At 69.8% G+C, this 55,499-nt stretch carries 54 protein-coding genes and 1 tRNA gene (2 of these 55 cut by a window edge); 27 read left to right on the top strand and 28 right to left on the bottom strand.

The annotated features are described in order from the left end of the window. Positions 1-199, top strand: the end of a protein-coding gene (locus IE209_RS02615; RefSeq protein WP_189685451.1) for a GNAT family N-acetyltransferase. Its footprint begins 1,115 nt before the window's first position; the window shows 199 of its 1,314 coding nt (coding positions 1,116-1,314); the start codon falls outside the window, past its left edge; it ends in the stop codon at positions 197-199. A gap of 1 nt (position 200) precedes the next feature. Here IE209_RS02615 and IE209_RS02610 read toward each other — a convergent pair whose 3' ends face one another. Next, positions 201-467, bottom strand: coding sequence for a hypothetical protein (locus IE209_RS02610; protein ID WP_189685450.1), 267 nt, complete (start codon positions 465-467; stop codon positions 201-203). Between the two features lie 69 nt (positions 468-536). Here IE209_RS02610 and hemA point away from each other — a divergent pair, with 69 nt between their 5' ends. The 6 genes from hemA to paeA all read left to right on the top strand — a co-directional run bounded on the left by hemA (position 537) and on the right by paeA (position 6,623). After that, positions 537-1,805, top strand: coding sequence for a glutamyl-tRNA reductase (gene hemA, locus IE209_RS02605; RefSeq protein WP_189685449.1), 1,269 nt, complete (start codon positions 537-539; stop codon positions 1,803-1,805). A 66-nt stretch (positions 1,806-1,871) separates the two neighbouring features. Next, positions 1,872-2,957, top strand: a complete 1,086-nt coding sequence (gene prfA / locus IE209_RS02600; RefSeq protein ID WP_189685448.1) for a peptide chain release factor 1 — start codon at positions 1,872-1,874, stop codon at positions 2,955-2,957. A 59-nt stretch (positions 2,958-3,016) separates the two neighbouring features. Further along, complete coding sequence (prmC, locus tag IE209_RS02595) at positions 3,017-3,838, top strand: peptide chain release factor N(5)-glutamine methyltransferase (RefSeq protein ID WP_189685447.1); 822 nt, start codon at positions 3,017-3,019, stop codon at positions 3,836-3,838. Positions 3,839-3,873: 35 nt separating this feature from the next. Beyond that, positions 3,874-4,200 (top strand): Grx4 family monothiol glutaredoxin, encoded by a 327-nt coding sequence (grxD, locus tag IE209_RS02590; protein WP_189685446.1) that lies wholly within the window; start codon positions 3,874-3,876, stop codon positions 4,198-4,200. Between the two features lie 102 nt (positions 4,201-4,302). Next, on the top strand, positions 4,303-5,298 hold the full coding sequence (locus IE209_RS02585; RefSeq protein ID WP_229882656.1) for an AAA family ATPase: 996 nt from the start codon (positions 4,303-4,305) through the stop codon (positions 5,296-5,298). Next, positions 5,295-6,623 carry a polyamine export protein PaeA gene (paeA, locus tag IE209_RS02580; protein ID WP_189685496.1) on the top strand — a complete coding sequence of 443 codons (1,329 nt, stop codon included), beginning with the start codon at positions 5,295-5,297 and terminating at the stop codon, positions 6,621-6,623. Before IE209_RS02585 ends, paeA begins: the two co-directional genes overlap by 4 nt. Here the strand turns inward: paeA and IE209_RS02575 are convergent. Further along, positions 6,613-7,257 (bottom strand): lytic transglycosylase domain-containing protein, encoded by a 645-nt coding sequence (locus IE209_RS02575; RefSeq protein WP_189685444.1) that lies wholly within the window; start codon positions 7,255-7,257, stop codon positions 6,613-6,615. The genes paeA and IE209_RS02575 overlap by 11 nt on opposite strands. Before the next feature lies 1 nt (position 7,258). Beyond that, a complete protein-coding gene (locus tag IE209_RS02570; RefSeq protein WP_189685443.1) occupies positions 7,259-9,010 on the bottom strand; it encodes a proline--tRNA ligase in 1,752 nt (583 codons plus the stop codon). A 112-nt stretch (positions 9,011-9,122) separates the two neighbouring features. Here IE209_RS02570 and IE209_RS02565 point away from each other — a divergent pair, with 112 nt between their 5' ends. Both IE209_RS02565 and IE209_RS02560 read left to right on the top strand, forming a co-directional pair. Beyond that, positions 9,123-9,785 carry an RNA pyrophosphohydrolase gene (locus tag IE209_RS02565; RefSeq protein WP_145545168.1) on the top strand — a complete coding sequence of 221 codons (663 nt, stop codon included), beginning with the start codon at positions 9,123-9,125 and terminating at the stop codon, positions 9,783-9,785. After that, positions 9,772-10,308 (top strand): CNP1-like family protein, encoded by a 537-nt coding sequence (locus IE209_RS02560; RefSeq protein ID WP_189685442.1) that lies wholly within the window; start codon positions 9,772-9,774, stop codon positions 10,306-10,308. Before IE209_RS02565 ends, IE209_RS02560 begins: the two co-directional genes overlap by 14 nt. A 2-nt stretch (positions 10,309-10,310) precedes the next feature. Here IE209_RS02560 and proB read toward each other — a convergent pair whose 3' ends face one another. The 4 genes from proB to rplU all read right to left on the bottom strand — a co-directional run bounded on the left by proB (position 10,311) and on the right by rplU (position 13,205). Then, positions 10,311-11,459, bottom strand: coding sequence for a glutamate 5-kinase (gene proB / locus IE209_RS02555; protein ID WP_189685441.1), 1,149 nt, complete (start codon positions 11,457-11,459; stop codon positions 10,311-10,313). A gap of 13 nt (positions 11,460-11,472) precedes the next feature. Beyond that, positions 11,473-12,543, bottom strand: a complete 1,071-nt coding sequence (gene cgtA / locus IE209_RS02550) for an Obg family GTPase CgtA (protein WP_145545165.1) — start codon at positions 12,541-12,543, stop codon at positions 11,473-11,475. A gap of 77 nt (positions 12,544-12,620) precedes the next feature. Further along, positions 12,621-12,881, bottom strand: coding sequence for a 50S ribosomal protein L27 (gene rpmA, locus IE209_RS02545; RefSeq protein ID WP_145545164.1), 261 nt, complete (start codon positions 12,879-12,881; stop codon positions 12,621-12,623). Between the two features lie 12 nt (positions 12,882-12,893). Then, entirely contained in the window at positions 12,894-13,205 is a 312-nt protein-coding gene (gene rplU / locus IE209_RS02540) for a 50S ribosomal protein L21 (RefSeq protein ID WP_056181609.1), read from the bottom strand. Positions 13,206-13,384: 179 nt separating this feature from the next. On the opposite strand from rplU, the gene IE209_RS02535 reads away from it, so the two are divergent. After that, positions 13,385-14,368 (top strand): polyprenyl synthetase family protein, encoded by a 984-nt coding sequence (locus IE209_RS02535; protein ID WP_189685440.1) that lies wholly within the window; start codon positions 13,385-13,387, stop codon positions 14,366-14,368. A gap of 17 nt (positions 14,369-14,385) precedes the next feature. After that, positions 14,386-14,462, top strand: a tRNA-Pro gene (locus IE209_RS02530). 63 nt (positions 14,463-14,525) lie between these two features. Here IE209_RS02530 and IE209_RS02525 read toward each other — a convergent pair. From IE209_RS02525 to IE209_RS02515, 3 genes are all read right to left on the bottom strand, one after another. Then, positions 14,526-15,974: a formimidoylglutamate deiminase gene (locus IE209_RS02525; protein ID WP_189685439.1), complete on the bottom strand. Its 1,449-nt coding sequence runs from the start codon at positions 15,972-15,974 to the stop codon at positions 14,526-14,528. A 107-nt stretch (positions 15,975-16,081) separates the two neighbouring features. Continuing rightward, on the bottom strand, positions 16,082-18,064 hold the full coding sequence (locus IE209_RS02520; protein WP_189685438.1) for a PhoX family protein: 1,983 nt from the start codon (positions 18,062-18,064) through the stop codon (positions 16,082-16,084). Positions 18,065-18,226: 162 nt separating this feature from the next. After that, positions 18,227-18,700 carry a PaaI family thioesterase gene (locus IE209_RS02515; RefSeq protein WP_189685437.1) on the bottom strand — a complete coding sequence of 158 codons (474 nt, stop codon included), beginning with the start codon at positions 18,698-18,700 and terminating at the stop codon, positions 18,227-18,229. A gap of 158 nt (positions 18,701-18,858) precedes the next feature. Here IE209_RS02515 and IE209_RS02510 point away from each other — a divergent pair, with 158 nt between their 5' ends. Both IE209_RS02510 and IE209_RS02505 read left to right on the top strand, forming a co-directional pair. Next, positions 18,859-19,104: a hypothetical protein gene (locus IE209_RS02510; RefSeq protein ID WP_189685436.1), complete on the top strand. Its 246-nt coding sequence runs from the start codon at positions 18,859-18,861 to the stop codon at positions 19,102-19,104. Positions 19,105-19,145: 41 nt separating this feature from the next. After that, complete coding sequence (locus IE209_RS02505) at positions 19,146-19,598, top strand: TA system VapC family ribonuclease toxin (protein ID WP_189685435.1); 453 nt, start codon at positions 19,146-19,148, stop codon at positions 19,596-19,598. Positions 19,599-19,607: 9 nt separating this feature from the next. Here the strand turns inward: IE209_RS02505 and IE209_RS02500 are convergent, their stop codons facing one another. Then, on the bottom strand, positions 19,608-20,141 hold the full coding sequence (locus IE209_RS02500; protein WP_189685434.1) for a GAF domain-containing protein: 534 nt from the start codon (positions 20,139-20,141) through the stop codon (positions 19,608-19,610). Between the two features lie 94 nt (positions 20,142-20,235). Between IE209_RS02500 and IE209_RS02495 the strand changes: the two genes are divergently transcribed. Further along, the gene (locus IE209_RS02495; protein WP_189685433.1) at positions 20,236-21,891 is read left to right on the top strand and encodes a magnesium transporter CorA family protein; all 1,656 of its coding nucleotides are present in this window, start codon (positions 20,236-20,238) and stop codon (positions 21,889-21,891) included. A 124-nt stretch (positions 21,892-22,015) separates the two neighbouring features. Beyond that, positions 22,016-23,719 (top strand): tannase/feruloyl esterase family alpha/beta hydrolase, encoded by a 1,704-nt coding sequence (locus IE209_RS02490; protein WP_189685432.1) that lies wholly within the window; start codon positions 22,016-22,018, stop codon positions 23,717-23,719. Between the two features lie 4 nt (positions 23,720-23,723). Here the strand turns inward: IE209_RS02490 and IE209_RS02485 are convergent, their stop codons facing one another. From IE209_RS02485 to IE209_RS02470, 4 genes are read right to left on the bottom strand one after another with little or no spacing between them, the layout of a single operon-like run. Next, the gene (locus IE209_RS02485; protein WP_373305259.1) at positions 23,724-25,139 is read right to left on the bottom strand and encodes an efflux transporter outer membrane subunit; all 1,416 of its coding nucleotides are present in this window, start codon (positions 25,137-25,139) and stop codon (positions 23,724-23,726) included. After that, entirely contained in the window at positions 25,139-28,387 is a 3,249-nt protein-coding gene (locus IE209_RS02480) for an efflux RND transporter permease subunit (protein WP_189685430.1), read from the bottom strand. The genes IE209_RS02485 and IE209_RS02480 overlap by 1 nt, the downstream gene beginning before the upstream one ends. After that, on the bottom strand, positions 28,384-31,497 hold the full coding sequence (locus IE209_RS02475) for an efflux RND transporter permease subunit (protein WP_189685429.1): 3,114 nt from the start codon (positions 31,495-31,497) through the stop codon (positions 28,384-28,386). The genes IE209_RS02480 and IE209_RS02475 overlap by 4 nt, the downstream gene beginning before the upstream one ends. Positions 31,498-31,509: 12 nt before the next feature. Beyond that, positions 31,510-33,123: an efflux RND transporter periplasmic adaptor subunit gene (locus tag IE209_RS02470; protein ID WP_189685428.1), complete on the bottom strand. Its 1,614-nt coding sequence runs from the start codon at positions 33,121-33,123 to the stop codon at positions 31,510-31,512. Between the two features lie 140 nt (positions 33,124-33,263). Between IE209_RS02470 and IE209_RS02465 the strand changes: the two genes are divergently transcribed. The 6 genes from IE209_RS02465 to IE209_RS02440 all read left to right on the top strand — a co-directional run bounded on the left by IE209_RS02465 (position 33,264) and on the right by IE209_RS02440 (position 38,128). After that, positions 33,264-33,869 (top strand): DUF6622 family protein, encoded by a 606-nt coding sequence (locus tag IE209_RS02465; protein ID WP_308433133.1) that lies wholly within the window; start codon positions 33,264-33,266, stop codon positions 33,867-33,869. Positions 33,870-33,897: 28 nt separating this feature from the next. After that, entirely contained in the window at positions 33,898-34,191 is a 294-nt protein-coding gene (locus tag IE209_RS02460; protein WP_189685426.1) for a 2TM domain-containing protein, read from the top strand. Positions 34,192-34,209: 18 nt separating this feature from the next. Beyond that, positions 34,210-34,884 carry a glutathione S-transferase gene (locus tag IE209_RS02455; RefSeq protein WP_189685425.1) on the top strand — a complete coding sequence of 225 codons (675 nt, stop codon included), beginning with the start codon at positions 34,210-34,212 and terminating at the stop codon, positions 34,882-34,884. A gap of 118 nt (positions 34,885-35,002) precedes the next feature. Then, positions 35,003-36,061 carry a sensor histidine kinase gene (locus IE209_RS02450; RefSeq protein WP_189685424.1) on the top strand — a complete coding sequence of 353 codons (1,059 nt, stop codon included), beginning with the start codon at positions 35,003-35,005 and terminating at the stop codon, positions 36,059-36,061. Between the two features lie 5 nt (positions 36,062-36,066). Continuing rightward, the gene (locus IE209_RS02445) at positions 36,067-36,879 is read left to right on the top strand and encodes a LytR/AlgR family response regulator transcription factor (protein WP_189685423.1); all 813 of its coding nucleotides are present in this window, start codon (positions 36,067-36,069) and stop codon (positions 36,877-36,879) included. Between the two features lie 28 nt (positions 36,880-36,907). After that, positions 36,908-38,128, top strand: a complete 1,221-nt coding sequence (locus IE209_RS02440) for an FAD-dependent monooxygenase (RefSeq protein WP_189685422.1) — start codon at positions 36,908-36,910, stop codon at positions 38,126-38,128. Here the strand turns inward: IE209_RS02440 and IE209_RS02435 are convergent. The 5 genes from IE209_RS02435 to IE209_RS02415 form a co-directional block, all read right to left on the bottom strand. Beyond that, entirely contained in the window at positions 38,109-38,315 is a 207-nt protein-coding gene (locus IE209_RS02435; RefSeq protein ID WP_189685421.1) for a DUF2788 domain-containing protein, read from the bottom strand. The genes IE209_RS02440 and IE209_RS02435 overlap by 20 nt on opposite strands. Before the next feature lie 5 nt (positions 38,316-38,320). Next, complete coding sequence (locus IE209_RS02430; protein ID WP_189685420.1) at positions 38,321-39,091, bottom strand: DUF2189 domain-containing protein; 771 nt, start codon at positions 39,089-39,091, stop codon at positions 38,321-38,323. Positions 39,092-39,142: 51 nt separating this feature from the next. Then, a complete protein-coding gene (locus tag IE209_RS02425) occupies positions 39,143-39,496 on the bottom strand; it encodes a hypothetical protein (protein ID WP_189685419.1) in 354 nt (117 codons plus the stop codon). Positions 39,497-39,534: 38 nt separating this feature from the next. Beyond that, entirely contained in the window at positions 39,535-42,138 is a 2,604-nt protein-coding gene (clpB, locus tag IE209_RS02420; RefSeq protein ID WP_189685418.1) for an ATP-dependent chaperone ClpB, read from the bottom strand. 92 nt (positions 42,139-42,230) lie between these two features. Next, on the bottom strand, positions 42,231-42,713 hold the full coding sequence (locus IE209_RS02415) for a molybdenum cofactor biosynthesis protein MoaE (protein ID WP_189685417.1): 483 nt from the start codon (positions 42,711-42,713) through the stop codon (positions 42,231-42,233). Positions 42,714-42,953: 240 nt separating this feature from the next. Between IE209_RS02415 and dapA the strand changes: the two genes are divergently transcribed. Then, entirely contained in the window at positions 42,954-43,838 is an 885-nt protein-coding gene (dapA, locus tag IE209_RS02410; RefSeq protein WP_229882655.1) for a 4-hydroxy-tetrahydrodipicolinate synthase, read from the top strand. Here the strand turns inward: dapA and moaD are convergent. The 6 genes from moaD to IE209_RS02380 are packed head-to-tail and all read right to left on the bottom strand — an operon-like array spanning position 43,825 to position 49,837. Then, positions 43,825-44,076 (bottom strand): molybdopterin converting factor subunit 1, encoded by a 252-nt coding sequence (gene moaD / locus IE209_RS02405; protein WP_189685415.1) that lies wholly within the window; start codon positions 44,074-44,076, stop codon positions 43,825-43,827. The two genes, dapA and moaD, sit on opposite strands and share 14 nt — an antisense overlap. Then, a complete protein-coding gene (locus IE209_RS02400; protein WP_189685414.1) occupies positions 44,073-45,317 on the bottom strand; it encodes a molybdopterin molybdotransferase MoeA in 1,245 nt (414 codons plus the stop codon). Before IE209_RS02400 ends, moaD begins: the two co-directional genes overlap by 4 nt. Then, entirely contained in the window at positions 45,314-45,847 is a 534-nt protein-coding gene (gene mobB / locus IE209_RS02395; RefSeq protein ID WP_189685413.1) for a molybdopterin-guanine dinucleotide biosynthesis protein B, read from the bottom strand. The genes IE209_RS02400 and mobB overlap by 4 nt, the downstream gene beginning before the upstream one ends. Beyond that, a complete protein-coding gene (gene thrC / locus IE209_RS02390; protein ID WP_189685412.1) occupies positions 45,844-47,259 on the bottom strand; it encodes a threonine synthase in 1,416 nt (471 codons plus the stop codon). Before thrC ends, mobB begins: the two co-directional genes overlap by 4 nt. Beyond that, positions 47,259-48,581, bottom strand: coding sequence for a homoserine dehydrogenase (locus IE209_RS02385; protein WP_189685411.1), 1,323 nt, complete (start codon positions 48,579-48,581; stop codon positions 47,259-47,261). The genes thrC and IE209_RS02385 overlap by 1 nt, the downstream gene beginning before the upstream one ends. After that, positions 48,578-49,837, bottom strand: a complete 1,260-nt coding sequence (locus IE209_RS02380; RefSeq protein ID WP_189685410.1) for a pyridoxal phosphate-dependent aminotransferase — start codon at positions 49,835-49,837, stop codon at positions 48,578-48,580. Before IE209_RS02380 ends, IE209_RS02385 begins: the two co-directional genes overlap by 4 nt. 130 nt (positions 49,838-49,967) lie before the next feature. Here IE209_RS02380 and IE209_RS02375 point away from each other — a divergent pair, with 130 nt between their 5' ends. The 3 genes from IE209_RS02375 (at position 49,968) to IE209_RS02365 (ending at position 52,828) form a co-directional block, all read left to right on the top strand. Further along, entirely contained in the window at positions 49,968-50,345 is a 378-nt protein-coding gene (locus IE209_RS02375; protein WP_189685409.1) for an Mth938-like domain-containing protein, read from the top strand. A gap of 142 nt (positions 50,346-50,487) precedes the next feature. After that, the gene (locus IE209_RS02370; RefSeq protein ID WP_145545125.1) at positions 50,488-50,964 is read left to right on the top strand and encodes a peroxiredoxin; all 477 of its coding nucleotides are present in this window, start codon (positions 50,488-50,490) and stop codon (positions 50,962-50,964) included. Between the two features lie 154 nt (positions 50,965-51,118). Then, the gene (locus IE209_RS02365; RefSeq protein WP_189685408.1) at positions 51,119-52,828 is read left to right on the top strand and encodes a PhoH family protein; all 1,710 of its coding nucleotides are present in this window, start codon (positions 51,119-51,121) and stop codon (positions 52,826-52,828) included. 12 nt (positions 52,829-52,840) lie between these two features. Here the strand turns inward: IE209_RS02365 and ispH are convergent, their stop codons facing one another. Further along, a complete protein-coding gene (ispH, locus tag IE209_RS02360; RefSeq protein WP_189685407.1) occupies positions 52,841-53,782 on the bottom strand; it encodes a 4-hydroxy-3-methylbut-2-enyl diphosphate reductase in 942 nt (313 codons plus the stop codon). A gap of 1 nt (position 53,783) precedes the next feature. Then, positions 53,784-54,245, bottom strand: coding sequence for an FKBP-type peptidyl-prolyl cis-trans isomerase (locus tag IE209_RS02355; protein WP_189685406.1), 462 nt, complete (start codon positions 54,243-54,245; stop codon positions 53,784-53,786). 57 nt (positions 54,246-54,302) lie between these two features. Here IE209_RS02355 and radC point away from each other — a divergent pair, with 57 nt between their 5' ends. Both radC and IE209_RS02345 read left to right on the top strand, forming a co-directional pair. After that, entirely contained in the window at positions 54,303-54,989 is a 687-nt protein-coding gene (gene radC / locus IE209_RS02350) for a RadC family protein (protein WP_189685405.1), read from the top strand. 29 nt (positions 54,990-55,018) lie between these two features. After that, positions 55,019-55,499, top strand: the 5' portion of a protein-coding gene (locus IE209_RS02345; RefSeq protein WP_189685495.1) for a Smr/MutS family protein. 125 nt of this gene lie beyond the right edge of the window; 481 of the gene's 606 nt are visible here — the first part of the coding sequence; it begins with the start codon at positions 55,019-55,021; its stop codon lies off the right edge, out of view.

The raw sequence follows: 55,499 nt of genomic DNA, 5'->3' as shown, positions 1-55,499 counted from the left end.
GCCGCTCAAGGCCGCGGGTCGGGTCGTCGTGCACCTGGGCACGGACGAGCAGTCGGTGCTGCAGGTCACCGTGATGCGCGGGCGGCGCTACGACGACTACGGTGCCTACGGTTTCCTGATCAGCGCGACCGACCCACCCTGGCGCGAATGCGTGCACGCGCTGGAGTCAGGCCACACGCACCACGATCTGTTGAGCTGAATCAGCGCCGGCGCAGCGAGAGCAGCCAGGACAGCGTGCCGCAGCAGGCCACCAGCGCCGCATAGCCGGCGATGCTGCCGTCACGGCCCATGGCCCAGAGCGCGCCCAGCAGCGCCAGGCTGCCGGCCGCGCCAGTCAGCAGCCATTCGCTCCACCAGCGCATGCCGCCGCTGCGCCCCAGACGGCCGACCAGCGTGGTGCACAGCGCGACGCAGAAGGCCGGCAGCACGAAGGCCAGCCCATGCAGCAGCAGATCGACGACACCCATGGGAGACAGCAGAGGGCTTGACGCAGGTCAAGCAACGCAAAGAGGTGCCGGATTTTATAATCGCCGCTTATGGCTGTCTGGGCACTCGGCATCAACCACCACACCGCCCCGCTCGATCTGCGCGGGCGGTTTGCGTTCGCGCTGGACCAGATCGCCCCCACCTTGGCCGGCCTGCGCTCGGCGCTGTCGGGCCCCGAAGCCGCCATCATCTCCACCTGCAACCGCACCGAGATCTACTGTGCGGCTGACGCCCAGGCCATCGACCGCACGGTGGACTGGATGGCCCAAGCCGGCGGCGTCGCCCCGGCACTGCTGCGCTCGCACGCCTATGCGCTGCACGACGGCCTGGCCGCGCGCCATGTGTTCCGCGTGGCCAGTGGGCTGGATTCCATGGTGTTGGGCGAGGCCCAGATCCTGGGCCAGATGAAGGACGCCGTGCGCGTGGCCAACGAGGCCGGCGCGCTGGGCTCCACGCTGAACCAGCTGTTCCAGCGCTCCTTCTCGGTCGCCAAGGAAGTGCGCACCGCCACCGAGATCGGCGCGCACTCCATCAGCATGGCGGCCGCCGCCGTGCGCCTGGCCTCGCAGCTGTTCGAAGACCTGGGTCAGGTGCGTGTGCTGTTCGTCGGCGCCGGCGAGATGATCGAGCTGGCCGCCACCCACTTCGCGGCCAGGAGCCCCAAGTCCATCGCGATCGCCAACCGCACGCTGGAGCGCGGCGAGAAGCTGGCCGGCCGCTTCGGCGGCGAGGTGATGCGCCTGGCCGACCTGCCCGCCCGGCTGCACGAGTTCGACGCCATCGTGAGCTGCACGGCCAGCACGCTGCCCATCATCGGCCTGGGCGCCGTGGAGCGCGCGCTCAAGCAGCGCAAGCACCGGCCCATGTTCATGGTCGACCTGGCCGTGCCGCGCGACATCGAGCCCGAGGTCAAGGGTCTGGAAGACGTGTTCCTCTACACCGTGGACGACCTGGCCAGCGTCGTGCAGACCGGCCAGGCCCAGCGCCAGGCCGCCGTGGCCCAGGCCGAAGTGATCATCGACGCCGGTGTGCAGAGCTTCCTGCACTGGATGGGCCAACGCGATCCGGTGCACGGCGTGGTGCCGTTGATCCGCCAGCTCAACACCCAGGCCGACGCCTGGCGCCAGGCCGAGCTCGCCCGCGCGCGCAAGCAGCTGGCACGCGGCGACGACGTGGACGCCGTGCTCGAAGCACTGGCCAAGGGTCTCACGCAGAAGATGCTGCACGGCGCGATGGCCGAGCTGCATGCCGGCGACGGCCAGGCCCGCGCCCAGGCGGTCGACACCATCTCGCGCCTGTTCCTGCGCAAGGAACGTTAGCGGCGCGCCTTGCCGCCGCACCGCAGCCTGCCCGCTGCGGCCCTGCCCCCATTGGACCGTCGCCCCGTGAAACCCTTTCTCCGCCAACAACTCGAGCGCTACGCGCTGCGCCTGTCCGAACTGGACTTCCTGCTGTCGCGCCAGGACATCATGGCGGACATGAAGCAGTTCATGGCCTTGTCGCGCGAGCATGCCGACGTGGCCCAGGTGGCCGGCCGCTACGCACGCCACCAGCAGCGCAGCGCCGACCTGGCGGCCGCCCAGGAGATGCTGGCCGATCCCGACATGGCCGAGATGGCGCGCGAGGAGATCGCCAGCGCCCAGGGCGAGCTCGCGGAACTCGAGAACGAACTGCAGCGCATGCTGCTGCCCAAGGACCCCGACGACGCCCGCGCGGCCTTCGTGGAAATCCGCGCCGGCACGGGCGGCGACGAATCGGCGCTGTTCGCGGGCGACCTGCTGCGCATGTACACGCGCTACGCCGAGCGCCGTGGCTGGAAGACCGAACTCATCAGCGAATCGCCGAGCGAGCTGGGCGGCTACAAGGAAGTGGTGATGCGCGTGGACGGCGAGGACGTCTACGGCCATTTGCGCTTCGAGTCCGGTGGCCACCGCGTGCAGCGCGTGCCCGCGACCGAGACCCAGGGCCGCATCCATACCAGCGCCTGCACCATCGCCGTGCTGGCCGAGCCCGACGAGGCCCAGGCCGTGCAGATCAACCCGGCCGAGCTGCGCATCGACACCTACCGCGCCAGCGGCGCGGGCGGCCAGCACATCAACAAGACCGATTCGGCCGTGCGCATCACCCATTTGCCCACGGGCATCGTGGCCGAATGCCAGGACGACCGCTCGCAGCACCGCAACAAGGCCAAGGCGCTGCAGGTGCTGCTCGCGCGCATCCAGGAAAAGGAGCGCAGCGAGCGCGCCGCCAAGGACGCGGCCGAGCGCAAGGGGCTGATCGGCAGCGGCGACCGCAGCGACCGCATCCGCACCTACAACTTCCCGCAGGGCCGGCTGACCGACCACCGCATCAACCTCACGCTCTACAAGCTGTCCTTCATCATGGAGGGCGACCTGGAGGAGGTGGTGCAGGCACTGCGCGGCGCGCGCGAGGCCGAGCAGTTGGCCGAGCTGGAGGTCGGCGCGGCGTGAGCGCCGCGCCGGGCCGCCCCAAGCAAGCTCGCTCCGAAGGCGAAGCCGAAGGAACATCCATGACCATTGCCCAGATCCTGGCGGCCGCGGCCGCACGCGGCCTGGAGCGGCTGGACGCCCAACTGTTGCTGCTGCACGCGCTGGGCCGCGATGCCAACGACCGTGCCTGGCTGCTCGCGCACGACCACGACCTTGCCACGCCCGAAGTGCTGCAGCGCTTCGAGGACCACAGCGTGCGCCGGCTGTCCGGCGAGCCCGTGGCCTATCTGCTCGGCGAGAAGGAATTCTTCGGTCTGCCGCTGCAGGTCGACGCGCGCGTGCTGGTGCCGCGTCCCGACACCGAGACGCTCGTGGAATGGGCACTGGAGCAGCTGCCGGCGGGCGGCAGCGTGCTCGACCTGGGCACGGGCAGCGGCGCCATCGCACTGGCGCTGGCCCATGCGCGGCCCGATGCGCTGGTGGCCGCCGTGGACCGCAGCGCCGACGCGCTGGCCGTGGCCAGCGCCAATGCTCAGCGTCTGGGCCTGCGCGTGCAGTTCCAGCAGGCCGACTGGCTGCAGGGCGTGGACGGCCCGTACGACCTGGTGGTCTCCAACCCGCCCTACATCGCCGATGCCGACCCGCACCTGGCGGCCCTCGTGCACGAGCCGCTCTCGGCCCTGGCGGCGGGCGCCGACGGGCTGGACGACCTGCGCACCATCGTTGCCGATGCGCCTGCGCACCTGCCCCCCGGCGGCTGGCTGCTGCTGGAGCATGGGCACGACCAGGCCGAGGCCGTCTGCGCGCTGCTGCGCGCCCGGGGCTTCGTGCAGGTCGACAGCCGCAGGGATCTGGCGGGCATCGCGCGCTGCTCCGGCGGGCAGTGGCCGATCACGGGATAATCCGCCACCGTCTTTTTCCGCTCGGAGATTCCCCCATGAACGACACCCAACAACGCATCGACGACCTGGTCAAGTCCAACGAGGTCCTGCTGTTCATGAAGGGCAGCGCCAGCTTCCCCATGTGCGGCTTCTCGGGCCGCGCCATCCAGGTGCTCAAGGCCTGCGGCGTCGACCCCAAGAACGTCAAGACCGTCAACGTGCTGGACGACGACGCGATCCGCCAGGGCATCAAGGAATACAGCAACTGGCCGACCATTCCCCAGCTCTACGTCAAGGGCGAGTTCGTCGGCGGCTCGGACATCATGATGGAGATGTACGAATCGGGCGAACTGCGCCAGCTGCTGGGCACCACGGCCGCCTGACGGTTGCTGCCGCCCGACATGGGGGCGGCCTGGCGCTGGCAGGCTGGCACGGCTTATGCTGAAATGGTTTCGTCACTCTCTTCATTGCCACGAGGAGCTTCGATGGAATCGCGCAGCACGGCCTTGACGGCCACCCCGATCCACCTGCCTGTCGCCAGCATGCGCAGCGTCTACCAGACGCAAGACGTGGAGCGCAAGCTGGCCAAGCTGCAATCCAAGGAACACGAGCAGCTGCGCAGCACCTACGAGCGCATGCTCGAACGCGGGCCCGAGCGCTTCCAGGTCAAGCCCTCCGGCATCCCCGAGATGGCCGCGCTCTACCAGAGCCTGCCCAACTTCACCGAGGCGCTGGACGATGTGCGCCGCCATGTGGCGCTGAGCCACGACAGCCCGGATGGCCTGGAGGTCACGCCCATGCTGCTGCTGGGGCCGCCCGGCATCGGCAAGACCCATTTCGCACGCAAGCTGGCCGAGCTGCTCGGCACGGGCATGAGTCTCTTGCCCATGAGTTCGATGACGGCCGGCTGGCTGCTCTCGGGCGCCTCCTCGCAATGGAAGGGCGCCAAGCCCGGCAAGGTGTTCGAGGCCCTGGTCGACGGCCAGTACGCCAACCCCGTGCTCGTGGTGGACGAGATCGACAAGGCCGGCACCGAGGCGCAGTACGACCCGCTCGGCGCGCTGTACAGCCTGCTCGAACACGACACGGCGCAAAGTTTTGTCGACGAATTCGCCGAGGTGGCCATCGACGCGAGCCAGGTGATCTGGATCACCACGGCCAACGACGAACGCGCCATCCCCGAGCCCATCCTGAACCGCATGAACGTGTTCAGCATCCCGGCGCCTACGCCGGAGCAGGCGCGGCAGATCGCCGGCCAGCTCTACACCGGCATCCGCAGCGAACACGGCTGGGGGCCGCAGTTCCAGCCCGAGGCGCAGGCGGATGTGCTGGACATGCTGGCCGAGCTGGCGCCGCGCGAGATGCGCCGCGCCCTGATGACCGGCTTTGGCAACGCCCGACTCGACGGCCGCGACCATGTGCGCGTGGACGACCTGCCGCGACCGGCCAGCGCCAAGAGCCGCATGGGGTTCGTCCACTGAGCCTCTCGACCAGCCTCTTGCTCGTGTTCGCGCTGATCGTGACCAGCGCGTTCTTCTCCGTGGCCGAGATTTCTCTCGCGGCGTCGCGGCGCCTGCGCCTGCGCCAGCTGGCGGACGATGGCGATGCGCGCGCCGCGCTGGTCATGAAGGTGCAGGAGCAGCCCGGCCACTACTTCACCGTGGTGCAGATCGGCCAGAACGCGGTCGCCATCCTGGGCGGCATCGTCGGCGAGGGCGCCATGAGCCCGCTGTTCGCCGACCTGTGGCGCTGGCTGGACCTGGACGAAGGCCAGGCGCGCACGGCGGGCTTCCTGGTCTCGTTCGTGCTGACGACCTCGCTGTTCATTCTGTTCGCCGACCTGTTCCCCAAGCGCCTGGGCATGACGCAGCCCGAGGCGCTGGCCATGCGCGTGGTGCGGCCCATGCAGGCCTGCATGACGCTGTTCAAGCCCCTGGTCTGGGTCTACAGCCGCGCGGCCGATGGCCTGTTCAAGCTGTTCGACCTGCCGACTCTGCGCGACGACCGCATCACCTCCGAGGACATCCTGGCCATGGCCGAGGCCGGCGCGCGCTCGGGCGCCCTGGCGGCGCGCGAGCAGCAGGTCATTGCCAACGTGTTCGAGCTCGACACGCGCACGGTCTCATCGGCCATGACGCAGCGCGACCGCATCGCCTTCTTCCGCCGCGACGAGCCGGACGCGGTGATCCGGCTGCGCATCGCGGCCGAGCCCTTCTCCACCTACCCGGTCTGCGACGGCGAGATCGACCGCGTGGTCGGCTACGTGGACGCCAAGGACCTGTTCCAGCGCGTGCTCAACAACCAGTCGATCTCGTTGCTGGACGACGCGCTCGTGCGCAAGGTGCTGGTGGTGCCGGACCGGCTGACGCTGGCCGAGGTGCTGGACCAGTTCCGGCTCGTGCACGAGGACTTCGCGGTCATCGTCAACGAGTACAGCCTGGTGGTGGGCGTGGTCACGCTCAACGACGTCATGAGCACGGTGATGGGCGAATTGGTCGCCTATCCGTTGGACGAGGAGCAGATCGTCCAGCGCGACGAGAATTCCTGGCTCATCGACGGCGCCACGCCGATCCAGGACGTGCAGCGCGCGCTCGTCATCGACGAGATGCCGCACGCCGAGGAGTACGAGACCCTGGCCGGCTTCATGATGGTGATGCTGCGCCGCGTGCCCAAGCGCACCGACACGGTGACCTGGGGCGGCTTCCGCTTCGAGGTGCTGGACGTGGACAGCTTCCGGATCGACCAGGTGATGGTCTCGCGCGCGCGGGATCCGGCCACGCCCACGCCGGCCGCACTTACGCGCTGAACTCCCAGCGGCGGCGGGCGGCCAGCACCGCATTCGGGTAGGCCGCCTGGCCGCGCGATCCGTTGTAGCGGCCCAGGCCCAGGAACAGGTCGCCGCGCTCGCGGTCCAGGTAATGGCGCAGGATCACGCAGCCGAAGCGCAGGTTGGTCTGCATGTGGAACAGGCGGCTCGCGTCGCCGTCGGCCAGCACCCGCGTCCAGAACGGCATGACCTGGGTGTAGCCGCGGGCGCCAGCCACGCTGATGGCAAAACGCCGGAAGTTGCTCTCGACCTCGATCAGGCCCAGCACCAGGGCAGTGTCCAGGCCGGCGCGGCGGGTCTCGTACCAGACCGTGTCGAGGAATTCACGTCGCTCGGCCCATTCGGGCTTGCGCCGCAGAAGCAAAGGGCTGGCCGCGCCCAGCCAGCGCAGGTAGGCCATGCGCGCCTCGGTGCTGTGGAATTCGGGCACCGGCGGTGCCGACTGGGCCACGGCCGCGCTCAGCGCGCTGCGCACCGAATCGACGAGCGGCTCCTCGACCTGGCCGCCGGCATGGGCCGGGGCACCGTGGCCCAGCAGCCCCGCAGCGGCGGCACCGCCCAGCAAGCTTCGGCGGGACAGGCCTTGGGACGGGGACGGTGCGGCAGGGTTCAAGTCAGGCGGTGGCGGACGAGAGGCGCGATTTTACGAAGGTCCCGATCTCAGCCGTTGCCACGCGCGTGGCGGCCGCGTCACGGCGGTGCTGGTACTCGACCTGCCCTTCCTTGAGCGCCTTGTCGCCGATGGTCACGCGGTGCGGCACGCCGATCAGTTCCCAGTCGGCGAACATGGCGCCCGGGCGCTCGCCGCGGTCGTCCAGGATCACGTCCACGCCAGCGGCCAGCAGTTCCTGGTACAGGGCGTCGGCAGCTTCCTTGACGGCCGGGCTGCGGTCCGGGCCGATCGGGCAGACGACGACCGTGAACGGGGCGATCGCGTCGGGCCAGATGATGCCGCGCGCATCGTGGTTCTGCTCGATGGCCGCGGCCGGCAACCGCGTGATGCCGATGCCGTAGCAGCCCATCTCCAGCAATTGCGGCTTGCCGTCCTCGGCCAGGAAGCTCGCATTCATGGCGCGGCTGTACTTGGTGCCCAGATAGAACACATGGCCCACCTCGATGCCGCGCTCGATGGCCAGCATGCCCTTGCCGTCCGGCGAGGGGTCGCCGGCCACCACGTTGCGCAGATCGGCCACGAGGTCGGGCTCGGGCAGGTCGCGGCCCCAGTTCACGCCGGTCATGTGGAAATCGGGCGCGTTGGCACCGCAGATCCAGTCGTGCATCACGGCGACCTCGCGGTCGGCCACCACGGTCACGGGCTGGCGCAGGCCGACCGGGCCCAGGTAGCCGGGCTGGCAGCCGAAGTGCGCGTCGATCTCGGCCAGCGTGGCGAAGCGAAAGCCCTGCTCCATGCCCGCCAGCTTGCCGACCTTCACTTCGTTCATGTCGTGGTCGCCGCGCAGCAGCAGCAGCCAGATGCGCGCAGTGCTTGCACCGTTGGCGTCCTGGACGTCGGTCGCCAGCACCAGCGACTTGACGGTGGTGGACAGCGGCACGCCCAGCAGTTGGGCCACGTCGGCGCAGGTCGCCTTGCCCGGTGTGGGCGTCTTGGCCATGGCCTGTGTCGCCGCAGCGCGGGCCTGCGTGGGCGCCAGCGCCTCGGCCTTTTCCATGTTGGCCGCGTATTCGCTGTCGGGGCAGTAGACGATGGCGTCCTCGCCGGTGGCGGCGATGACCTGGAATTCCTCGGACAGGTCGCCGCCGATGGCACCGCTGTCCGCCGCCACAGCGCGGTAGCGCAGCCCGAAGCGGTCGAAGATGCGGCGGTAGGCCTGCGCCATGACCTGGTAGCTCGCCTTGGCAGACGCCTGGTCGCGGTCGAAGCTGTAGGCGTCCTTCATGATGAACTCGCGCCCACGCATGAGGCCGAAGCGCGGCCGGCGCTCGTCCCGGAACTTGGTCTGGATCTGGTAGAAGTTCTTGGGCAGCTGCTTGTAGCTGCGCAGTTCCTGGCGTGCGATGTCGGTCACGACCTCCTCGCTGGTCGGCTGGACCACGTAGTCGCGCTCGTGCCGGTCCTTGATGCGCAGCAGCTCCGGCCCCATCTTGTCGAAACGGCCCGTCTCCTGCCACAGCTCGGCGGGCTGCACCACGGGCATGGTCATCTCGATGGCGCCGGCGCGGTTCATCTCTTCGCGCACGATGGCCTCGACCTTGCGGATCACGCGCAGGCCCATGGGCATGTAGGTGTAGATGCCGGCACCGAGCTTCTTGACCATGCCCGCGCGCGTCATGAGCTGGTGGCTGACGACCTCGGCATCGGCGGGCGCTTCCTTGAGCGTGGAAATCAGGAACTGGGACGCTTTCATGTCGACGGAGGGAGATGGCAGGGAAGACCCGAAACCGTGGCGAGCGGGTCGCCGCTTGATACACAGACCACGCTGTGCATAATGGTTTCAGTTAAAAAATTGGGGTTTGATTATGCTTGACCGGGAAGGCTTCAGGCCCAACGTCGGCATCATCCTGCTCAACCATAAGAACCAAGTGTTCTGGGGCAAGCGCATTCGCACCCACTCATGGCAGTTCCCGCAAGGGGGCATTGACCGGGGCGAATCGCCAGAGCAGGCCATGTTCCGTGAACTGCACGAGGAAGTGGGTTTGCGTCCGGAGCATGTGCGGGTCGTCGCGCGCACGCGCGACTGGTTGCGCTACGAGGTGCCAGACCGTTTCATCCGCCGCGATGCGCGCGGCCATTACAAGGGACAAAAGCAGATCTGGTATCTGCTGCAGCTGATGGGCCACGACTGGGACCTGAACCTGCGCGCCACCAACCACCCGGAGTTCGACGCCTGGCGTTGGAACGACTACTGGGTTCCGCTGGACGTGGTGGTTGAATTCAAGCGCGGCGTCTACGAGATGGCGCTGACCGAGCTGGCGCGCTACCTGCCCCGCCACGACCACCGCAACCGCTACCTGCGTTCGAGCATGCGCGCGCGCGAGGGCGAGATCCAGGACCCGCGCCGCGACATGCCGGCGCAGCCGTTCGAGCTGCCGCCCGGCGGCAGCTTCGAACCCGACCCCAACACCAACGAGCGCAACGAACGGCTCGGCGCCGCTCCGCACGACAACCATGCTTCTTCGTAACGGCCGCCTGGCGGCCCTCCTGGCCGCCGGCGCGCTGAGCGCGGCAGCGGCCAGCGCACAGTCCATCAGCAAGGAATACAACAGCAACGCCCCGGACGCGCCGGAATGGGTCGAAAACGAGGCACTTCCCGCGCCGGCGTTCGACATGGGCAAACTCGTGGACGTGACCGTCGATGCCCAGGGCAGCCTGCGTTACGGCATCGACCCCTCCACGCTGCAGATCGGCAAGGACGGCGTGGTGCGTTACGTGATGGTCGCGCGCAGCAGCAGCGGGGCCATGACGGCGATGTACGAGGGCCTGCGCTGCGACACCGGCGAGTACAAGCTCTACGCGCGCTACAACGTCGACAAGTGGACGCCGGTGGAACAACCCCAGTGGAAGTCGCTCTGGGAGTCCAGCCGCATCAAGTACCCGTTGGCCTTCGCGCGCCAGGGTGGCTGCGATGGCAGGGCGCGTCCCACGTCGGTGCGCGACATCGTGCAGCGGCTCAAATCGCCCGCTGAAACGGTCTACCCGAACTGAACTCAGCGGCTCAGCACGAGGTTGTCCCGGTGGACCATCTCGTGCTCGGCCGTGTAGCCGAGCAAGGCCTCGAACTCGCTGGACGGCTTGCGGCACAGCAGCCTCGCCTCGGCGCTGGCGTAGTTCGCGAGACCGCGGGCAATGGTCTGGCCCTGGCTGTCGCGGATGGCGATCACGTCGCCGCGCGAGAACTCGCCCTCCACCGCTGTCATGCCGATGGGCAGCAGGCTCTTGCCCTCGCCGCGCAGTTTGCGCGCCGCGCCGTCGTCGACGATGACGGCACCGCGCAGCTGCAGGTGGTCGGCCATCCACTGCTTGCGCGCCTGCATCTTCTGCGTCTGCGCCGCCAGCAAAGTGCCGATGGCTTCGCCCTGCGCCAGGCGCAGCAGCACGTCCGGCTCGCGGCCCCAGGCGATCACGGTCGATGCGCCGGAGCCGGCTGCGCGCTTGGCCGCGAGGATCTTGGTGATCATGCCGCCGCGGCCGATGCTGGAGCCGGCCCCGCCGGCCATGGCCTCGAGTTCCGGATCGCCGGCCTGCGCCTCGTCGATGAAGCGCGCGCCGGGGTCCTTGCGCGGATCGGCGGAATACAGGCCGCGCTGGTCGGTCAGGATCACGAGCACGTCGGCCTCGACCAGGTTCGCGACCAGCGCACCCAGGGTGTCGTTGTCGCCGAACTTGATCTCGTCGTTGACGACCGTGTCGTTCTCGTTGATCACCGGCACCACACCGTGCTGCAGCAGCGTGAGCAATGTGGAGCGCGCGTTCAGGTAGCGCTCGCGGTCGGCCAGGTCGGCATGCGTGAGCAGCACCTGGGCACTGCCCAGGCCGTTCTCGCGCAGCTTGCTCTCGTACATCTGCGCCAGGCCCATCTGGCCCACGGCGGCCGCGGCCTGCAGCGCGTGCACCTCGCGCGGGCGCGTGCTCCAGCCCAGACGCTTCATGCCTTCGGCGATCGCGCCGCTGGACACCATGATCACCTCGCGGCCGCGCACGCCATCGCCCCGCACCAGCGCGGCCAGCTGCCGCGACCATTCGCCGATGGCCGCTTCGTCCAGGCCACGGCCTTCGTTGGTGACCAGGCTGGAGCCGACCTTGACGACGATGCGCCGCGCTTCGTGCAGCAGGGTCGGATGGACAGGTGTCGTCATGGGCTGCAGCGGATCAGGAATCGGAGGATGCGGAAAAGCGCGGATCGACCTCGACCGGCTGGTTCTCGGCCGACTTCTCCGCATGGATGTGCTGGAACACGGACTGCACCAGGGTCTCGCAACCTTCGCGCGTCAGCGCCGAGATCTCGAACACCGGGCCCTTGAAACGCAGGCGGCGCACGAAGTCCTTGACCTTGGCCGCGCGTTCCTCGGCCGGCACCATGTCCAGCTTGTTCAGCACCAGCCAGCGCGGCTTGCCGTGCAGCGTGGCGTCGTACTTCTTGAGTTCATTGACGATGGCGCGCGCCTGCACGACCGGGTCCACGTTCTCGTCGAAGGGCGCCATGTCGACCACGTGCAGCAGCAGCCGCGTGCGCTGCAGATGGCGCAGGAACAGATGGCCCAGGCCGGCGCCTTCGGACGCGCCTTCGATCAGGCCCGGCAGGTCGGCCACCACGAAGCTCTGCTCGGGGCCGACACGCACCACGCCCAGGTTGGGGTGCAGGGTCGTGAACGGGTAGTCGGCGATGCGCGGGCGCGCGTTCGACACGGCCGAGATCAGCGTGGACTTGCCGGCGTTCGGCATGCCCAGCAAGCCCACATCGGCCAGCACCTTGAGCTCCAGCTTGAGGTGCTTCTTCTCGCCAGGCCAGCCCGGTGTCTTCTGGCGCGGCGCGCGGTTGATCGCGCTCTTGAAACGCAGGTTGCCGAACCCGCCGTCGCCGCCCTTGGCGATGGTGATCACCTCGCCGGGCACCAGCAGCTCGAACAACTGCTCGCCCGTGTCGGCGTCGCTGATGATCGTTCCCACCGGCATGCGCAGCGTGATGTCGGCACCAGCCGCACCGAACATGTCCGAGCCCATGCCGTGCTCGCCGCGTTTGGCCTCGTAGCGCCGGGTGTAGCGGTAGTCCACCAGCGTGTTGAGGTTCGGGTCGGCCACGGCGAAGACGTGACCGCCGCGGCCGCCGTCGCCGCCGTTCGGCCCGCCAAACTCCTTGTACTTCTCGTGGCGGAACGAGACGCAGCCGTTGCCACCGTCGCCGGATGCGACATCGATCGTGGCTTCATCGACGAACTTCATGTTCCACCTCGCAAGTTGAAGAGACCCAAACAACAAAGCCCCGACGAGCGGGGCTTGGGACCGGAGGACCGCAGTCCTCAGGCAGCCGGCGTGATGACGACCGTGTGCTTGTTCATCGAACCCTTGACGGCGAACGACACGTGGCCGTCGACCAGGGCGAACAAGGTGTGGTCCTTGCCGACACCGACGTTGCTGCCGGCGTGGAAGCGCGTGCCGCGCTGGCGCACGATGATGGAACCGGCGCTGACCAGCTCACCACCGAAGGCCTTCACACCCAGCATCTTGGGCTTGGAATCGCGCCCGTTGCGTGTAGAGCCGCCGCCTTTTTTCTGTGCCATGACCTGACCCCTTTAACCGGCGATCGCGCCGATTTGCAGCTCGGTGAACTGCTGGCGATGGCCTTGACGTTTCTGATAGTGCTTGCGACGGCGCATCTTGAAGATGTGCACCTTGTCGTGCTTGCCGTGCGCCACGACGGTTGCCGTGACGGTTGCGCCGGATACCAAGGGGGTGCCTACCTTGATCTCGCTGCCGTTGCCAACGGCGAGAACCTGGTCGATCACGATCTCTTGGCCAACATCCGCAGCAATCTGTTCTACTTTGATTTTCTCGCCGGAAGCAACGCGATACTGCTTGCCACCGGTTTTTATGACCGCGTACATGTGGAACCTCGTATGAGCCCTCTACCTAAGCTCTAGAGGGTGAGCCTTCGGCGGACGAATTTCCGCGAAGCCCGCGAGTATAGCATCCTCGGCGCCTGCACCGGCGCACGGACGGACAGGCCGGGTCGGCGGCAGGAGGGGCTTCCTATAATCCGCCGCAATTACCCTGGGTCACACCTTTGTCCGTCAACACCTCCAGCACCGCCGAGGCGGTCGCGCTGATCGCCGACGACATGCGCGAAGTCGATCGACTGATCGCCAAGCGCCTCTCTTCCGATGTGCCGCTCGTCGGCCAGGTCGCGCAGTACATCATCTCCGCGGGCGGCAAGCGGCTGCGCCCGGCGCTGCTGCTGCTGATGTGCGGCGCGCTCGGGCAGCGCTCGCCCGAGCGCTTCACGCTCGCGGCCGTGGTGGAGTTCATCCACACCGCCACCCTGCTGCACGACGACGTGGTCGACGACTCCACGCTGCGGCGCGGCCGTGCCACGGCCAACGAGGCCTTCGGCAACCCGGCCAGCGTGCTGGTCGGCGACTTCCTGTATTCGCGCGCCTTCCAGATGATGGTCGAGGTGGGCGACATGCGCATCATGCAGACCCTGGCCGAGGCGACCAACGTGATCGCCGAAGGCGAGGTCATGCAGCTCGTCAACATGCACGACGCCTCGCTGGACGAAGCCGGCTACCTGCGCGTGATCCGCTCCAAGACGGCCAAGTTGTTCGAGGCCAGCGCCCGCATCGCCGCCATCCTGGCCGGCAGCACGCCGGAGATCGAGCGCGCCTGTGCCGACTACGGCCAGGCCCTGGGCACGGCCTTCCAGGTCATCGACGACGTGCTGGACTACGACGGCGCACCGGAGGAAATGGGCAAGAACCTCGGCGACGACCTGCGCGAGGGCAAGTGCACGCTGCCCTTGATCGCCGCCATGCGGCGCGGCACGCCCGCCCAGCGCGACACCATCCGTGTCGCGATCGAGAACGGTGCCGTCGACAACATCGACGAAATCATCGCCATCGTGCGCGAAACCGGCGCCCTGGAGATTACCCGCGAAGCCGCCGCAGCCGAAGCCCAACGCGCGATCGAAGCGATTTCGCAACTGTCGCCGAATAACAACACAAAAGCTTTGCTACAATTAGCGGCTCAGCTGTTGGAGCGCAGGTCTTGAAGACCTGAACTGCAAATCGGGGTGTAGCTTAGCCTGGTAGAGCGCTACGTTCGGGACGTAGAGGCCGGAGGTTCGAATCCTCTCACCCCGACCAGCCAAGTCATTGTCATGAGCAAAAGAGGCCGCGCAAGCGGCCTTTGTTGTTTCGAGCAGCAGCTCAGGGCCAGAGCGCGGCCATCGCCGCACTGAACGCCGCGCCCAGCTGCGGTGCCAAGGGTGCGGTCGAGCTGCGGCCCACTACCCTGCCCTGCGTCACGACCGCCTGCCCGGCGACGAACACGTCCCACAGCCGCGGCGAAGGCGAGGAAAACACCATCGCATCGAGCACATGCTCGGCAGGAATGCCCAGCAGTGCGGGCGATTGGTCGTCCAGCACCACGAAGTCGGCACGGTGTCCGGCCTGGATCGCGCCGATGCGCTGGCCGGTCGCGGCGCGGCCGCCCGCCACTGCGGCGTCGAACAGGGCTGCCGCCGTGCTGTCGCGCCCGCCCGCCCGCGCTGCGACGTTGCGCTGGCGCAGCTGCACGCGCTGCAGGTACTCCAGCAGGCGCAGTTCGGTGGTCCATTGGCGCGAAACCTGGCTGTCCGAGCCGACCGACCAACGCCCGCCCAGTGCCATGTAGCCGGCCAGGTCGAACAGGCCATCGCCCAGGTCGGCCTCGGTGCTGGGGCACAGCACGATGCAGGCGCCGGCGCGGCGCACGCCCTGCAGCTCCTGCGCCGTGGCCTGGGTCGCGTGCACGAGGTTCCAGCGCGCGTCCACCGGCGCGTTCTGCAGCAGCCACTCCACGGGCCGCAGACCGGTGTGGGCCACGCAGTCGTCCACCTCCTGGGTCTGCTCCGCGACATGGATGTGCAGCGGCAGCGAGACCTTGCGCGCATGCGCCGCCACCTCCTGCAGCGCCCCGGCATCGACGGCACGCAGCGAATGCACGGCCACGCCAGCGCCCAGCAGTGCGCCGGGGCTCGTCTTGTTGGCATCGGCATCCACGGCCAGGCGCGCGATGGCCTCCACCGTGCGCAGCACGCTGTCCGGTGTGGAGGCGAAGCGACGCTGCGCCTCGTCCAATGCCGGCGCGCCGAAGCCCGCGCGCATGTACAGCGTGGGCAGCAGGGTCAGGCCGATGCCCACCTGCTGCGCCGCGCGCACGAGCGCCAGTGCCATCTCGAGCGGCTGGCCTGGCGCCTGTCCATCGGGCGCGCCGTGCAGGTAGTGGAACTCGCAGACCTGGGTGTAGCCGGCCTGCAGCAGCTCGGCGTACAACAGACTGGCCACGGCCTCCAGTTGCCCGGGCGTGATGCGCCGCGCCACGCTGTACATGCGCTCGCGCCAGGTCCAGAAGTCGTCGACCTCGGCGGCCGCGCCGTTGCGCCGGCGCTCCGTCAGGCCGGCCATGGCGCGCTGGAAGGCGTGGCTGTGGGCGTTGACCATGCCCGGCAGCACGGGGCCGCCGAGCCGCATGGCGCCGCGCTGCTGCTCGGCGCTGGCATTGGGCAGCACGTTGAGCCAGCAGCCGTCGGCCGCCACCGTCAACACCACATCGCGCGCCCACGTCCCCTGAATCCATGCGCGGCTCGCGAAGAACCGCCTCACCTCGTGCGTCATGCGCCGTCCTTCCGCTCGGTTTCGCGCATTCTGCACCGGCCCATCCACGCCAAAAGGCCCCGGCGCCTTGCAGCACTGGGGCCCTTCTGCGGCAGGTCAAGGAATGCTCAGGTGCCGACCTTGCCGCCATCCTCGCGCCAGACCACGACCGTGGCCGGACGTGGGCGCCCGCCGGCGCCGTTGTCGGGCCAGCGCGAGAAGGCCAGCGGGTCCACCGCGGGATCGGTCGCGGGTGCGCGCGGGTGGCTGCCGTATTCGCCCGGGTGCTGCACGTTGACGAACACGTACTTCTGGTCCGGCGTCCAGGTGATGCCCGTGATCTCGCAGCCCGAGGGGCCGACCAGAAAGCGGCGAATCTCCTTGGTCTTCGGGTCGACCACCAGCATCTGGTTGTTGCCCATGCCGGCGTAGTTGCCCCGGTTCGAGAAGTTGCCGTCGGTCTGGATCCACAGGCGCCCGTCGGCGTCGAAGGCCAGGCCGTCCGGGCTGTTGAACAGGTTGTCGGCGTTGATGTTGCTCGATCCGGCCTGCAGGCCGCCGGCCGTGTGCGCCGGGTTGCCGGCCAGCACGAACAGGTCCCACTCGAACGTCAGTGCGGCCGCGTCCTGGCCGGTCTCGCGCCAGCGGATGATCTGGCCGTAGATGTTGTTGGTGCGCGGGTTGGCCTCGTCCACCGTGCTGCGGCTGCTGTTGTTGGTCAGCGTGAGGTAGACCTCGCCCGAGTCCGGGTGCACCGTCACCCACTCCGGGCGGTCCATCTTGGTCGCGCCGACATCGTCTGCCGCCAGGCGCGTGTTGACCAGGATGCCGCCCAGGTCGCCGTACTTGGCGCCCAGCGTGCTGCCACCGGCGATGGGCGTGGACGGCACCAGGGCCACCCACTCGCCCGTGCCCATCATGTCGCCCGCCGTGGCGCCGGCGCCGAACCTGGCCACGTACAGCGTGCCGCTTTCCAGCAGGTTGACGTTGGCGCGCTGGTTGTCGGCCACGTACTTGCCGTCCGAGACGAACTTGTAGACGTAGTCGTTGGCCTGGTCGTCGCCCATGTAGACCACCACGCGCTGGTCCTTGGCCAGCGTCTGCGCGGCGTTCTCGTGCTTGATGCGGCCCAGCGCCGTGCGCTTCTTGGGCGTGGACGAGGCATCGAACGGATCGATCTCGACGATCCAACCCAGGCGGTTGGGCTCGTTCGGCTCCACCGCGTAGTCGAAGCGCTGGTCCTCCTCGTGCCAGCGGTAGCCCGAGCCCGCGCTCGACAGCCCGTAGCGGCGCATGTTGGCGTTGCGCACATCCGTCGTGCTGGCGGTGCCGAAGTAGCCGTTGAAGTTCTCCTCGCAGGTGAGGTAGGTGCCCCACATGGTGTAGCCGTTGCCGCAGTTGTTGACCGTGCCGAGCGAGACCTCGCCGGCCGGGTCGACACTGGTCCGCACCAGTGCGTGGCCGCGCACGGGGCCGGTCAGCTGCATCGGCGTGTTCATGTGGATACGGCGGTTGTAGGGCGAGGGGATCACCACCTGCCAGTTGCCGTTCACGAGGCGCACATGCGCAACCGACACGCCGTGGGCGTGCTGGGCCTTGCGCACCTGCTCCAGCGACCAGGGCGTGGTGCCGGACTGCTCGGCCGCGGTGTAGAAGAACTCGGGGTTGATGTACTCGTGGTTCATCACGAGCAGGCCTTCGGTGCTGCTGTTGTTGGACAGCGGGAAGAAGTGCATGCCGTCGTGGTTGTCGCCGAACTGCAGGGCCTGGTCGGCCGCCGTGTTGGAGGCATCCGGTTTCCAGGCCGGCGAGTTGGCGAACAGCGGGTCGCCCCAGCGGCAGAACACCGCATGCTTGTAGCCGGCCGGCACCACGATGTCATCGCCGGTCGAGGCTGCCACGGCCGCGAAGCCGAGCATCGGGCCGCTGTCGTCGCCGTCGCCGTCACCGCCGCCGCAGGCCGTGAGGCCCGCGCCGAAGAAGCCGACGGCGCCCAGGGCCAGGCCGCTCTTGAGAAAGCCGCGGCGCGAGCGCGCACGTTCGACGAGCTCGTTGAAGTGGGGGTTGGCGCTGGTGTTGGTAGGGATGTTTTCTGGATCGATCGAAGGCATCGGGGCGGAGTCCTGGGATGGGAAAAAGACAAGACGCTTCCCCGCCATGCTTTGTGCATGGTGTATTTCGCTGGCGCAGGCTGGCTTGCGGCCGTGATGGTCGAAACCGCCCGTGACAGCCGTGTGAAGCCCGCATGACGCGCGGGCGTGTTGACAGCCGCGTCAGTTCCCGCGCAGCCGCAGCGGATCGAAGTCCAGCGGCGCATCGTCCTGCGGCGGCCGGTAGCGGAAGATGCCGCTCGTGCGCAGCGCCGGCACGCCGTCGGCCGTGACGAGCGCCTGTGCGAACACCATGGTGCGCGTGCGTTGCAGCACCTCGCCCTCGCCCTGCACCCAGGCGCCCAGCGGCGCCGCGCCGATGTAGTCGATCTGCAGGTTGATGGTGGGCAGGAAGCTGCGCCGGCCATCCGTGCCCTGGTACATGGTCATGGCCGGCAACAGCATGTCGCAAAAGCTCGCGAGCATGCCACCGTGGCAGGTGCCGATCGGGTTGGTGTGGCGCCGCTCCACGCGAAAGCCCAGCTGCAGTTTCTCGCCGGTCCAGCGGCCATAGAGCGGGCCATTGGCCTCGATGAAGGGGCCGCCCATGTCGATGGGGCGGAAACCGGCGGGAATGGCGGATGCGGTGTCGGGCATGCGCCGATCATAGGCAGCGCCGTCGGGGTCGGAAGTGCTGGCTTTTCGCCAACGCCGCGGGCAGCCGCACTTGGAAGCACCACGGGCTTCACGAGGCGCTCTTTCCACGAAGATGGGCTGATGCTACGATGTGCTGAATCACCGATTCACTTGAATCCATGCGCACCACCATCGAACTCGACCCTGCCGTGCACGAGTCCGTGCGCCGACAGGCTTTGCGCCAGAACATCTCCATGGCGCGCCTGCTCGGTCAGCTGGTGCAGGAAGGCCTGCGTGCCAGCACCGAGGCCGCCCCGCCCAGCGTGCGCAGCGGCCGCTTCCAGGCCATTGCACCGGCTGCCGTGGGCGCGCAGGTGACGAGCGCGCAACTGCACAAGCTCATCGACGACGAAGGCGTGCTGTGAGTCGCGCCCGGGCCGCGCCGCCGCCTTCCCCGCCGACGGCGGTGCGCGAAGCCAGCCCGCGCTGGGGCACAGCCCGCCAGCCGGCCGTGCTGCTGGACATGAACACCCTGGTGGCGCTGGGCTGGGTCGAGCACGAAGCCCATGCCGCCGTCGTGCAGCGCCTGGACGCCGCCGCGGCCTGGGCCACCTGCGCCATCACGCAGCTCGGCTTCGTGCGCATCTCCTCCACCAGCGGCATCTTCAGCCGCACCCTGTCGCCACCGCAGGCCCATGCTGCATTGCAGGCACTGTGCGCCGACGCCGAGCATGCCTACCTGGCCGAGCACCCGGCGGTCACGGCCTGCGACTTCGGCCGGCTGACCGGGCCGCGACAGACGACGGACGCCTACCTGCTCGCCCTGGCCCAGCACCATGGCATGCGCCTGCTCACGCTGGACAAGCGCCTGGCCCAAGCCTTTGCCGGAGGGCCGTTCGAGCTGCTCGAAGTGGGTTGAGGGCGCCGCTCAGGCGTAGAAGGCCGGGATGTTCGGCCGCCCCTCCACCGTGCCGGCCGACACGCCCTGCAGTTCGGCCGCCACCATCTTGCCCAGCACCGCCAGGTGCTCGCGCTCCCAGGCGCTCAGGCGCTTGGGCTTGCGGTCGATCAGGCACAGCGTGCCCACCGACTCGCCATTGGCCATGACCAGCGGACAGCCGGCGTAGAAGCGGATGTGCGGATCGCCCAAGACCAGCGGGTTGTCGGCGAAGCGCGGATCCACCGTCGCATCGGGAACCTCCAGGATCTCGGGCTGCAGGATGGCATGGCCGCAGAAGCTGATGTCGCGCGGCGTCTCGCTGGCCTGCAAGCCGACGCACGACTTGAACCACTGGCGGTCCGCGTCGACCAGACTCACGAGCGCGATCGGCACCTTGAACTGCGAAGCGGCGTAGGCGGTGATCAGGTCGAAACGCGCCTCCGGTTCGGTGTCGAGGATCAGCAGGTCGCGCAGCGTGGCGATGCGTTGGGCTTCGGTGGCAGGCAGGGCGGGCGGACGCATGGCGGACTCCTGGTCATGGCGAGTGGACAGGCGGGCGGATTATTGCAGCGCACCCGGCCTACACTGGCCGCCTTCGCAGCCTGCCGCTCGCCCCATGACGCCCACGGAAACCGGCCCCAGCGCCGCCGTCGACCCGACCCGGGTCCGCCGCTTCCATCAAGTCCTGCTGTGGCCGCTGCGCCTCATGCCGCTGCCCGCGTCGGCCGGCGCCAAACCTTGGGAACTCCTGGCCGGTTCGCCCTGGCAGGAGGAGGTGGACGAGTACACGGGCGACACCTGCCGCTTCCACGAACGGCACTACAACGAGTTCGTGACCTTCCTGCCTTACGTGCAGCGCTTCCTGTACGGCGAGGGCCGCCACGGGCGCATGGGCGGCGCCACGCCACACGGCTCGCCGATGCGCGTGTTCCGCCGCCACGACCTCGCCGCCGTGCGCCTGACGGCCCGACCCGGCGATGCACCGGTCACACTTTCCATCGTCCACGCCGACCTGTACTTCTTCCTCGACGTGGACCTGGTTCTGTTCAACCTCGAGGTCAGCGCCGACGACCTCACGCTGGAACAGGCGCAGGAGTTGATGTACCGCTTCGGCCGCGGTTACCCGCCCGGCTGGGACGCCGCCGGCCAGCCGCTGCACAGCCTGGCCGATGCCGAATGGCTGGACGCGCAAGGCCAGGTGCTGACCCGCTCCGACGCGCACCAGCGCGAGGCCTTCCTGGCCCATGTGGCAGAGCACCGCGCGCCGCGCATCGCCACGCACTGGGCCGCCATGCTGGAGCCGCTGGTGCCCGACTACTCGGACCAGCCCGGTGCCCTGCGCTACCGCCAGATCGAGTACTACCGCATGCCGCTCATGGCCTACCTCGCGCTCAACGATCCGCGCGCACTCTCGCGTGCCGACTTCGTGCGCCTGGGCCTGGTCACGGGCTCGGGCGACAACCGCGCCCTGCCCTTCGCCGACGAGCACCTGGCCGACTTCGAACAGCGCTTTTGCTACGACCGCTTCTGGAGCGCCGGCGGCGCCGCGCCCGACACGCGCTACCTGTGCAGCGGGCATTCGCTGATCGTCGTGGGCCGGGCCGACTCGGTGCTCTACGGCTGCCGCGACCGCGGCGTGCTGGCCCAGTTCCGGCACCAGCACTTCCTGCTGTTCCTGATCGCGCATTTCCAGAAGGCCGCGCTGCTCATGTACTCGGACAAGCTGGTCGAAGCGCTGCGCGACCTGGACGTGGGCAGCGCCGACAGCGTGCGCCGCTTCAAGCGCCTGATCCGCGGCAGCTTCGAGGGCTTCCTGCGCTTCACGCACCGCTACTGGTTCCATGAGATCTCCGAGCAGGCGCTGGTGCGCGCGCTGTGGGGCATGTGCGCCAGCCACCTCAAGCTGGACGCCACCTACTGCGAGGTCAAGGAACGCATCGCCGACATGGCGCAGTACCTGGAGAGCGACAGCCTGCGCCGCCAGGCCAACACCGTGGTGCGGCTCACGGTGGTCACCATCTTCGGCCTGATCGGCACGGTCACCACCGGTTTCCTGGGCATGAACCTGCTGGCCGAGGCCGAATCCTCGATGGCGCGCCGGCTCACGATCTTCGCGGTGACCTTCGTGCTGACCACGGTGCTCACGGTCTACACCATGGTCAAGTCCAAGAAGCTTTCGGACTTTCTGGACATCCTCTCGGACGAGCGCGCCACGGCCTGGCAGAAGTGCCTGGCGCTGGCCGCCGTCTGGCGCCGCACCCCGCCACCCTGAGCCGCGGCACGCCGCACGCGCTAGCATGGGCCCCGTCCGGGCCTTGCCGCGGACGGCCTGTGCAAGCCGGGCAGCGGCCCGCGGCCCACGGGCGATCTGCATCCAACATCCTCGGAGACAAACGATGACACGCACGACAGGGCCCCGTCGGGGCCGGCTACTGCTTGCGCTACTGCCCTTGTTCGGCCTCGCCGCCTGCTCCTCTGACGACGACCCCGTCGCCTGCGCCGACCTCCACGGCACGACGGTGGCCGCCAGCGCCATCGGCCTGCGCACCCAGGGCGCCACGGTCACGAGCACGGCGGTCGTGCCGGCCGCCGGCAGCGGCGCCAGCGCGGTGGGCGAATACTGCAAGGTGCTGGGCAGCATCCAGCCGGTGGACAGCAACGCGCCCAAGATCCTGTTCCAGCTCAACCTGCCCACGAACTGGAACGGCAAGGCCATGATGTTCGGCGGCGGCGGCTACAACGGCACCATCGCCACCGGCCTTGGCAACGTGCCGGCCGGCCCGGCCGACCAGCCCGTGCCGCTGGGCCGTGGCTACGCCACCTTCGGCAGCGACTCGGGCCACCAGGCCAATGCCGACGGCAGCCGCGACGGCCGCTTCGGCGCCAACGACGAGGCGCTCGCCAACTTCGCCGGCGACGCGCTCAAGAAGACGCTGGACGTGGCCAAGGCCATCATCCGCAAGCACTACGCCGAGGCGCCCAAGCGCACCTACTTCGCGGGCGGCTCCACGGGCGGGCGCGAGGCGCTGCTGGCCGTCGGCAACTGGCCGCAGGATTTCGACGGCGCCATCGTGCTGTACCCGGCCTGGAACGCCGCCGCGCTGGACCTGCAGTTCGGCCGCATCACGCGCCAGCTGGCCCAGCCCGGCGCCTACCCGAGCCGGGCCAAGCGCCAGCTGGCCTACAACGCCGCGCTGGCCGCCTGCGACGGGCTGGACGGCGTGGGCGACGGGCTGATCAGCAACATGCCCGCCTGCAACGCCAGCTTCAACCTGGCCAGCGCGGCGCTGAACGGCTCGCCCGTGCGCTGCGCGGGCGGCGCGGACCTGGGCGACAGCTGCCTGTCGGACGCGCAGATCGCCTCCTTCAACACCTTCAACACGCCCCTGGTGCTGCCCTATGCGCTGGCCAGCGGCGAGACCACCTACCCCGGCTTCAACACCTGGGGCACGGACTTCGGCAACCCCGGCAGCAGCCCGCTGCAGCCCACGGTGCTGACGCTGTCGCTGGGCACCGAGCAGCCGGCCAACCCGATGCCGGCCGTCACGGCCACCACCATGCCGCCCTACGGCAGCACCTTCTGGGACCAGTGGGTCAAGTACTTCGTCACGCGCGACGCCAGCTTCAATGCGCTGACGCTGGATCCGCAGGCACCCGGCGCCTGGCAGTCGCGCATCGTCGCGCTGACCGGCATCCAGGACGCGAACCGGACCGACCTGTCGGCCTTCCGCGCCCGCGGCGGCAAGATCCTGATGGCGCACGGCACGCACGATGCGCTGGTCAGCACGCGCGCCACCCAGCAGTACTGGGCCCGCCTGCGCAACGCGATGGGTGCGGCCACCGTGGACAGCTTCATGCGCTACTACGAGATCCCGGGGTACGGCCATGCCGCCAGCAGCGTGTTCAATGCCGCCTGGGACTCGCTGACCACGCTGGAGAACTGGGTCGAGCGCGGCACCGTGCCGCCGGCCCAGACCGTGGCCGACACGGCCGGCGTGCCCGGCCGCACGCGCCCGCTGTGCGACCACCCGGCCTGGCCGCGCTACCGCGGCGCGGGCGATGTGAACCTGGCGCAGAACTACAACTGCGCCACGCAGTAGGCACTCAGGGCTGGCGCAGCCAGTCGGCTTCCCAGCCGCCGCCCAGGGCCTGGATCAGCGACACGGCCGCCGTCTGCCGCGCCAGCTGCACCTGGGCCAGCGTGCGGCGCGCGCTGAGTGCCGAGGCCTGGGCGCTGACCACCTCGCTGTAGCCCACCTGGCCGGCACGGTAGCGGTTCAGCATCTGCTGCTCGGTGCGGTCGGCCGCCTGCGAGGCCTCGCGGCGCAGGCCTTCCTGTTCGGCCAGCGCGGCCGTGGCGCTCAACTGGTCCTCCACGTCCTGGAAGGCCGAGAGCACGGTCTGGCGGTAGCTCGCCACGCTGGCCGCATGGGCGGCGCGGGCCGCGTCGGTGGCGGCGTCGCGCGCGCCGCCGTCGAACACGGTCTGCGCCACCGACACGCCCAGCGCCCAGAGCAGGCTGGACGCACCGAGGAGATCGCCCACGCGGCTGGCGCTGCCGCCCAGGCTGGCCGACAGGCCGATGCTGGGATAGTAGGCCGCGCGCGCGATGCCGATCTGCGCATTGGCCCGCGCCACCGCGCGCTCGGCACCTGCGATGTCGGGCCGGCGCTGCAGCAGCAACGAGGGCAGGCCCGTGGGGACGGGCGGCACCACCGGGCGCCAGGCCGCCGGCGCGATGGTGAACTCCGACGGCGTCACGCCCACCAGCACGGCGATGGCATGCTCGTAGGTGGCGCGCGAGCGCCGCAGCGCCACGCGCTCGGCCTGGGCGCCGAGCAGTTGGGTCTGCGCCTGCAGCACGTCGGTCTGCGCGGCGATGCCGGCGTCGTAGCGGTTGCGCGTGATCGCCAGTGCGCGCTCGTAGCCGGCGATGGTCTCGTCCAGCAGCACGGTCTCCGCATCGGCCTCGCGCAAGGCAAGGTAGTTGGCCGCCAGCGCGCCGATGGACGAGAGCCGCGCCGAAGCCAGGTCGGCCGCGCTGGCCTGGGCGTTGGCCTGCGCGCTGTTCACCGCTTCGCCGAGCCGGCCCCACAGGTCGGGCGACCAGTCGGCCGCCACGCTGGCCGCATAGGAGCGGCTGGAGGCACCACCGCCACGCACCGGCCCGCTGCGGCGCGCGCTGCCCTCCAGCGACAGCGTGGGCAACAAGGCGGCCTGCTGCTCGCGCACCAGGGCCTGGGCCTGGGCATAGTTGGCCACGGCCGCGGCGATGTTCTGGTTGGAGACCTGCACGCGCGCGGCCAGGGCGTCCAGTTGCGGATCGCCGAACCGCGTCCACCAGTCGCCGCGGTCCAGCGCGTCGCCGGGCTGGGCCGGTACCCAGCCTTCGGCGGCCGGGGCTTCCTTGAAGGCGGCGGCAAAGCCGGTGTCGGGCCGTTCGTAGCGGGGGCCCACGGCGCAGCCGGCCAGCACAGCGGGCAGCGCGAGGAGAAGGGAGCGGCGGGGCAGCATGGCCATCATGGGGTCCGGGCGAGCAGGCGGTCGTTGGCGGCGGGGCGGCGCAGCTTGTCCAGCAGCACGTAGACCACGGGAACGGTCAGGAGCGTCAGCAGCTGGCTGGCGATCAGGCCACCGACGATGGTCACGCCCAGCGGCTGGCGCAGCTCGGCCCCCTGGCCGAAGCCGATGGCCAGCGGCAGCGCACCCAGCGCGGCGGCCAGCGTGGTCATGAGGATGGGGCGAAAGCGCAGCAGGCAGGCCTCGCGCACGGCCTCGGTGGCCGACAGGCCGCGCGCGCGCTGCGCCTCCAGCGCGAAGTCGATGATCATGATGGCGTTCTTCTTGACGATGCCGATCAACAGAAACAGCCCGATCAACGCGATGATGGTCATCTCCATGCGGAACAGCAGCAGGCCCAGCACGGCACCCACGCCGGCCGATGGCAGCGTGCTGAGCACCGTGACCGGGTGGACCAGGCTCTCGTACAGCACGCCCAGCACGATGTAGATGACGACGATGGCGGCCACGATCAGCAGCGTCTGCTGGCCACCCGTGTCCTGCGCCGCACGCGCCGTGCCGGCGAAGCTGCCGCGCACGTTGACCGGCATGGCGATGTCGTTCTCGGCCTGCTTGACGAGCTGCTGCGCCTCGGCCAGCGTCACGCCCTCGGCCAGGCCGAAGGAGATCGTGCTGGACAGCTCCGTGTCGTCGTGGCTGATGGAACTGGGCACGGCGCGCTCGCCCACGCGCACGAAGGCCGAGAGCGGCACCATGGTCGTGCTGCTGGTGGCCAGCGCCTGGCCGGCCGAGGAGTTGCGCGAAGCCGGGTTGGCCGAGGTCACGGTCGAAGTGCCGGTGCTGCTGTCCGCATTGGTCTGCACGGTGCTCGTGCTGCTGCGGCCGCTGCTGTCGGTCGTGGTGGTGACGGTGGACGGCACGTACAGGTCTTTCAACACCAGCGGCGCCTGTTGGAAGCGCGGCGCCCACTCCATGATCACCGAGTACTGGTTCAGGTCGTTGTAGATGGTGGCCACCGAGCGCTGGCCGAAGGCGTTGTACAGCGCGGCGTTGACGGCCGCGGTGCTCACGCCCAGCCGCGCGGCCGCGTCGCGGTCCACCGAGACGAAGGTCTCCACGCCGTTGTCCGAGGATTCGCCGTCCACGTCGGTCAGCTGCGTGAGCTCGGCCATGCGGTCGGACAGCTTCTTGGACCACGTGCGCAGGTCGCTCAGCGAATCGCTCTTGAGTGTGTACTGGTAGGTCGAATTGCTCTGGCGTCCGCCCATGCGCAGGTCCTGCACGGGAAACAGGAACACGCGCAGCCCCGTCAACTGGTTGAGTTGGGGCCGCAGCCGGTCGATCACGGCCTGCGTCTTCTCGGCGCGCCCCTGGCCCAGGGGCTTGAGGTTCACGAACATGAAGCCACCACCGGCCCGGCCGCCGCCGCCGAAGGCCACCACCGTGTCCACCGCCGGGTCCACGCGGATGATGTCCACCGCCTGCTGCAGCTTCTCGCGCAGGGCGCCGGAGGAGATACTCTGGTCGGCCCGGATGCCGGCGTTGAGCTGCCCGTTGTCCTGCTGCGGGTAGAAGCCCTTGGGCACCTGCATGAACAGCCAGACGTTCAGGCCCACCACCACGGCCAACGACAGCATCACCAGCGCCTTGCTGGCCAGCGCCCAGTCCAGGCTGTGGGCGTAGGCGCGCAGGCAGCGCTCCCACAGCCACTCGGTGGCACGCGTGAAAGGCCCGGCGATGAGACCCGGTTTGCGTGCCGCGTAGTGGCTTTCGGCGCGCAGCAGCAAGGCACAGAGCATGGGCGTGGTGGTCAGCGAGATCACCAGCGAGATGAGCACCGCGGCCGACAGCGTGACCGCGAACTCCTGGAACAGCCGCCCCACCTGCCCGCCCATGAACAGCAGCGGGATGAACACCGCCACCAGCGACAGGCTGATCGACAGCACCGTGAAACCGACCTCGCGCGCCCCTTGCAGCGCAGCGGCCATGCGGTCCATGCCGTCCTCGATGTGGCGCTGCGTGTTCTCCAGCACCACGATGGCGTCGTCCACCACGAAGCCGGTGGCCACCGTCAGCGCCATCAGCGAGAGGTTGTTGAGCGAGAAGCCCAGCAGCCACATCACGCCGAAGGTGCCCAGCAGCGAGACCACGGTGGCCACGGCCGGGATCACGGTGGCGCGCGCGCGGCGCAGGAACACGCCCACCACGAGCACCACCAGCACCACCGACAGCATCAGCGTGAACTCCACCTCGCGCAGCGAGCCGCGGATGGAATTGGTGCGGTCCGAGGCGACCTGCACGGCGATGTCCTGCGGCAACTGGGCGCGCAGTTCGGGCAGCAGGCGGCGCACGCTGTCCACGGTCTCGATGATGTTGGCGCCGGGCTCCTGCGTGACCAGCACGATCACGGCCGGCTTGCCGTTGAACAGGCCCACGGTGCGGGTGTTCTCCACGCTGTCGGTCACGTTCGCCACGTCGGACAGCTTCACCGGCGCGCCGTTGCGCCAGGCGATCACGAGATCGCGGTAGTCGGCCGCCCGCAGGCCCGGCGCCGGCGTGTAGACCTGCAGGCGCCGCCCCTCGCCCTCGATCGCACCCTTGGGCCGGTTGGCGTTGTTGGCCTGGATCGCGGCGCGCACGTCTTCGGTGCTGATGCCCAGCTGGTTCAGCGGGTAGGGGTCCAGCTCCACACGCACGGCCGGCAGCGAGCCGCCACCGATTTCCACGTCGCCCACGCCCTCGACCTGCGACAGGCGCTGGCTCACGATGTTGGACACCGCGTCGTAGATCTGGCCCGGCGTGCGCGTCTCCGAGGTCAGCGCCAGGATGATGACGGGCGAGGCCGTGGGGTTGGCCTTGCGGTAGGTCGGGTTGCTGCGCAGCGTGCTGGGCAAGTCGGCGCGCGCGGCGTTGATGGCGGCCTGCACCTCGCGCGCGGCCGAATCGATGTTGCGGTCCAGGTCGAACTGCAGCGTCACGCGCGTGGAGCCGGTCGAGCTGCTGGACGTCATCTCGTTCACGCCCGGAATCACGCCCAGCCGGCGCTCCAGCGGGGTCGCCACGCTGGAGGCCATGGTCGAGGGGCTGGCGCCGGCCAGGCTGGCCGAGACCGAGATCACCGGGTAGTCCACGCGCGGCAGCGGCGACACCGGCAGCACGAAGAAGGCCAGGATGCCGGCCAGCGCCACGCCGATGGTCAGCAGCACGGTGGCGATGGGCCGCTCGACGAAGGGCCGCGAGAGGTTCATGCCGGCACCCCGGGCCGGCGCCGCAAGCGCTGCCCCAGCCGGTCGAACGCGAGGTAGATCACCGGCGTGGTGAACAGCGTGAGGATCTGCGACAGCACCAGCCCGCCGAAGATCGCCAGGCCCAGAGGCCGGCGCAGTTCCGCGCCCTCGCCCCAGCCGAACATCAGCGGCAACGCGGCGAACAGCGCGGCCAGCGTGGTCATGAGGATGGGCCGAAAGCGCAGCAGCGCGGCCTGGTGGATCGCTTCCTGCGGCGTCTTGCCCTGCTGCCTCTCCGCGTCGATCGCGAAGTCGATCATCATGATCGCGTTCTTCTTGACGATGCCGATGAGCAGGATGATGCCGATGATGCCGATCACGCCCAGGTCCTGGCCGCTGACCATCAGCATCAGCAGCGCGCCCACGCCGGCCGAAGGCAGCGTGGACAGGATGGTCAGCGGGTGCACGTAGCTCTCGTACAGCACGCCCAGCACGATGTAGACGCAGACCACGGCCGCCAGGATCAGCCAGAGCTGGCTGGTCAGCGATTTCTCGTAGGCGCCGGCCGCGCCCAGGAACTTCATGGAAATGCTGGCCGGCAGGCCGATCTCGCTGGCTGCCGCGCGGATGGCCTGCACCGATCGGCCCAGCGCCACGCCGGGCGCGGTGTCGAAGCCCACCGTGGCGGCCGGGTACTGCGCCACGCGCGTGACCTGCAGCGGCGCCAGCTGCTCGCGCACGGTGGCGAAGGACGACAGCGGTGTGGTGCCGCCGCTGCCCGTGCGCAGTTGCAGGTTGCCCAGGCCCTGCACCGAATCCAGCCCCTCGCGCTGCGCCTCCAGGATCACGCGGTACTGGTTGGTCTCGGTGAAGATGGTGGAGACGATGCGCTGGCCGAAGGCGCTGTAGAGCGCATCGTCCACCGCACTGGCGGTGACCGACAGCCGCGCCGCCGTGCCACGGTCGATGTCCACGTAGGCCGCCAGGCCCTGGGCGCCAGCGTCGGTGGTGGCGTTGCGCACGCGGTCGGCCAGGTCGGCACCGTGCAGGCGTTCCACGAGCTTGCGCGCCCACTCGTTGACGAGCGCGGTGTCCACGCCCTCCAACGAGAGGCGGAATTCGGTGGGCCCGGCCTCGGCGTCGATGGTCAGGTCCTGCGTGGGCTGCAGGTACAGCGTGACGCCGGCCACGGCCTGGCGCACGCGCTGGCGCAGCCTGTCCATGGTCTCCTGCTGGTTGCCACGGTCGGCGCGCAGGTTCACGAGCATGCTGCCCACGTTCAGCATGGTGTTGCTGGCGGCGTCCACGCCCACCACGGCCGACACGCTGCGCACCTGCGGGTCGGCCAGGATGGCGACCGCGGCAGCCTGCTGCAGATCGGCCATGCGCTGGTAGGAGACATCCTGCGCGGCCTCCAGCCGCACTTTGAGCTGGCCCGTGTCCTGCGTGGGAAACAGGCCCTTGGGGATCGCCACGTACAGCAGCACGGTCAGTGCCAGCGTGGCCACGGCCACGAACAGCGTGAGGGCCTGGTGGCGCAGCACCCAGACCAGCCCGCGGTCGTAGCGGGCGATGACCTTGTCGAAGAAGCGTTGCACGCCATGGCCGAAGCGCGTCGCGGTCTCGGCCTCGGGTTTCAACCAGCGCGCCGACATCATGGGCACCAAGGTCAGCGAGACCACGGCCGAGATCAGGATGGTGATGGCCAGCGTGACCGCGAACTCGCGGAACAGCCGACCGACCACGTCCTCCATGAACAACAGCGGGATCAGCACCGCGATCAGCGAGACCGTCAGCGAGATGATGGTGAAGCCGATCTGCGTCGCGCCCTTGAGCGCGGCGGCGAAGGGTTTCTCGCCGTCCTCCAGGTAGCGCGCGATGTTCTCGATCATGACGATCGCGTCGTCCACCACGAAGCCGGTGGCGATGGTCAGCGCCATCAGGGAAAGGTTGTTCAGCGAGTAGCCCAGCAGGTACATGAGCCCGCAGGTGCCGATCAGCGAGATCGGCACCGCGATGCTGGCGATCACGGTGGCGCGCAGGTTGTGCAGAAAGAAAAAGATCACAAGCACAACCAGCACCACGGCCAGCACGAGCTCCAGCTGCACGTGCTCGACCGAGGCGCGGATGCCAGTGGTGCGGTCGGACAGCACCTGCACGCGCAGCGAGGCCGGCAGGGCGGCCTGCAGCTCGGGCAGCTGCTGCCGGATCGCGTCGACGGTGGCGATCACGTTGGCACCGGGCTGGCGCTGCACGTTCAGGATCACGGCGGGGCGCAGGTCTGCCCCGCTGCCCTCCTTCAAGCCGGCCCACGCCCCCAACTGCGTGTTCTCGGGGCCGTCGACGACACGCGCCACATCGCGCATGCGCACGGGCGCACCGTTCTTCCAGGCCACGATGAGGTTCTGGTAGTCGGCGGCGGTCAGCAACTGGTCGTTGCTGTTGATGCTGTAGGAGCGCGCCGGACCGTCGAAGCTGCCCTTGGCGCTGTTGGCGTTGGCCGCGGCGATCACGCTGCGCAGCGTGTCGATGCCCAGCCCCACAGAGGCCAGCGCCTGGGTGTCGGCCTGGATGCGCACGGCCGGCCGCTGCCCGCCCGACAGCGTGACCAGGCCCACGCCGGCCACCTGGCTGATCTTCTGTGCCATGCGCGTGTTGACGAGGTTCTGCACCTCGGTCAGCGGCAGGCTGTCGCTGCCCACGGCCAGCGTCAGGATGGGCGCGTCGGCCGGGTTGACCTTGGCGTAGACCGGCGGCGCGGGCAGGTCGGCCGGCAGCAGCGAGTTGCCGGCGTTGATGGCGGCCTGCACCTGCTGCTCGGCCACGTCCAGGGTCTGGTCCAGGTCGAACTGCAGCGTGACGATGGAGACGCCGGCCGCGCTGGTCGAGGCCATGCGGTTGAGCCCCGGCATCTGGCCGAACTGGCGCTCCAGCGGCGCGCTGACGGTGCGGCTCATCACCTCGGGGCTGGCGCCCGGGTAGAGCGTCTGCACCTGGATGGTCGGATAGTCCACCTGCGGCAGCGCGGCAAGCGGCAGGAAGCGCAGGCCGACCAGGCCGGCCAGCACGATGGCCAGCATCAGCAGCCCGGTGGCCACCGGGCGCTCGATGAAGGGTCTGGACGGGCTCATCGGCTCGGGGCCTCAGGAACCCGGCCGGCGCCGCTGCTGCAGGTTCTGCCAGCGCGCCAGCGCCTCCGGGTCGCCCCGGTCCAGCGCTTCGAGGAACTGCTTGCGCTGGGCCAGCTTCGCGGGGTCGTCCTTGACCGCATCGAGCATGCGGCGGCGCTGTTCGGCCGTGGGCAGGCCCGCGGACTCGGGCTGGGCAGCCGGCGGCTGGCCGCTGGGCGGCGCTGCCGTGGCGGCCGGCGGTTGCGTGCCGGAAGCGCCCGGGCGCGCCGGCAACGGTGCCGGCGCGGCGGCCGACGGGTTGGCTGGGGCAGACGCAGCGGCGCCCGGCGCGCCCGGGGCCATGGCGCCCTGGCCGTGGCGGCGCCCGCCGCCGTTGCGCGGGCCGGCCTGCGGTACCTCGCCCTGCAGGCGCACGCGCGAGCCTTCGCTGAGCCGGTCGCCGCCCTCGGTCACGACCAGTTCGCCGGCCTGCAGGCCTTCGGTCACGGCGACGACGTCCACCGTCGCCTCGCCGCGCTTGACGCGGCGCATGCTGACGCTGCGGTCGTCGGCGATCACATAGACGTAGGGGCCCTGCGGGCCGGTGCGCACGGCCGTCACGGGCACCACCAGCGCATCGATGGTGCGCAGCGTCATGCGCACGTTGACGAACTGGCTGGGAAACAGCTTACCGTCGGCATTGGCGAAGCGGGCCTTGGCCTTGACCGTGCCCGTGGTGGTGTCGACCACGTTGTCCAGCGTGGAGAAGCTGCCGGTGTCCAGCACCGCGCTGCGCGTGCGGTCCAGCGCGGCCACGGCCGGCTTGGCGCTACCGCGCACCTGCTCCTGCACCTCGGGGATGCGGTCCTGCGGCACCGCGAACTGCACGTCGATGGGGTTCATCTGCGTGATCACGGCGATGCCCGTGGTCGAGCCCGCCGCCACGGTGTTGCCGGGGTCCACCGTGCGCAGGCCGATCCGGCCCGCGAGCGGCGCCGTGATGCGCGTGAACTCCAGGTTCACGGCCGCCGCGGCCTCCGCCGCCTTGTCGCTGGTGACGGTGCCTTCGAGCTGCTGCACCAGCGCGGCCTGGGTGTCCACGTCCTGCCGCGCGATGGAGTCCTGGCCCAACAGGGTGCGGTAACGGGCCAGCGTGACGCGGGCGGCCTGCAACTGGGCCTCGTCGCGCATGCGCGTGCCGCGCGCCTGCATCAGCGCCTGCTCGTAGGGGCGCGGGTCGATGCGGGCCAGCAGCTGGCCCTTGCGCACGGTCTGGCCTTCGGTGAACAGCACCTCGGTCAGCACGCCGCCGACCTGGGGCTTGAGCGTGACCGTGGCCACGGGCGTGACCGTGCCCAGCGCGTCCAGCGTGACCGGGATCTGCGCGCGCGCCACGGTGGCATGGCCCACCGTCACCATGCCGAAGCTGCCGGGCCCGCCCGGCGGGCCACCGGGGCGTGGGCCCATGCCGAAGCCCGCGGGCGCCTCGGCCGGCCGCTTGACCAGGTAGTAGCTGCCGCCCACCAGGGCCCCGAGCACCAGCACGGTGACCACCGCCCCGAGCCAGCGGCGCCCGCGCGAAGGGGGCTGCGCCGGCGGCGTCACCAGGGAACGGGAGGGAGCGGAGCCGGGCGTGGGGTGGTCCATGGCGCGAGATCGGGGGCGGGCACAAGCGTGGGTGCGATTGGAGCCGGCGATCGTAGCCGGCATGTGCGCGCAACTGTCAACGCCAGGTAAAGCGCCCAGGGCTTCCCCGTTCGTCGCGCTGCGCTGCAACTGGCGCCGCCGTGCTGCAGCCTGTCGCATGGCGCTGGGATGCGACGCGGCGCCGGCGCACAGTCGCGCCAACACCCAACACCACGGAGCCCGCGATGCTGATCCAGATCCTGACCCACACGCCCGCCTGGGTGTTCGCGCTGTTCGCGCTGCTCGCCTGGATGGGCGCCAGGCAGCTCGTGGCCGGCAGCACCCACCTCCTGCGCGCGACCGCCATGCCCGTGGCCATGGTCGCGCTGGCCATCTACGGCGTGACCGGCGCGTTCGGCCGCTCGGACGCGGGCTGGCTGGCGCTGGCCGGCTGGGGCCTGGCGGCGGCAGCGGCGCTGGCCTTCGTCGCCCGGCTGCCGCTGCACCCGGCCGTGCGCTACGAGCCCGCCAGCCGCCGCTTCCACCAGCCCGGCAGCTGGGTGCCGCTGGCGCTCATGATGGGCATCTTCGCGACCAAGTACGCCGTGGGTGTGCTGCTGGCCATGCACCCGGAACTGGCCCACCAGGGCGGCTTCGCCACCGGCATCAGCACGCTGTATGGCCTGTTCAGCGGCATCTTCGCCGGCCGTGCGCTGCGGCTGTGGAAGCTGGCGCTGCGCCGGCACGCCGCCACCGTCGCCGCCTGAGCCACCCACTTCTTTCAAGGAGCACACCATGTCCCGCACCCCCATTCCCGGCGAAACCTTGCTCGACTGGACGGCCCGCCGCCGCGCCAAGGCCAAGCTGGGCTGGTTCGCCCACGCGACGGTCTACGCGGTCGTCAACACCGTGCTGGTCGCGCTGTCGCTGGCCGGCGGCCGGCACTGGGCGCTGTTCCCGCTGCTGGGCTGGGGCCTGGGCCTGCTATTCCACGGCCTGGCGGTCTGGGTGCTGGCACCGGGCAACCCGCTCATGGACCGCATGGTCGCGCGCGAACGCCAGCGGCTGGACGGCGGCACGCCGCGCTGATCGGGCACCATGCAGGCCATGCTCACCGTCCACCACCTCGAGAACTCCCGTTCGCAGCGCGTGCTGTGGCTGCTGGAGGAACTGGAACTGCCCTACGCCATCGTGCAGTACCGGCGCGACCCGGCCACCCTGCTGGCGCCGCCCGAACTGCGCCGCGTGCACCCGCTGGGCAAGTCGCCCGTGGTGACCACCGACGACGGGCTGGTGCTGGCCGAGTCGGGCGCCATCCTGGAGACCCTGCTCGAGCGCCACGGCCAGGGCCGGCTGGCGCCACCGCCGGGCACGCCCGAGGCCGTGCGTTGGCGCTACTTCATGCACTACGCCGAGGGCTCGGCCATGCCGCCGCTGCTGCTCAAGCTCGTGTTCGACCGCATCGAGCGCGCGCAGATGCCATTTTTCGTGCGGCCGATCGCGCGCGGCATCGCCGCCAAGGCCAAGGCCGCGATCGTGCTGCCCAACCTGAAGCAGCACCTGGATTTCCTGGAAGCCGAACTGGCCGGGCGCGACTGGTTCGCCGGCGCCGACTTCAGCGCAGCGGACATCCAGATGAGCTTTCCGGTCGAGGCGGCCCGGGCACGCGCCGGGCTGGACGCCAGCCGCCCGCGGTTGATGGCCTGGCTGGACCGCATCCACGCGCGGCCGGCGTTCCAGCGTGCGCTGGCGCGCGGCGGTCCCTACCAGCTGCTGGACTGAGAGCCGCCATGGCCGAGCTCCTGAGCGCTCTGGCTGCACGCCCCCCGCGGCAGCGCGGACCTGGCGCCAGCGTGGCCTTCTTCGTCAAGAATCTGGGCGCCGTACCGCCCCGCTCTCCATGAACCTCGTCCTGCGCAACGCCCTGCGCCACTACCTGCACGTGCTGGCGCTGTGCTGCGTGGTGGCGGTGCTGACCACGCTGATGTGGCCGCACCGCAGCTATCTGTCGCAGCTGGCCTATTCCGTCTGCATCGGCACGCTGTGCTGGGGCACGATGGAGTTCGGCCGCTACGCCGTGCCACGCGCGCATTGCCATGGCGACGCCGAGGGCGGCCACGGCTGGCCGCGGGGCTGGCGCGGCCTGGTGCTGACGGCGGCGGGCATCGGGGTCGGCTTCTACCTGGGCGATTGGCTGGCCTACAAACTGATCGGCCCGGCCGATCCCAGCCGCACGGCCGACACGCGCGACGGCGCCATCGGCCTGTACATCACGATCGCTGCGGGCGCCGTCGGCTCGTTCTACTTCCACACGCGCGGCAAGGCAGCGGCCCTGGCCGCCGCCATCGCCGCGGCCGAACGCGACGCCGCCGAGGCCAAGCTCAAGCTGCTGGAGACGCAGCTGGAGCCGCACATGCTCTTCAACACGCTGGCCAACCTGCGCGTGCTGATCACCGTGGATCCGCCGCGCGCCGTGGCCATGCTGGACCGGCTCAACAGCTACCTGCGCGCCACGCTGGGCGGCTCGCGCGCCACGCTGCACCCGCTGGCACAGGAGTTCGAGCGCCTGGCCGACTACCTGGAACTCATGGCCGTGCGCATGGGCCCGCGCCTGCGCTACACGCTCGACCTGCCCGGGGATCTGCGGGCCGTGCCGGTACCGCCGCTGCTGCTGCAGCCGCTCGTGGAGAACGCCATCCGTCACGGACTGGAGCCCCAGGTCGAGGGCGGCACGATCACCGTGCAGGCGCGGCGCGAGCAGGCCATGGACGGCGACCGCCTCGTCCTGCAGGTGCTGGACACCGGCGCCGGCCTGTCCGAGCCCGACACCACGGCGGGCGGCTTCGGCCTGACCCAGGTGCGCGAACGCCTGCAGACCCTGCACGGCGACCGCGCCAGCCTGGCGCTTGCCGCGGAGCCCGGCGGCGGCACGCGCGCCAGCATCGTCGTTCCACTCTGAGAACCATGCCGACCACCACCGCCCTCATCGCCGAAGACGAACCGCTGCTGGCCCAGGCGCTGGCCGCCGAGCTGGGCCGGGCCTGGCCGGCGCTGCAGATCGTGGCGACCGCGGGCGACGGCCACAGCGCCGTGGACGCGGCGCTGCGCCTGCTGCCCCACGTGCTGTTCCTGGACATCCGCATGCCGGGCCAGGACGGCCTGGCTGCGGCCGCCGAGCTGGCGGAGCGCTGGCCGCTGGACAGTGCGCGCCTGCCGCAACTCGTGTTCGTGACGGCCTACGACGAATACGCTGCACGCGCCTTCGACGCGCAGGCGCTCGACTACGTGCTCAAGCCCGTGCAGCCCGAGCGGCTGCGCCGCACCGTGGCGCGCCTGCAGCAGGCGCTGGCCGCGACCGAACCGGCGCCGGCCGATGCGCTGGAACAGCAGTTCGCGCAGTGGCGCCGCCTGCTCGGTGCGGCCGGCAGCGCAGCGCCAGCGGCGCCGCTGCGCTTCATCGCGGCCGGCGATGCCGGCGGCGCCAAGGTGCGCATGGTGCCCATCGACGAGGTGCTGTACTTCGAGGCGGCCGACAAGTACGTGCGCGTGCTGACCGCCGGCGAGGAGCACCTGATCCGCACGCCGCTCAAGCAGCTGCTGGCGCAGCTGGACGGGCAGCGCTTCTGGCAGGTGCACCGCGCCGTGGTGGTGCGGGCCGATGCGATCGAACAGGTGGAGCGCGACGAGGCGGGCCGACTGCACCTGCGGCTGCGCGGCCGGCCGGGCGAGCGCATTGCCGTGAGCCGGCTCTACACCCACTTGTTCAAGCCCATGTAGGCCGCCGGGGCGGCACAATCGCGGCCCCATGGCAAGTCCCCAGCAGCTTCTCGTCGCCGGTGGCGGCATCGGCGGTCTGGCCGCCGCGCTGGCCTGCGCCCGACAGGGCTGGCAGGTGCGCGTGTTCGAGCGTGCCGCGGCCTTCAGCGAGGTCGGCGCCGGCGTGCAGCTGGGGCCCAACGTCGTGCGGCTGCTGCAGGCCTGGGACCTGGGCCCCGCACTGCAGGCCGTGGCCGCCTTCCCCGAGCGCCTGCGCGTGCGCGACGCCGCCAGCGGCCAGCTGCTGGCCACGCTGGACCTGGCCGCCATGCGCGCGCGCTACGGCGCGCCCTACGCCACCATCCACCGCGCCGACCTGCTGGCGCTGCTGCACCAGGCCGTGGCGCCGCTGGCCGACGTCGCGCTCACGCTCAACCGGCGCGTGCTCGGCTACGAGGACGACGGCCGGCGCGTGCTGCTGCGCACCGGGGGAAAGGCCGTCGAAGGCGATGCCCTGCTCGGCGCCGACGGCCTGTGGAGCGGCGTGCGCGCCCAGTTGCTCGGCGACGGCGCGCCGCGCCTGACCGGCCACCTGGCCTACCGTGCGCTGCTGCCGCAGGCCGCGCTGCCGGCCGCGCTGCGCAGCACCGAAGTGACGGCCTGGCTGGGGCCGCGCCTGCACCTGGTCAGCTACCCGGTGCGCGCGGGCGAGGCCCTCAACGTGGTGGCCTTCGTGCACGGCCTGCCGCCCGGGGGCCGGCAGGGCGCCACGCCCGATGCGCTGGCCGACTGGGACCACGCCACCAACGCGGCCGACCTGCAGGCCGCCATGGCCGGCTGCGCGGCGCCGCTGCAGGCGCTGGTGCAGGCCGTGCCGGCCTGGCGGCTGTGGGTGCTGGCCGACCGGCCGCCGCTGCGCGCCGCCACCGAGCAGGCGCGCGGCCGCGTGGCGCTGCTCGGTGATGCCGCCCACCCCATGCGCCCCTACCTCGCACAGGGCGCCGGCATGGCCATCGAGGATGCCGAGGCGCTGGGCCGCGCGCTGCGCCAGGCCGAGACGGCCGGCATCGAGGTGCCGCTGCTGCTGGCGCGCTACGCACTGGAGCGCTGGCAACGCAACGCGCGCGTGCAGGCGCGCGCGCTGCGCAACGGCCGCATCTTCCACGCCACCGGGTTGGTCCGCTGGGGGCGCAACCTCTCGCTGCGGCTGCTCGGCGAACGGCTGCTGGACATGCCTTGGCTGTACGGCCTCAACTCAGAAAAAACTTGATCACGCCCTTGGCCGCAAAGCCGACCATGCCCAGGCCCAGACCCAGCAGCAGCACGAAGGTGCCGAAGCGCCCGGCCCGGGACTCGCGCGCGAGCTGCAGGATGATGAACAGCATGTAGAGCATGAAGGCGCCCAGGCCGAAGGTCATGCCGAACCAGGCGATCTGGGCTTCGGTGTAGCCGAACATGCGCTTCAGTCCACGAGGTCGCGGTAGGCATGCCAGCTCGCATGCGCAAGCCAGGGCGCGGCCAGCACCAGACCCACGAGCGCAGGCAGCAGCGACACCAGGGTGAGGCCCACGAGCAGCACGGCCCACAAGGCCATGGGCACGGGGTTGTCCAGCACCGCGCGCCAGCTGGTCAGCACGGCCGCCAGCACGCCGATGCGGCGGTCCAGCATCATCGGAATGGCCACGACGCTCGATGCGAACACGGGCGCCGCCAGCAGTGCGCCCAGCGCCAGCCAGAGTTCGAACAGCCAGCTGGCATCGGCCGCCACCAGGCGCAGGAAGTCCTCCGGGCGCTGCACCGCACCGGGCGCGAAGCCTGTGACGAGGGCAGCGGAAGTCACGACCCAGCCCGTGCCAGCCAGCGCGAGCAGCACCCCGAACAGCACGAGCCGGCCGTCGCGCGGCCGCCAGGCCTGGAGCGCCGTGGCAAGCCCTGGTGTCTGCCCGCGCTCGAGCGCCTGGCTGACCGCATAAAGCCCCGTGGCCGCAATGGGTGCGACCAGCAGAAAGCCCGAGAAGGCCCCGGCCAGCAGCCAGAAGTGCGCATGGGCCAGCAGCGCAAGTGCGCCACCGAAGGCGGTCAACAGCAGGCCGTGCAGCAGCCCCGGCAAGGGGCAGCGCCACAGGTCGGCCCAGCCGCGTGCGAGCCAGCGCAGCGGCGCCGCGGTGCCGACCGTGCGCACGGCGAAACGCTGGCTTTCGGTCAGGGCACGGGTCGCCGTTCTTCGGGGCATGCGCCATGCTCCCATGGCGCGGTGCAGGCCGCGTTGACCTGCATCAAGGGCTCAGCTGCGCGGCGTCTTGGGCTGGACGTCTTCCACGTCCTGCGTGATGGCGCCGGGCGGGCTGAACGGCGGCGGTTCGCCGGGCGCGGTCTGCGGTGCGGCGCGGCCGCGCGGGCGCGTGGCCTCCTGCTGCCAGCTGCGGTAGCGCCGCCAGGTGGCGGCCGGGTCCACGCCCATGCCGCCAAAACGCAGGATGACCGGCCGGCCCGTGAGCCTGGCCCACAGCAACCGCAGGCCGAACACCACGGCCAGCACGGCGGCGGCCAAGACCAGGCCGGCGGCCACGACCAGGCCCGCGGCCAGCAGCGCGAGCTGCAACATCAGGCGGACGAGGCCCGCTACGAAATCACCCACGGCCCCGTCACTCCTTTGTTGCGTGCCCGCGATCATCATCAATGCACCACCCGGTCGAAGCGGAACTCACCGGGTGCGTGGATCGGGTCCACGTCCACAGGGATCACTGCCTTGGGCGCGAACTTGCCCTCGAGCAGCAGCCTGGACAGCGGGTTCTCGATGCGCTGCTGGATCGCCCGCTTGAGCGGACGCGCACCATACACCGGATCGAAGCCGACCTTGGCCAACTCCGCAAGCGCCGCAGGGCTAACGTCCAGCGTGAGTTCCAGATGCGCCAGACGGTCGCGCAGCGCGCGGATCTGGATGTTGGCGATGGCCTCGATGTGCTGCGCGTCCAGGCCATGGAACACCACGGTCTCGTCGATGCGGTTCAGGAACTCGGGCCGGAAGTGGTTCTTGAGCTCGCCCTGCACCGCTTCCTTGATGTCCTCGGCATCGCGCCCGACCATGCTCTGGATCAGGTGCGAGCCGATGTTGCTGGTCATCACGATCACGGTGTTCTTGAAGTCCACGGTGCGGCCCTGGCCGTCGGTCAGGCGGCCGTCGTCCAGCACCTGCAGCAGCACGTTGAACACGTCCGGGTGCGCCTTCTCCACCTCGTCGAGCAGCAGTACGCTGTAGGGCTTGCGCCGCACGGCCTCGGTCAGGTAGCCGCCCTCGTCGTAGCCGACGTACCCGGGCGGCGCGCCGATCAGGCGGGCCACGGAGTGCTTCTCCATGAACTCGCTCATGTCGATGCGGATCAGGTGGTCCTCGCTGTCGAACAGGAAGCCCGCCAGCGCCTTGCACAGCTCGGTCTTGCCCACGCCCGTGGGGCCCAGGAACAGGAAGGAGCCGGTCGGCCGGTTCGGATCGGACAGGCCTGCGCGCGAACGCCGGATGGCGTCCGCCACGGCGGTGATGGCCTCGTCCTGGCCGACCACGCGCTCGTGCAGCTTGTCTTCCATGTGCAGCAGCTTCTCGCGCTCGCCCTGCATGAGCTTGGACACCGGAATGCCCGTGGCGCGCGCCACCACCTCGGCGATCTCCTCGGCGCCGACCATGGTGCGCAGCAGCTGCGGGCCCTGGCCGCCCTTGGCCTTGCCGGCCTCTTTGGCCTGCGCGTCCTTGAGCCGGTTCTCGAGTTCGGGCAGCTTGCCGTACTGCAGTTCGGCGACCTTGTTGAAATCGCCCTTGCGCTTGAACTCCTCGATCTGGAAGCGCACGCGGTCGATCTCTTCCTTGACCTGGGCCGAGCCCTGGGCCGTGGCCTTTTCGGTCTTCCAGATCTCTTCGAGGTCGGCGTACTCGCGCTCGAGCCGCGCGATCTCCTCCTCGATCAGTCCGAAGCGCTTCTGCGAGGCCTCGTCCTTCTCCTTCTTGACGGCCTCGCGCTCGATCTTGAGCTGGATCAGCCGGCGGTCCAGCTTGTCCATGGCCTCGGGCTTGGAGTCGATCTCGATCTTGATCTTGGCCGCGGCCTCGTCGATGAGGTCGATGGCCTTGTCGGGCAGGAAGCGGTCGGTGATGTAGCGGTTGGACAGCTCGGCTGCGGCCACGATGGCCGGGTCGGTGATCTCCACGCCGTGGTGCACTTCGTACTTCTCCTGCAGGCCGCGCAGGATGGCGATGGTCGCCTCCACGCTCGGCTCGCCCACGAGGATCTTCTGGAAGCGGCGCTCGAGCGCGGCATCCTTCTCGATGTACTTGCGGTACTCGTCCAGCGTGGTGGCACCCACGCAGTGCAGCTCGCCACGGGCCAGCGCAGGCTTGAGCATGTTGCCGGCGTCCATGGCACCTTCGGCCTTGCCGGCGCCGACCATGGTGTGCAGCTCGTCGATGAAGACGATGGTCTGGCCCTCGTCCTTGGCCAGTTCGTTGAGCACGGTCTTGAGCCGCTCCTCGAACTCGCCGCGGTACTTGGCGCCGGCCAGCAGCGCGGCCATGTCCAGCGACAGCACGCGCTTGTTCTTGAGCGAATCGGGCACCTCGCCGGCCACGATGCGCTGGGCCAGGCCTTCGACGATGGCGGTCTTGCCCACGCCGGGCTCGCCGATCAGCACGGGGTTGTTCTTGCTGCGGCGTTGCAGCACCTGGATGGCACGGCGGATCTCGTCGTCGCGGCCGATCACGGGGTCCAGCTTGCCCTGGCGGGCGCGCTCGGTGAGGTCCAGCGTGTACTTCTTGAGGGCTTCGCGCTGGCCTTCGGCGTCGGCGCTGTCGACCTTCTGGCCGCCGCGCACGGCGTCGATGGCCGACTCCAGCGCCTTGCGCGTGACGCCGTTCTCGCGCAGCAGCTTCGCGGAATCCAGCTTGCTGTCGACATAGGCGAGCAGGAACAGCTCGCTGGCGATGAACTGGTCGCCGCGCTTCAAGGCTTCTTTTTCCGAGGCCTGCAGCAGCGTGACGAGGTCGCGGTCGGGCTGGACCTGCTCCTGGCCCTGCACCTGCGGCAGACGCTTGACGGCCCCCTCTGCTGCGGCCAGCAGGCCCTGCACGTTGGCGCCCGCGCGTTCGAGCAGCGGGCGCGGGCCGTCGGGCTGCTTGAGCATGGCGGCCAGCACGTGGGGCGGCGTGATGTAGGCGTTGTCGTTGGCCAACGCGAGGGACTGGGCGTCGCCCAGCGCTTCCTGGAATTTGGTGGTGAGCTTGTCGATTCGCATGTTCGAGTTCTCCGAATTGCAACGAACATGGGGAAAGGATGCCCCTGTTTCAAGGGCGGCGCTGTCGGTGCGCGCCGACAGCTTGATCTGGATCAGACGTTGCGGGCCTGGATGCCCCAACGCGCCAGGGCCGCGTCGTCGCTGACGCGCGCATCGACCCAGCGGCCGCCTTCGGGGGTCTGTTCCTTCTTCCAGAACGGGGCCTGGGTCTTCAGGTAGTCCATGAGGAATTCGCAGGCCTGGAACGCCGCACCGCGGTGCGCCGAGCTCACGGCCACCAGCACGATCTGGTCGGTGGGCGCCAGCGGGCCCACGCGGTGCACCACGCGGGCGCCGTAGAGCGGAAAGCGGGCGAAGGCGGCGTCCACCATGGCCTCGATGGCGCGCTCGGTCATGCCGGGGTAGTGCTCCAGCTCCAGGGCCGTGACCTGGCCGGGCGCATCGGGATGGCGGTCGCGCACGGTGCCGACGAAGCTGCAGACGGCGCCGACGCGCGCGTCCTGCGCGCGCAGGGCGGCGATCTCCGCGCCGAGGTCGAAGTCGGCGGTCTGGATGCTGACGCGGGGAAGAGACATGCGGCGATTTTGGCGCATGTACACTCGCGCCCCATGTCCGCTTGCATCGCCTCCAGCACCACACCCGTGGCCCGCTGCTGCGCGAAAAAAGCGAACAAACCGCTGCTCGTCTGACCGGGGCTGCGGTTCCGTCGTCGGATGTGCGACGGAACCCCTGGCAGCCCCCTGCACGAGCTTCGCGCGCGCCCCCTTCGATGGTCGACCCCACCGGTCTTGCCCGTTCCCATCGAAAGGATTGCTGTGTCTTCTTCCTCCCTGTTCTCCGGCCTGTGGATTCCACTGGTCACGCCGTTCACGGCCGATGACCGCGTCGACCACGCCGCGCTGGCCGCACTGGTGCGCGACCTGGCCGGCCGCGGCGTGGCCGGCTTCGTGCCCTGCGGCAGCACCGGCGAGGCCGCCGCGCTGACGGCCGACGAGCAGCTCGCCGTGCTGGACACGACGCTGGCCGCGGCCGGCGGCCTGCCCGTGCTGATGGGCGTGGGTGGCTACCGGTTGCAGGGCGTGCGCGCCCAGCTGCAAGCCGTCTGCACGCGGCCGGTGGCCGGCGTGCTGGTGGCCGCGCCTTACTACATCCGGCCCTCGCAGGAAGGGCTGCTGACCTGGTTCCGCACCCTGGCCGATGCCAGTCCGGTGCCGCTGGTGCTCTACGACATCCCCTACCGCACGGGCGTGGAGCTACGCCTGGAGACGCTGCTGGCGCTGGCCGCGCACCCGCGCATCCAGGCGGTCAAGGACTGCGGCGGCGACGCGGGCAAGACCGCTGCGCTCGTCGCCGACGGCCGGCTCGCCGTGCTGGCCGGCGAGGACGCGCAGATCTTCGGCAGCGTGGCGCTGGGCGCCAGCGGGGCGATCGCGTCCAGCGCGCACCGGCACACCGAGCGCTTCGTGCACGTGATTGAACGCCTGCAGGCCGGCGCACTGGCCGAGGCGCGGGCGCTCTGGCAGCCGCTGCTGCCCTGGGTGCAGGCCGTGTTCGGCGAGCCCAATCCGGGGCCGATCAAGGCCTTGCTGGCCGAGGCCGAACAGATGGAGGACCGCCTGCGTGCGCCGATGACGCCGGCTTCCGCAGCGCTGCGCCAGCGCCTGCGTGCGCTGGAGGACGGCCTGCTCAGCCGCCCGTGACGGGCGGGAAGAAGGCGACTTCGGCGCCTTCGTGCAGCGCGGCAGCCTCGTCCTGCATCTGCTGGTCCACGGCCACGCGCACGGCGCGGCCCCGGGCCAGCAGTTCGGCATAGGCCCCGCCGCGCGCGAGCAGTTCGTCGCGCAGGGCGCCGACGGTGGCGGCCTCGGTGTGCACCGCCTCCTGGCCCAGGCCCAGGCCTTCGCGGATGGAGGCGAAATAGCGGATGGACAGCTTCATCCCCAGAGGTCCTCGAAAGGCAGGAAACGCACGGTGTCGCCGCGCGCGATCGGCTGGCCGGCCGGGGTGTCGACCAGGCCATCGCCCCAGGCCACCGAGGTCAGCACGCCAGAGCTCTGGTTGGGAAACAGTTCCAGCGCACCGTCGGCGTTGCGGCGCGCGCGCAGGAACTCGCGGCGCCGGTCGGCGCGCTTCCAGTCGAAGGCGGCCGGCAGGTGGACGGCGGTGGGCGCCGTGCGGGCGGCGCCCTGCAGCTGCAGCACAAAGGGCCGCACCAGCATCAGGAAGGTGACCAGGCTGGACACCGGGTTGCCGGGCAGGCCGATGAAATGGCAGGCCGCGCCAGCGGCGCCAGGAAGCGACCCGTAGGCGAAGGGCTTGCCGGGCTTGATCGCGATCTGCCAGAGCTCAAGCCGGCCGAGCGCCTGTACGGCGGGCTTGACATGGTCTTCCTCGCCGACCGAGACGCCGCCGCTGGTCAGCACCAGGTCGTGGCCCTGCGCCGCGCTGTGCAGCGCCTCGGTGGTGGCATCCAGCCGGTCCGGCACGATGCCCAGGTCGCTGACCTCGCAGCCCAGGCGCAGCAGGAGCGCGCGCAGGAAGAAGCGGTTGGAGTTGTAGATCGCGCCGGGCCGCATCTGCGCCGGCGGCACCTCATCCGGCATCACGAGTTCATCGCCGGTGGAGAACAGGGCCACGCGCGGGCGCCGCGCGACCGTGAGCTCCGCCAGGCCGATGCTGGCCGCCAGGCCCAGCGCGGCCGGCGTGAGCCGCGTACCGCGTGCGAGCACGGTGGCGCCCAGCGCCACGTCTTCGCCGGCACGGCGGATGGCCAGGCCCGGCGTGGGCGCGGTGCGCACCTGGATGCGGCCGTCGCCCCGCAGTTCGCAGTCTTCCTGCATGACCACGGCGTCGGCGCCCGCGGGCACGGGCGCTCCCGTGAAGATGCGCGCGGCCGTGCCGGCAGCAAGCGCGGTGCCCGTGCTCCCCGCCGGGATGCGCTGCGACACGGGCAGCACCGTGCCCGCGGCGGGCACGTCGGCACAGCGCAGCGCGTAGCCATCCATGGCGCTGTTGTCCAGCGGCGGCACCTGCAGGCCGGACACCGCGTCGCGCGCCAGCACGCGGCGGTCGGCGTCGAAGGTGGACACGGTTTCGGGGGCGGCCAGCGGCGCAGCGTAGCCCAGCAGCTGGGCCAGGGCTTCGTCCAGGGTCTTGAGCGTGGCGGCGGGTGTGTTCATGGAGCGTCGTCGGGGCGGAGGGCGAACAGCCCGGCATTGTCGGCCAGCCAGCGGGCCAGCGCCGGCACGTCGTTCAGATCCAGCACCGGGCAGGGGGGCGCGGGCTGGAGCGCGGCCGGCGCATCGGTCAGCACGGCGCGCACGTGCGGGTCTTCGGGATAGCGCGCGGGGCGCTGCTCGCCGGCGCGGCGCAGTTCCAGGCGCGGCAGGTCCTCGTGCTTGAAGCCTTCGACGAGCACCCAGTCCGATGGCTGGCGCAGCTCGGCGATGAGGCCGCGCGCGGTGGGCGCCTGCTCGGTCGCGTACTCGCGCAGCAAGGCCAGCCGGCGGTCCGAGGCGATCACCACCTCCTGCGCACCGGCCTCGCGGTGGCGCCAGCTGTCCTTGCCGGGCGTGTCGATGTCGAAGCCATGGTGCGCGTGCTTGACGACCGAGACCACCTCGCCGCGCGCTTTGAGCAGCGGAATCAACCGCTCGATCAGCGTGGTCTTGCCGGCACCGGAGTAGCCGGCGAAGCCCACGACCCTCATGCGCAGTGTTCGGCGATGTAGCGCTTGATGACGTCCGCGTCGGCCGGCACGCGCTGCACGCGGCGCGGCAGGTTCTCGATGCCGTCGAATTTGGCGGGCCGCTCGGGCGCGCGGCCCAGGGCTTCGACGATGGTCTCGGCGAACTTGATCGGCAGCGCGGTCTCGAGCACCACCATGGGCACGCCAGCGCTCAACTGCTCGCGCGCGACCTTGAGGCCGTCGGCCGTGTGCGTGTCGATCATCTGGTTGAAGCGCGCCCAGGTGTCGCGGATGGTCGCGAGCCGGTCGGCATGCGTGCTCTTGCCGCTGGCGAAACCGAAGCGCGTGGCCGCCTGCGCGAACAGCGGATCGGCCGACAGGTCGAAGCGCCCGGTCTGCGCCAGGCCCGCGCCGAACAACGCTGCCGTGCGGGCACCGTCGCGGCCCAGCAGGTCGAACACGAAGCGCTCGAAGTTGGACGCCTTGGAGATGTCCATCGACGGGCTGGAGGTCTCGTGCGTGTCGGCGCTGCCGCGCACGCGGTAGACGCCGGTGCGGAAGAACTCGTCGAGCACGTCGTTCTCGTTCGTGGCAACGACCAGTTTGGCGATCGGCAGGCCCATCATGCGCGCGACATGGCCGGCGCAGATGTTGCCGAAGTTGCCCGAGGGCACCGTGAAGCTGACGTGCTCACCCTCGGCCTTCGTGGCCTGGAAGTAGCCCGCGAAGTAGTAGACCACCTGGGCCAGCAAGCGCGCCCAGTTGATCGAGTTGACGGTGCCGATGCGGTACTGGCGCTTGAACGCGAGGTCGTTGGAGACGGCCTTGACGATGTCCTGGCAGTCGTCGAACACGCCGTCCACGGCCAGGTTGTGGATGTTGGCGTCCTGCAGGCTGAACATCTGGGCCTGCTGGAACGGGCTCATGCGGCCGTAGGGCGAGGTCATGAAGACACGCACACCCTTTTTGCCGCGCATGGCGTACTCGGCCGCGCTGCCGGTGTCGCCGCTCGTGGCGCCCAGGATGTTGAGTTCCTCGCCGCGCCGGCCCAGTTCGTACTCGAACAGGTTGCCGAGCAGCTGCATGGCCATGTCCTTGAAGGCCAGCGTGGGGCCGTTGGACAGGGCCTCGAGGAACACGCCGTCTTCGAGCGGGCGCAGCGGCACGATGGCCTCGGTGCCGAAGACCTCGCGCGTGTAGGTCTTGGCGCAGAGCGCCTGGAGGTCGGCGGCCGGGATGTCGTCGATGTAGAGCGACAGGATCTCGAAGGCCAGCTCGGCGTAAGGCAGCTGGCGCCAGCGCGCCAGCGTCGCCGCATCGACCTGCGGGTAGTGCTCGGGCAGGTACAGGCCGCCGTCGGGCGCCAGGCCTTCGAGCAGGATCTCGCAGAAGCGCTTGCGGTCCGGGTGGCCGCGGGTGGAGAGATAGCGCATCAGTTGAGCTCTTCCTTGCGGATGCGCGTGATCGGCGCCAGCACCGTGGGCAATGCCTGCATCTTGGCGATGGCCGCGTCCATGCGCGCTTCCTGGCAGTCGTGCGTGAGGATGATGAGGTCGGTCTGCGTGGAGCCCTCGCCGCCCACGTCGTCGGCCTCGCGCTGCAGCACGGCGTCGATGCTGATGTCGGCCTCGGCCAGCAGGCCCGTGACCTTGGCCAGCACGCCGGCCTGGTCGGCCACGCGCAGGCGCAGGTAGTAGCTCGTGACCACTTCGCCCATGGGCAGCACCTGCAGGTCGCTCAGCGCGTCGTGCTGGAAAGCCAGGTGCGGCACGCGGTGCTCGGGGTCGGCCGTGGCCAGGCGCGTGATGTCGACCAGGTCGGCGATCACGGCACTGGCGGTCGGCTCGCTGCCGGCGCCCTTGCCGTAGTACAGCGTGGTGCCCACGGCATCGGCCTGCACGACCACCGCGTTCATCGCACCCTCGACATTGGCGATCAGGCGCTTGCTCGGCACCAGGCTGGGGTGCACGCGCAGCTCCACGCCCTTGTCCACGCGCTTGGTGATGCCCAGCAGCTTGATGCGGTAGCCCAGTTGCTCGGCATAGCGGATGTCCTGGGCCGACAGCTTGGTGATGCCTTCCACGTAGGCCTTGTCGAACTGCACCGGGATGCCGAAGGCGATGGCCGACATGATGGTGGCCTTGTGCGCGGCGTCCACGCCCTCGATGTCGAAGGTCGGGTCGGCCTCGGCATAGCCCAGGCGCTGGGCTTCCTTGAGCACCACGTCGAAGTCCAGCCCCTTGCTGCGCATCTCCGACAGGATGAAGTTGGTGGTGCCGTTGATGATGCCGGCGATCCACTGGATGCGGTTGGCCGTGAGGCCCTCGCGCAGCGCCTTGATGATGGGGATGCCACCGGCCACGGCGGCCTCGAAGGCCACGATCACGCCCTTGGCCTGGGCCGCGGCGAAGATCTCGGTGCCGTGCACGGCCAGCAGCGCCTTGTTGGCCGTGACCACATGCTTGCCGGCCGCGATGGCCTCCAACACGAGCTGCTTGGCGATGCCGTAGCCGCCGATCAGCTCGACCACGATGTCGATGGCGGGGTCGGCGATCACGGCGCGCGCATCGGCCACGACCTGGATGTCGCTGCCGACGATCTCGCGCGCGCGCTCGACGTTCAGGTCGGCCACGGTCGCGATCTCGATGCCGCGGCCGGCGCGGCGCCGGATCTCCTGCTGGTTGCGCGCGAGAACGTGGAAGACACCGCTGCCGACGGTGCCGATGCCCAGAAGGCCGACCTGGATGGGTTTCATGCGAGAGCCGCTTGTGCGGTGGAGGGAGAAGAAACGGAATGGCGTTTGCGGTACTGCTCGAGGAAGGCCGCGATGCGGCCGATGGCCAGGCGCAGGTCGTCCTCGTGCGGCAGGAACACGATGCGGAAGTGGTCGGGCGAAGGCCAGTTGAAGCCGGTGCCCTGTACCAGCATGACCTTGGTCTCCTGCAGCATCTCGAGGATGAACTGCTGGTCGTCCTCGATCGGATAGACCTTGGGGTCGAGCCGCGGGAACATGTACAGCGCGGCGCTGGGCTTGACGCAGCTGACGCCCGGGATCGCCGTGATGAGTTCGTAGGCCAGGTCGCGCTGGCGGCGCAGGCGGCCGCCCTCGCGCACGAGGTCCTTGATGCTCTGGTAGCCGCCCAGCGCGGTCTGGATCGCCCACTGGCCCGGCACGTTGGCGCACAGGCGCATGTTCGAGAGCATGTTCAGGCCCTCGATGTAGTCGCGCGCAGGCTTCTTGTCGCCCGAGACCACGAGCCAGCCGGCACGGTAGCCGCAGCTGCGGTAGCTCTTGGACAGCGAGTTGAAGGTCAGCGTGAGCACGTCGTCCGACAGGCTGGCGATGGCCGTGTGCTTGACGTCGTCGTAGAGCACCTTGTCGTAGACCTCGTCGGCGAACAGCACCAGGCCGTGCTCGCGCGCGATGGCCACGAGGGCCTTGAGCAGTTCGTCCGAATACAGCGCGCCGGTCGGGTTGTTCGGGTTGATGACCACGATGCCCTTGGTCTGCGGCGTGATCTTGGCGCGGATGTCGTCGAGGTCGGGCATCCAGCCATTGGCCTCGTCGCAGCGGTAGTGCACGGGCGTGCCGCCGGACAGGCTCACCGCGGCCGTCCACAGCGGGTAATCAGGTGCGGGCAGCAGCAGTTCGTCGCCGTCGTTGAGCAGCGCGTTGGTGGCCATCACGATGAGCTCGCTGGCGCCGTTGCCCAGGTAGATGTCGTCCAGCGTCACGCCCTTCACGCCCTGTTTCTGGGTCTCGTGCATGACCGCCTTGCGCGCCGCGAAGATGCCCTTGCTGTCCGAGTAGCCGGCCGAGTTCGGCAGGTTGCGGATCATGTCCTGCTGGATCTCTTCGGGCGAATCGAAACCGAACACCGCCAGGTTGCCGATGTTGAGCTTGATGATCTTCTGGCCCTCTTCCTCCATCTGGCGCGCCGCGTCCATGATGGGGCCGCGGATGTCGTAGCAGACGTTGGAAAGCTTGGCGGATTTCTGGACGGTCTTCATGGAGTCCTCTGGTGCACCTCGTGCCTGCGGCGGCTTGCGCAACATCCCCACCGGCGCGCCTGTTGGAGCGAAAACCTATAATTTGACCACAGTTCGCGGCAATTCCCGGCCCGCACATCTCCCCTCCCCCATGAAGCTGCAGCCCGACAAATCCAACGTCCAGACCATCACCGCCCTGGGGCCGGGCTGGATCGGGGTGCAGGCCGATCGCATCGAGCACAGCGTGGTCATCGGCTCGCGCGGCCAGCGCGACGCCTGGCCTTGCACGCGCTTCGAGGACCTCACGGCAGAGCACTTCGCCCAGCTGGCCGAGATCGATTGCGAGGTGGTGATCTTCGGCAGCGGCTCAAGGCTGCGGTTTCCGCAGGCCGCCTGGCTGCGCCCCCTCATGGCCAAACGCATTGGGGTGGAGACCATGGACACGGCCGCCGCTTGCCGCACCTACAACATCCTGGCCCAGGAAGGCCGCGATGTGGTGGTCGCATTGCTGTTGGAGCCGGCGGTGTGACGCATGCACACCGCTGCCGCACCCCTGTAACAAGGGAGCGCGAAAAGCATTTTCAGGGTAAAATCAAAGGTTGCCGCGCGGGCTGCACAGTCCCTCATACCCGCGGCTGTCGACCACTTTCCGACTCCCGAGATTCAAACATATGGCGATCGTTGTCAACAAACTCATCCCTGAATTCGAAGCCAACGCCACGGGCGGCGTGAAAGTCTCCAACACCTCCCACCTGGGTCAAGTCCTGGTGCTGTACTTCTACCCCAAGGACAACACGCCCGGTTGTACCACCGAAGCCATGCAGTTCCGGGACAAGTACAAGGACTTCGTGAAGGCCGGTGCCACGGTCTTCGGTGTCTCGCGCGACAACATGAAGTCGCACGACGAGTTCAAGGCCAAGCTGGAATTGCCCTTCGAACTGATCGCCGATACCGAAGAGAAGATGTGCCACATGTTCGGCGTGGTCAAGAACAAGATCATGTACGGCAAGAAGGTCAAGGGTATCGAGCGCAGCACCTTCCTGATCGGTGCCGACGGCACGCTGCAGCAGGAATGGCGTGGGCTCAAGGTGCCGGGCCATGTGGACGAAGTCCTGGCGGCCGTCAAGGAGCTCAAGACGACCGTCTGACCATTGCGGTCATCGGCGCGCAGGGCTGTCACGGGGGTCATGCATAATGGTTTCATGCCCCTAGGAGACGCTCCTCGCGCATCCCACCAAAAAGCCGCCCTGGCGACCGGGCGGCTTTTTTGTTTTTGCTCCTTCCCAGGAAACACGAAGCCCCATGCCTCTGCCCCCGCCCCCCGCAAAGCGCGCTGCCACCCTGTCTCCTGATGCTTTCGACGCGCCCGCACGCGCCACGTCCAAACCGGCGCGGGTCGCACGCGCGCGGTTCACCGAAGCAGCTTCGGACGAGCCGCTGCACACGCCGCGCGAAGCGCAAGACGAGGCACCTGTCGCAGTGCTGCGCGACACCGGCGCAGCCATCGACGCACCCGTGATGCGCGAGACGGCGGATGCACCGCCGCCACGCGCACGCCGCCAGGCCGTCGCCGACACGCCGGCCCCGGCACCGGTCCGCAAACGCAAGCCGGCCAAGGCCACGGGCCCGTCCAAACTCTTTGTGCTCGACACCAACGTGCTGATGCACGACCCGATGTGCCTGTTCCGCTTCGAGGAGCACGACATCTACCTGCCGATGATCGTGCTCGAGGAGCTCGACGGCCACAAGAAGGGCATGAGCGAAGTGGCGCGCAACGCGCGCCAGACCAGCCGCACGCTCGACGCCTTGGCCGGTGTGCCGAACGCCGACATCGCGGTGGGCCTGCCGCTGGACGCCACGGGCCACCGCGAGGCTGGCGGCAAGCTGTTCTTCCAGACCCGTCCGCTCGACGACAAGCTGCCCGCGGCTCTGCCGCAGGGCAAGGCCGACAACCAGATCCTGGGTGTGGTGGACGCGCTGCGCCGCGAGCATGCGCCGCGCGAGGTGGTGCTGGTGTCCAAGGACATCAACATGCGCGTCAAGGCCAAGGCCCTGGGCCTGGCCGCCGACGACTACCAGAACGACAAGACCCTGGAGGACGGTGAGTTCCTCTACTCGGGCGCGCTGGCGCTGCCGCCCGACTTCTGGGCCAAGCACGGCAAGACGGTGGAAAGCTGGCAGCAGGGCCAGCACACCTTCTACCGCATCGCGGGCCCCATCGTGCCCAGCCTGCACATCAACCAGTTCGTCTACTTCGAAGCGCCCGGCGAGCCCAGCCTGTATGCGCGCGTGACCGAGATCCGTGCCAAGACGGCGGTGCTCAAGACGCTCAAGGACTTCAACCACCTCAAGAACGCCGTCTGGGGCGTGACCACGCGCAACCGCGAGCAGAACTTCGCGATGAACCTGCTGCTCGACCCGGAGGTCGACTTCGTCACGCTGACCGGCAACGCCGGCACCGGCAAGACGCTGATGGCGCTGGCCTCGGGCCTCACGCAGGTGCTGGACGACCGCCGCTACACCGAGATCATCATGACGCGCGCCACCGTCAGCGTGGGCGAGGACATCGGTTTCCTGCCCGGCACCGAGGAAGAGAAGATGGGCCCCTGGATGGGCGCGCTCGACGACAACCTCGAGGTGCTGGCCAAGACCGAGACCAGCGCCGGCGAATGGGGCCGCGCGGCCACCAACGAGCTGATCCGTTCGCGCATCAAGATCAAGAGCATGAACTTCATGCGCGGCCGCACCTTCCTGAACAAGTACGTGATCATCGACGAGGCGCAGAACCTGACGCCCAAGCAGATGAAGACGCTGATCACGCGCGCGGGCCCCGGCACCAAGATCGTCTGCATGGGCAACCTGCAGCAGATCGACACGCCCTACCTCACGGAGGGCTCGTCGGGCCTGACGTTTGCGGTGGACAAGTTCAAGGGCTGGCCGCACAGCGGCCACATCACGCTGGCCCGCGGCGAGCGTTCGCGCCTGGCGGACTTCGCGAGCGAAGTGCTGTAGGCCGCAGAGGGCTCAAGCGTCCAGCTTGAGCCCCTTGGGCAGCGGGAACTTCAGGGTTTCCTGCACGCCGTCCATCTTGCGGACCGTCTGTGCGCCGAGCGCACGCAGGCGTTCGATCACCTGCTGAACCAGCACGTCCGGGGCCGAGGCGCCGGCCGTGAGGCCCACGCGCGGCCGGCCTTCGAACCACTCGGGCAGCAGCTCGTCGGCGCTGTCGACCATGTAGCTCTCGGTGCCGAGCTTCTTCGCGAGCTCGCGCAGCCGGTTGCTGTTCGAGCTGGTGGGGCTGCCCACGACGATCAGGATGTCGACCTGCGGGCTCAGCACCTTGACGGCATCCTGCCGGTTCTGCGTGGCATAGCAGATGTCCTGTTGCTTGGGCTCGCGCACGTTCGGAAAACGCGCCTTGACCGCGGCCGCGATCTCGGCCGCGTCGTCCACCGACAGCGTGGTCTGCGTGACCACCGCCAGCCGCTCGGTCTGGCCCGGCTGCACGCGCGCCACGTCGGCCACGTCCTCGACCAGGTGGATGCCGCTGTCGAGCTGGCCCATCGTGCCCTCGACCTCGGGGTGCCCCTTGTGGCCGATCATGATGAACTCGAAGCCTTCCTTGTGCAGCTTGGCCACCTCCACGTGCACCTTGGTCACGAGCGGGCAGGTCGCGTCGAAGATGCGGAACCCGCGCCGCTCGGCCTCGCGCTGCACTTCCTTGCTGACGCCATGGGCGGAAAACACCAGCGTGGCGCCGGGCGGCACCTCGTCGAGTTCCTCGATGAAGATCGCGCCGCGCGACTTCAGGTCGTTGACCACGTAGGTGTTGTGCACGATCTCGTGGCGCACGTAGATCGGCGCGCCGAACTTGGCTAGCGCGCGCTCGACGATCTCGATCGCTCGGTCCACGCCGGCACAGAAGCCGCGCGGCTCGGCCAGCACGATCTCGTTCACATCCGCCATCTCAAAGCACCCCGATCAGCTGGACCTCGAAGGTCACGGGCTGGCCCGCCAGCGGGTGGTTGAAATCGAACTGCACGGCCGTGTCCTTCAGCGCGATGACGGCGCCCGCGTAGCTGCCCGTGCCGTCGGGCGTGGGGAACTGCACCACGTCACCGACGCTGTACTGCTCGTCCGGGTCGCCGAGTTGGGCGAGCAGGTTGCGCGCCACCCACTGCTGCATGTCGGGATTGCGCTCGCCGAAGGCCGCGCCGGCAGGCAGATCGAACTGCGTGTGCGTGCCCTCGGCCAGGCCGAGCAGGCGCTGCTCGACGGCCGGCGACAACTCGCCAGCGCCCAGCGAGAGCGTGGCCGGCTTGCCGCCGAAGGTGTTGATGATGTCGCCGCCCGGGCCGGCCAGCCGGTAGTGCAGGGTCAGGAAGGAGCCGGGTTGCACCACGGGCGCGGCGGCGGAATCTGGGGTCATGGGGAGCCTCGATAAACTGGGCGCCATTGTAAAAACCCGGCCCGCCGGGTCCCCGCCATGGCGCTGAAAGACCTTCCCACCGATGCCCAGCCGCGCGAAAAGCTGCTGGCGCGCGGGCCGCAGGCGCTGGCCGATGCCGAGCTGCTGGCCCTCCTGCTGCGCACCGGCATCCAGGGCAAGAGCGTGCTCCGCATGGCCGACGAACTGCTCGCGCCGCCCCCGCAGGGTTTCGGCGGCCTGGCAGGGCTGCTGCACGCAAGCGCCGCCGACCTCCGCCGCATCAAGGGCCTGGGCCCGGCCAAGCGTGCCGAGCTCGTGGCCGTGCTCGAACTCGCCCGCCGGGCGCTGGCCGAGCAGCTGCGCGAACGCCCGTTGTTCGCCGCGCCGCAACAGGTCAAGGACTACCTGCAACTGCAACTGGCCAGCCGCCCGCACGAAGTCTTCGCGGTGGTCTTCCTGGACAGCCAGCACCGTCTCATCGCGCTCGAGGAACTGTTCCGCGGATCGCTGGCCCAGGCCCACATCTATCCGCGCGAGGTGGTGGTGCGCGCGCTGGCCCACCACGCCGCCGCCGTCGTGCTGGCCCACAACCACCCGAGCGGCTGCGCCGAGCCTTCGCGCGCCGACGAACTGCTCACCCAGCAGCTCAAGGCCGCGCTGGCCCTGGTCGACGTGCGCGTGCTCGACCACGTGATCGTGGCGCCGGGCCAGGCCTTGTCGCTAGCGGAACGGGGGCTGCTGTGAAAGCCCGCTCGCTGCAGGACCTGGCGGCCATGCGCGGCCACCTCGCCGAACAGCAGCGCCTGGCCGCCGCGCGCGAGGCCGCGCGCCGCGAAGCGCAGCGCCGCGCCGAGGCCGAGCGCAACCTGTTCGCCAACGCCGCCGGACCGGTGGTGCCGCTGCGCCAGCCGGTGCGCGCGCGGCTGACGCCCGAGCAGCCCGCGCCGATCCCGGTACAGCAACAGCTCGACGAGCAGCGCGTGCTGCTGGAGAGCCTCAGCGACGAGTTCGACGCCACCACGCTGCTGGACGTGGACGACGCCATGAGCTTTCGCCGCCCCGGCATCGGCCTGGACGTCACGCGTCGCCTGCGCAAGGGCGAGTGGAGCCTGCAGCGCGAGCTCGACCTGCACGGCATGCGCCGTGAGGACGCGCGCGAGGCCTTGTCCGCCTTCATCCGCGAAGCCCACCGCCAGGGCCTGCGCTGTCTGCGCGTGGTGCATGGCAAGGGCCTGGGCTCACCGGGCCGCGTGC

Source organism: Pseudorhodoferax aquiterrae (assembly GCF_014652235.1).
Taxonomy (GTDB): Bacteria; Pseudomonadota; Gammaproteobacteria; order Burkholderiales; family Burkholderiaceae_C; genus Pseudorhodoferax; species Pseudorhodoferax aquiterrae.
Note: the sequence above shows the minus strand (reverse complement) of the source record. Positions and strands in the feature narration are given on the sequence as shown.

Coding starts and splice junctions, on each gene's coding strand:
- IE209_RS02610 (WP_189685450.1), bottom strand. CDS start 467: ATGGGTGTCGTCGATCTGCTGCTGCATGGGCTGGCCTTCGTGCTGCCG.
- hemA (WP_189685449.1), top strand. CDS start 537: ATGGCTGTCTGGGCACTCGGCATCAACCACCACACCGCCCCGCTCGAT.
- prmC (WP_189685447.1), top strand. CDS start 3,017: ATGACCATTGCCCAGATCCTGGCGGCCGCGGCCGCACGCGGCCTGGAG.
- grxD (WP_189685446.1), top strand. CDS start 3,874: ATGAACGACACCCAACAACGCATCGACGACCTGGTCAAGTCCAACGAG.
- IE209_RS02585 (WP_229882656.1), top strand. CDS start 4,303: ATGGAATCGCGCAGCACGGCCTTGACGGCCACCCCGATCCACCTGCCT.
- IE209_RS02570 (WP_189685443.1), bottom strand. CDS start 9,010: ATGAAAGCGTCCCAGTTCCTGATTTCCACGCTCAAGGAAGCGCCCGCC.
- IE209_RS02565 (WP_145545168.1), top strand. CDS start 9,123: ATGCTTGACCGGGAAGGCTTCAGGCCCAACGTCGGCATCATCCTGCTC.
- IE209_RS02560 (WP_189685442.1), top strand. CDS start 9,772: ATGCTTCTTCGTAACGGCCGCCTGGCGGCCCTCCTGGCCGCCGGCGCG.
- proB (WP_189685441.1), bottom strand. CDS start 11,459: ATGACGACACCTGTCCATCCGACCCTGCTGCACGAAGCGCGGCGCATC.
- cgtA (WP_145545165.1), bottom strand. CDS start 12,543: ATGAAGTTCGTCGATGAAGCCACGATCGATGTCGCATCCGGCGACGGT.
- rpmA (WP_145545164.1), bottom strand. CDS start 12,881: ATGGCACAGAAAAAAGGCGGCGGCTCTACACGCAACGGGCGCGATTCC.
- rplU (WP_056181609.1), bottom strand. CDS start 13,205: ATGTACGCGGTCATAAAAACCGGTGGCAAGCAGTATCGCGTTGCTTCC.
- IE209_RS02525 (WP_189685439.1), bottom strand. CDS start 15,974: ATGACGCACGAGGTGAGGCGGTTCTTCGCGAGCCGCGCATGGATTCAG.
- IE209_RS02520 (WP_189685438.1), bottom strand. CDS start 18,064: ATGCCTTCGATCGATCCAGAAAACATCCCTACCAACACCAGCGCCAAC.
- IE209_RS02515 (WP_189685437.1), bottom strand. CDS start 18,700: ATGCCCGACACCGCATCCGCCATTCCCGCCGGTTTCCGCCCCATCGAC.
- IE209_RS02510 (WP_189685436.1), top strand. CDS start 18,859: ATGCGCACCACCATCGAACTCGACCCTGCCGTGCACGAGTCCGTGCGC.
- IE209_RS02500 (WP_189685434.1), bottom strand. CDS start 20,141: ATGCGTCCGCCCGCCCTGCCTGCCACCGAAGCCCAACGCATCGCCACG.
- IE209_RS02495 (WP_189685433.1), top strand. CDS start 20,236: ATGACGCCCACGGAAACCGGCCCCAGCGCCGCCGTCGACCCGACCCGG.
- IE209_RS02490 (WP_189685432.1), top strand. CDS start 22,016: ATGACACGCACGACAGGGCCCCGTCGGGGCCGGCTACTGCTTGCGCTA.
- IE209_RS02485 (WP_373305259.1), bottom strand. CDS start 25,139: ATGGCCATGCTGCCCCGCCGCTCCCTTCTCCTCGCGCTGCCCGCTGTG.
- IE209_RS02480 (WP_189685430.1), bottom strand. CDS start 28,387: ATGAACCTCTCGCGGCCCTTCGTCGAGCGGCCCATCGCCACCGTGCTG.
- IE209_RS02475 (WP_189685429.1), bottom strand. CDS start 31,497: ATGAGCCCGTCCAGACCCTTCATCGAGCGCCCGGTGGCCACCGGGCTG.
- IE209_RS02470 (WP_189685428.1), bottom strand. CDS start 33,123: ATGGACCACCCCACGCCCGGCTCCGCTCCCTCCCGTTCCCTGGTGACG.
- IE209_RS02460 (WP_189685426.1), top strand. CDS start 33,898: ATGTCCCGCACCCCCATTCCCGGCGAAACCTTGCTCGACTGGACGGCC.
- IE209_RS02455 (WP_189685425.1), top strand. CDS start 34,210: ATGCTCACCGTCCACCACCTCGAGAACTCCCGTTCGCAGCGCGTGCTG.
- IE209_RS02450 (WP_189685424.1), top strand. CDS start 35,003: ATGAACCTCGTCCTGCGCAACGCCCTGCGCCACTACCTGCACGTGCTG.
- IE209_RS02445 (WP_189685423.1), top strand. CDS start 36,067: ATGCCGACCACCACCGCCCTCATCGCCGAAGACGAACCGCTGCTGGCC.
- IE209_RS02440 (WP_189685422.1), top strand. CDS start 36,908: ATGGCAAGTCCCCAGCAGCTTCTCGTCGCCGGTGGCGGCATCGGCGGT.
- IE209_RS02435 (WP_189685421.1), bottom strand. CDS start 38,315: ATGTTCGGCTACACCGAAGCCCAGATCGCCTGGTTCGGCATGACCTTC.
- IE209_RS02430 (WP_189685420.1), bottom strand. CDS start 39,091: ATGCCCCGAAGAACGGCGACCCGTGCCCTGACCGAAAGCCAGCGTTTC.
- clpB (WP_189685418.1), bottom strand. CDS start 42,138: ATGCGAATCGACAAGCTCACCACCAAATTCCAGGAAGCGCTGGGCGAC.
- IE209_RS02415 (WP_189685417.1), bottom strand. CDS start 42,713: ATGTCTCTTCCCCGCGTCAGCATCCAGACCGCCGACTTCGACCTCGGC.
- moaD (WP_189685415.1), bottom strand. CDS start 44,076: ATGAAGCTGTCCATCCGCTATTTCGCCTCCATCCGCGAAGGCCTGGGC.
- IE209_RS02400 (WP_189685414.1), bottom strand. CDS start 45,317: ATGAACACACCCGCCGCCACGCTCAAGACCCTGGACGAAGCCCTGGCC.
- mobB (WP_189685413.1), bottom strand. CDS start 45,847: ATGAGGGTCGTGGGCTTCGCCGGCTACTCCGGTGCCGGCAAGACCACG.
- thrC (WP_189685412.1), bottom strand. CDS start 47,259: ATGCGCTATCTCTCCACCCGCGGCCACCCGGACCGCAAGCGCTTCTGC.
- IE209_RS02385 (WP_189685411.1), bottom strand. CDS start 48,581: ATGAAACCCATCCAGGTCGGCCTTCTGGGCATCGGCACCGTCGGCAGC.
- IE209_RS02380 (WP_189685410.1), bottom strand. CDS start 49,837: ATGAAGACCGTCCAGAAATCCGCCAAGCTTTCCAACGTCTGCTACGAC.
- IE209_RS02375 (WP_189685409.1), top strand. CDS start 49,968: ATGAAGCTGCAGCCCGACAAATCCAACGTCCAGACCATCACCGCCCTG.
- IE209_RS02370 (WP_145545125.1), top strand. CDS start 50,488: ATGGCGATCGTTGTCAACAAACTCATCCCTGAATTCGAAGCCAACGCC.
- IE209_RS02365 (WP_189685408.1), top strand. CDS start 51,119: ATGCCTCTGCCCCCGCCCCCCGCAAAGCGCGCTGCCACCCTGTCTCCT.
- ispH (WP_189685407.1), bottom strand. CDS start 53,782: ATGGCGGATGTGAACGAGATCGTGCTGGCCGAGCCGCGCGGCTTCTGT.
- IE209_RS02355 (WP_189685406.1), bottom strand. CDS start 54,245: ATGACCCCAGATTCCGCCGCCGCGCCCGTGGTGCAACCCGGCTCCTTC.
- radC (WP_189685405.1), top strand. CDS start 54,303: ATGGCGCTGAAAGACCTTCCCACCGATGCCCAGCCGCGCGAAAAGCTG.